Consider the following 49,740-nt stretch of genomic DNA (forward strand, 5'->3'; position numbering starts at 1 on the left):
GGAAGCGCGGGCGGTGATCAACGATATCCGCAAGGTCGCCTTTGACGACGTTGTCCAGGCAAATCGTTCGTTCTGGCAGGCGTTCACCGGAAAGGTGCAGGTTTCCACGCCCGATCAGGGCATGAACAATCTGATCAACACGTGGCTCCCCTACCAGAGCCTCGGCTGCCGCATCATGGCGCGCACGGCCTTCTATCAGGCAAGCGGTGCCTTCGGCTTCCGCGATCAGCTGCAGGACACGTTGGCATTCGTCATCCATGAGCCGTCGATTGCTCGCAAGCAGATCCTGAACGCCGCCTCGCGTCAATTCCGCGAGGGCGATGTGCAGCACTGGTGGCTGCCAGGCACTGGTGCCGGCGTTCGGACGATGATTTCAGACGACGTGGTTTGGCTCGCTTACGCGATCCATCACTATTGCAGCGTTACGGGAGACAAGAGCGTCCTCGACGAACAGCTCGCTTTCCTGGAAGGGCCGGCACTCCTCGAAGGGCAGCACGACTCCTTCTATCTGCCGGAAGTCTCCGAAGACAAGGTGAGCGTTTACGAACACGCGGCCCTCGCGCTCGATCTCGCCATCGCCCGAACAGGCAAGAACGGCCTGCCGCTCTTCCTCGGAGGCGACTGGAACGACGGCATGAACCGCGTCGGTATTGGCGGACAGGGCACCAGTGTGTGGCTTGGCTGGTTCCTGGCGGGCGCGCTCCGTTCATTCTCGGCGTATGCTGAGGAACGCGGCGACAAGGCGCGCGTCGAGCGGTGGACACAGCACCTGACCACCCTCAAGGCCGCACTCGAGACCGTTGCCTGGGATGGCGCTCACTACCGGCGTGGCACGTTCGACGACGGCAGCTTGCTTGGCTCCAAGGAAAGCCTCGAATGCCAGATCGATTCCATCGCCCAATCCTGGAGCGTGCTATCAGGGGAGGGAGATCCGGCGCACTCGGCGAAGGCGATGAATTCCGTGCTGGAGAAATTGGTCGATCCGGAAGCGCGGATCATCCGGCTCTTCACGCCGCCCTTTGCAAACTCGGCTAAGGATCCTGGTTACATCAAGGCCTACCCGCCGGGTGTTCGTGAAAACGGCGGGCAATACACCCATGCCGCGACCTGGGTTGTGCTGGCACTGGCTGAACTTGGCCGCGGCGATGATGCCCTCCGTTGCTTCGATCTGCTCAATCCGATCAGCCATGCGCGCGATCCGGCTTCGGCGGAACACTATCGCGTCGAACCCTACATCATCGCAGCTGACGTCTACGGTGAGGGCGCGCTCAGCGGGCGCGGCGGTTGGACCTGGTATACTGGCTCGGCCGGTTGGCTCTACCGCTCGGTGATCGAGGGCATCCTCGGCATCAGGGTGAGGGATGGCCGCTTGTACGTGCGTCCAGCACTGGCAAGCACATGGGACGGCTTCTCCGCCGATATTGAACGCGCAGGTGCTAAATACCTCATTTCGGTCTCAAAATCGTCCCATCCGAGGGGTTACGATGTGACCATCAACGGACGCGAAGTCACCGATCCCGACGAGGGATATCCGGTCGGATAACAGCATTTTTCCTGGCTAATGATCCGGCGATTCGTTGCGGCCAAAAGGGAACCCTTTTGGCCGCAACTGTGTTTGCATATCGGAAGAGCAGGAGAATTCCATGGCAATAGCGCGCGGGGCACCGATCGGCGCCAAGCAGAGTTCTGTGACGGTAGCGCCGGCGAAACGCGATACGCGGTTGGACGTTCTGCGCGGGCTCGCGCTCATCACGATTTTCATCAATCATGTTCCCGGTCAGATTTTCGAGAACTTTACAACCAAGAATTTCGGCTTCTCGGATGCCGCCGAGGCGTTCGTCCTGATTTCAGGCATTGCCGTCGGCTTGGCCTACGGCACGCGGTTTGAGCCAGGCGCGTGGCTCCAGACAGCAGTGAAGGCCACGAAGCGGGCGTTCACTCTTTACCTGGCTCACATGATAACGACGTTCATGACGCTTGCCTTGTTCCTGACGGGCGCCTGGGTCTTCCACCGCCCCGGCCTGCTGTGCGAGATCAACATTCTTGCCGTCCTCACCAATCTGAAGGCTGGTATTCCCTCGCTCGTGCTGCTGGGACATCAGATCGGCTACAACAACATCCTCCCGATGTATGGGGCATTGATGCTGATGGTGCCAGTCATCCTTCTGCTCAACGCGGCAAGCCCTCTTCTCGCTTTGGCCGTCTCCGGCACCGTTTGGCTCTTTGCAGGCACCTACGAGATTGCGCCCCATAACATGCTGATCGAGGGCTATTGGTTCCTCAATCCACTGTCCTGGCAGTTCCTCTTCACGATCGGCATCGTCGGTATGATGCATGTCCGCCGCGGCGGCAAACTGCCGCAGCACCCGGTCCTCTTTGCCGCTGCCGCCGCTTACGTCGCATTGTCCTTCGCCTGGGTGGTCGGTCAACTCTGGAGCTTCGGGACTGCGTTGGCAGCGCTCGGTCTGCCGCCGGTGCTGACCGGTTTCGACAAGACGTTCCTGTCCCTGCCAAGACTGTTGCACGTTCTGGCGCTGACGTATCTCGTCATCAATATTCCGGCAATCTCGCGCCTGCTTCGCCGGTCCGCAGACAATCCGCTGACCATTCTCGGCCGCCACTCGCTGAACATCTTTGTCGCCGGCACCATTCTGGCGATGGTTGGCCAGGTGGTGCTCTACATCAACAACCACGACCGGATCGTCGGCCCGGTCTTCGTGGTTATCGGCATCGCCATCCAGTTTGCCTACGCCTACCATCTTGAGCGTAAGCGCAAGCTCGAGACAGGCGGCCGAGACAGGTTGCCCAACCGAACGCTGGTGCCGGTTCCTGTCCGCGTCGATCGTTCGCGGGATCGGCGCTAGACGGCGGTGGCATCAGGCTGCTGGAAGATCGCAAGTCCGCCGCCACGCCGCCGCATCTGATCGCAAAAACCTTGACTCCTGTGGAAAACCTTCTAAGAGCAACGGCGGAAAAGGAATATCCATGGTTCGCGACGAACACGCCATTGCTGCATGCAATGACCGGGCACAAGGTGCCGGGATGGATATTGCCGTTCCGGTTTCTTCCAAAACCAAGGCCAAAACGACGACGAAAACCGTCTGACGTCTCTGGCCTGCCGCTCTCTCCCCGGCCCGGCTGGGGACAAGGAAGCCGCGATATTTGCGCGCTTTCCCCCTCACCGGACAAGAGGAGAGAAGAGAAAGAGAGCTTGAGAAATGGGTTTTAAAGTTGCAGTTGCGGGAGCGACCGGGAATGTTGGCCGGGAAATGCTCAATATCCTCTCCGAGCGCGGTTTTCCTGCCGATGAAGTCGTGGCGCTTGCGTCCGCGCGCTCGCAGGGCACCGAAGTGTCCTACGGCGACAAGACGCTGAAGGTCGCCAACCTCGAAAACTACGATTTCTCCGATACTGACATCTGCCTGATGTCGGCCGGCGGCGAAGTTTCCAAGAAGTGGTCGCCCAAGATCGGCGCCCAGGGTTGCGTTGTCATCGACAACTCCTCGGCGTGGCGTTACGACGCAGACGTGCCGCTGATCGTTCCGGAAGTGAACCCGGACGCTGTTACCCAGTTCAGCAAGCGAAACATTATCGCAAACCCCAACTGCTCGACTGCGCAGCTTGTCGTCGCTCTCAAGCCGCTGCACGACTTCGCCAAGATCAAGCGCGTCGTCGTTTCGACCTACCAGTCCGTTTCCGGCGCTGGCAAGGACGGTATGGACGAGCTGTTCAACCAGACGCGCGCCGTCTTCGTCGCGGATCCGATCGAGAACAAGAAGTTCACGAAGCGTATTGCCTTCAACGTCATCCCGCACATCGACGTCTTCATGGAAGACGGCTACACGAAGGAAGAGTGGAAGGTTCTCGCCGAGACCAAGAAGATGCTCGACCCGAAGATCAAGGTGACCTGCACGGCAGTTCGCGTTCCAGTCTTCATCGGCCACTCTGAATCGGTCAACATCGAATTCGAAAGCGAGATCACGGCCGATCAGGCACGCGACATTCTGCGCGAAGCTCCCGGCTGCCTCGTCATCGACAAGCACGAGAACGGTGGTTACATCACGCCTTACGAATCCGCTGGCGAAGACGCGACCTTTATCTCGCGCATCCGCGAGGACGCGACGGTCGAGAACGGCCTGAATATGTGGGTGGTTTCCGACAACCTCCGCAAGGGTGCCGCTCTGAACGCGATCCAGATCGCCGAGTTGCTTGTCAATCGCGGACTTGTGAAGCCGCGCAAGCAGGCAGCCTGAACCAGTTGTTAACTATGGTTTGTTAAGCCCGGCTAAATAAGGTAAGGGCTTTTCTTGGCGCGGGTTGGTCGTTTCGGCTTCCCGCGCTTGCCAAATCAAAGACGGTGACAATATTGCCGAAAGCGGGGCCGCCGGCCCGGTTTGAAGGCCAGTCAGATCGGGATATCTCCATGCGCATGACGAAATTTTTGCTGGCAGCTGCCGCCGCCTGCATGCTCCACGCAGTTCCTGCAGCCGCCACGGCAGCCCAGTGCGGCAACAACGGCGCCGGCTTCAACGCCTGGGTGGACGAGTTCAAGCAAGAAGCCGTTGCAAACGGTGTCAGCCCCTCGGTTCTGGATCGCGCCTTCGCAAACGTCTCCTACAACAGGCCGACCATTGCCGCCGACCGCGGCCAGAAGAGCTTCAAGCTTTCCTTTGATGCCTTCATGCAGAAGCGCGGTGGTGCCGCGATCATCTCGCGCGGCAAGAGCATGAAGCGCTCCAATGCAGCTCTTTTTGCATCGATCGAGCGTCGCTTCGGTGTTCCTGCCGGCCCGTTGATCGCGATTTGGGGCATGGAAACCGGATTCGGCAGCTACATGGGCAACCAGCATACGCTGTCGGCCGTCTCCACGCTCGCCTATGACTGCCGTCGCTCCGACTATTTCACCGACCAGCTTTATGCCGCGCTGCAGCTGGTCTCTGAGGGTTATCTCAATACGCAGGCGCGTGGAGCAGCGCATGGTGAAATCGGCCAGACGCAGTTCCTGCCGCGCAATGTCGTGCGCTTCGGCGCCGATGGCGACGGCGACGGCCGCGTCGATATGGTCGGTTCTCGCGCTGACGCGCTTGCCTCGACTGCCAACTTCCTGAAGGGCCATGGCTGGCAGGCCGGTGCGGGTTATCAGCCGGGCGAGCCCAACTTCGCGGCCATCGCCGGCTGGAACGCGGCGACGGTCTACCAGCAGGCGATCGCCTACATTGGACAGCAGATAGACGGAAATTGAGAACAGCGTAGCGTAAGCCAAAAGCGCCGAACCGAAGTTCGGCGCTTTTTTTGTTTTGGGCTTAGACGTCCGGGCGAATGAAGTCGCGAGTTTCGGAATCCATCACCCAGAGTTCGCCGGTCGAGATGTCGAACCAGGCACCGTGAAGCGCGATCTTGCCTTCCTCCTCCAATGCCTTGATGTTCGGGAAGGTCCTGAGATTCTCAATGGAGTTGCGGATCGATACGCGCTCGAGCGCGGTCTGACGCTCGGAAGGCGTCATGACATCGTTGGCGCCGATCTGCTCTGCGGCAGGCTTCACGAGCGACATCCAGCGTCCGATAAAGTCACCGGGTGAAAGGGGTTCGGCACTTGGGTCGAGAGCGGCCCTGATGCCCCCACAGCGCCCGTGACCCATGACCACGATGTCCGTAACCTTCAAGGCCTGAACCGCGAATTCCAGCGCAGCCGAGGTGGCATGGAAATGGCCGTCCGGCTCGTAGGGCGGCACCATATTGGCCACGTTGCGGATGACGAACAGTTCGCCGGGACCGGCATCGAATATCAGCTCGGGCGCAGCGCGCGAATCCGAACATGCGACCACCAGCGTACTTGGGTTTTGGCCGTGCTCGGCCAGCGCTTTATAGCGATCACGGGCGTCCGTGTAACGCCCGTTCATAAAGTTGCGATAACCGTCGAGAAGGGTGTTTGGAAAACGCTGCATGATCTTCGATTACAGCTTGCGCCCGGCAAGATCAATATCGCACTGCAAGATAGGAAGCGTCGTCAGCTTTTGCGCCTTTGCGCCGGATGCATCAAGCGCCGCATCTGGACCATCGCCATCGGCGTTGCCAGGCTCGACGAGTCGCTTGCCAGCGTCAATTCATCGCTGCCCCGCTTTACGGCGCGGGCAAGCACCTCGTAGACGCTTGCCGTTGCAAGCTGAAGCGCCTTCTCGTCCTCCATGCCGGAAAGAAGTCGCGACAGAAACAGCGCGGCAAGAAGATCTCCGAGACCATTCGGCGGCTTGTCGATAAGGCGATGCTCCGCCAGCAGCGCATGACGCCCCGAAAGATAGAGGTTCCCTGTGCCGCCGGCCATCATCGGCACCGCTGACGTCACCAGCATGCGGGAGGGCCCCAGCGACAGGGCGGCGTCCATAATCGCCGTATTGTCCTCCAGCGGGGCACCTACAAGCCAGGCCAGTTCGTATCGATTGGGCGTCGCAAGCGAAGCCAGTGGTATCAGATGATCCCTGATCGCCTCCGCCGTTGCCTGTGGTACGTAGAGACCACCCAGATCCCCCATAACCGGATCGCAAACATAGAGCAGGTCCGGCTTGTGCTCGCGCAAACCCGTCACGAGCCGAGCAACCGAGCGCGCCTGCGCGGCATTGCCGAAATAGCCGGAAAGAACCGCCTTCACCTCGCCGATCCAAGGCGCGCGAATGAGATCGTCGATAGCCGCGTCAAAATCGCTTTCGGTGAACGTTAGCCGCGTCGACCGACCGTGACCGGGATGCCACGGAAGCACGATCGTCGGCAGCGCCCAGACCTGGTGACCAAGCGTCTCTAGTGCAAAGACCGCTGCACGATTTCCGACGGAGCCGCGCACAACGTGGCTAGAGATAACGATGACAGTTCCTGCGGCATTTTCCGACATGATGCTCGACTCGGCTTCCAATGAGTGTTGATCCCCTTTTTGCAGCTTCACTGTCAACTGCCCTTCATGCAGGCATGCCAACGTCGCCCCTCAAGAATTTCCACGTACTTACGGCAAACCAAAAATCTTTCGAAAATTTGCGTCCCGGCGGCCAAAAACGCATGAAAGCTGCCTCGGGATGCCGTCTTTTAGAGATTCTTTCGTCAAATCTTCTGCTAACTTGCGCCAAATCGAGGAGATGAGGAGTATCTGCGATGGCTGGCCGAAACAATCCGAAGCGCGAAAAACAACTGGAGAGCGCGACCAAGATCGCGACGGCAACGGGGGAAGCCTACCTCAATCCCGAGTTCCTGTTCGGTCGCGCCAGCGGCGACGACCTGGAACGCTACACACCGGAGATGCTGGCGCTTTCGGCCATCCATTCCGCCAAGGAGCTCGCGGCCTGGGGCAGCAATTCGGCACGGATCACCATCGAGACCATCGTCGATGTGGAGCCCGACGGCGTTGCCGTATCCGTTCTCACGGTCACCGACCACAACATGCCGTTCCTGTATGAATCGGTAATGGGCGAAGTTACCAGCAGCTATCGCGACCTCTACATGGCCGTGCATCCGATCCTGGTGATGGAGGATGGCAAGGCGCCGGAACTTTACTCCGCCGATCTCCCGAGCGAGCCGGCCAATCGCGTCAGCCATATCCAGCTGCATCTTGCCCCTCTAACGACAGCCCAGGCCGCAGACCTCGTCAAGCGGATAAAGACGGTGGTCGAGCAGGTGCGCGTGACGGTTTCCGACTGGAGGCCCATGCTGGACAAGCTCGGAACCGTGATCGATGAGCTTTCCGCTTACAATGCCAGCCGCCGGAAAGCGGAAAGGGATGAAGCGCTTGCCTTCCTGACGTGGCTGCGCGACGCGAACTTCACCTTCCTCGGAATGCGCGAATATGTCTATTCCGGAAAGGGCGCGAGCGCGAAGGTTGAGCGCGACAAGGGCACCGGTCTCGGCATTCTCTCCAACCCAGACGTACTCGTTCTGCGCACCGGCAGGGACGCCGTTACGACCACGCCTGAAATTCTGGCATTCCTCGATGGTCCGGATTTCCTGATCGTCACTAAGGCCAACGTCAAGTCGATTGTCCATCGCCGCGCCTATATGGACTATGTCGGTGTCAAGCGCTTCGATACCAACGGGAATGTGACCGGCGAGTTGCGCATCGTCGGTCTCTTCACCTCCACTGCCTACACGTCGCTCGCCAGCGATATCCCGTTGCTCCGCTCCAAGATCGAACGAGTGAAGGAACATTTCGGCTTTGACCCCATGAGCCACTCCGGCCGCATGCTGGACAACACGCTGGAATCCTATCCGCGCGACGACCTCTTCCAGATCGATACGACGCTTCTGGCGAGCTTTGCCGAACAGATCAATGATCTCGCCGATCGGCCGCGCGTGCGGGCGCTGCCGCGCATCGATCACTTCGATCGTTTCGTTTCCGTGATCGTCTATGTGCCGCGCGAAGAATACGATTCGATCGTGCGTGAGAAGATCGGAGCCTATCTGAAGACCGTCTATGACGGCCGTGTCTCGGCCTACTACCCGGCCTTCCCCGAAGGCGGAGTTGCGCGCGTCCATTTCATCATCGGTCGGTCCGGAGGCAAAACCCCACGCGTGCCACAGGCAAAGCTGGAGGAGGCCATCCGCGCGATCACCGCGCGCTGGGATGACCGCTTCGAGGCGCTTGCCGGACCGAAGGCGCCGCGCCTGCAGGTAAGCCATGCCTTCCAGGATCTCTTCCCGCCGGAAGAGACGTACTATGATCTCGAGGACATCGCCGCCTGCGCGGCTGGCGAACCAATCCGTATTGCGTTCTACACGCGGGAAAAGGATGGGATCGAACTGCTGTGCCTGAAGATTTTCCATTCCGGCGGCCAGCTCGCTTTGTCCCGCCGCGTGCCATTGCTTGAAAACCTCGGCTTTAATGTCATCAGCGAAGGAACATTCGATATTGATGTCACCCTACCCGGCGGCTCGGAAAAGCTGGTCGTGCTGCACGACATGGAGCTCGAGGCCCGAGGCGGTATCGAGATCGACCTTCACCGCCACGGAGCAACCTTGGAAGAAGCCTTCCTTGCAGCGTTCGGCGGGCTGATTGACAATGACACCTTCAACCGGCTGATCGTCTCGGCGGGCCTGACCGCACGCGAAACCAGCGTTCTTCGCGCCTACGCACGCTATCTGCGCCAGGCCGGCATCCCTTATTCGCTCGACTATATTGCAACGACGCTCGATAAATACCCGGCAATCGCGGCGATGATCTTTCGGCTGTTCCACGACACGCTTGATCCCAAGATCACCGACAAGGCGCGGATGAAGAAGGCAAGCGAACAGCACGAAAAGATCGAAGCAGCACTCTCCGACGTGCCGAGCCTCGATGACGATCGGATCCTGCGGCGCTACGTCAACGTCGTGGACGCAACCCTGAGAACCAACTACTTCCAGCGCAATCCGGACGGCTCGCCGAAAGCGATGCTGGCCTTCAAGCTTGATCCCAATCTGGTCGACGGGTTGCCGGAACCCCGACCATTCCGCGAGATGTTCGTCTATGGTGTCGAAGTCGAAGGCGTGCACCTGCGGTTCGGCAAGGTGGCGCGCGGTGGCTTGCGTTGGTCCGATCGTGCGGAAGATTATCGCACCGAAGTCCTCGGGCTCGTGAAGGCACAGCAGGTCAAGAACGCCGTCATCGTGCCAGTCGGCGCAAAGGGCGGCTTCTATCCGAAGAAGCTCCCGATCGGCGGTAACCGGGACGAGATCTTCAACGCCGGCCGCGAAGCCTACAAAACCTATATCCGCACGCTGCTGTCGATCACCGACAACATCAGTGGCGCCGATATCGTGCCGCCGAAGGACACGGTAAGGCTTGACGGCGACGATCCCTATTTTGTCGTGGCCGCCGACAAGGGGACGGCCACATTCTCGGATACCGCCAACGCGCTCGCCCAGGAGGCCGGCTTCTGGCTGGACGATGCCTTCGCCTCGGGTGGCTCGGCTGGCTACGATCACAAGAAGATGGGCATCACCGCCCGTGGTGCTTGGGAAACCGTGAAGCGCCACTTCCGCGAAATGGACATCGACATCCAGACCACGCCGTTCACCGTTGCGGGCGTCGGCGACATGTCCGGCGATGTGTTCGGCAACGGCATGTTGCTGTCGCCAAAAATCCGGCTGGTCGCCGCTTTCGACCATCGTGATATTTTCATCGACCCCGACCCGAATATGGAAAAGACGCTTACCGAGCGCCGGCGGCTTTTCAATCTGGCCCGATCGAGCTGGCAGGATTTCGACAAGGGGGTCCTTTCGAAAGGCGGCATGGTCATTTCGCGATCGGCGAAGTCCGTGACGCTGACGCCGGAGGCACTAGCCGCAATCGGTATAGACAAGGCCGTTGCGACGCCTTTCGAAATCATGACGGCCATTCTGAAGAGCCCCGTCGATTTGCTGTGGTTCGGCGGTATCGGCACCTACGTCAAAGCGCCGTCTGAAACAGACGCCGAGGTCGGCGATCGCGCCAATGACCCTATTCGTGTCGCGGCGGAAGACGTGCGCGCCAAGGTGATCGGCGAGGGCGCGAATCTTGGCGTCACACAGAAGGGACGTATCGCCTATGGCCTGAGAGGCGGGCGCTGCAATTCCGACGCAATCGACAATTCGGCCGGCGTCAACACGTCGGACGTCGAGGTCAACATCAAGATCGCTCTTGCCGCGGCAATGCACGATAACCGTCTCACACGGGCGAAGCGCGACCAGCTGCTGTCGTCAATGACCGACGAGGTCGGCAAGCTTGTGCTCCGGAACAACTATCTGCAGTCTCTGGCGATTTCGCTGACCGAGCGTAAGGGTACAGCCAACGGGCTGGAACTTGCCCGGCTCATGACGGTGCTCGAAGGCGCCAAGCAGTTGAACCGGAAGGTCGAGACGCTACCCGACGACACCGTCCTTGCCGAGCGCTATGCAGCAGGCAGGCCACTGACGAGACCCGAGATCGGCGTCCTGCTTTCCTATGCCAAGATCGTCTTGTTTGACGCTTTGGCGGCCAGCGATTTGCCTGATGATCCCTATTTCGCCGCAACGCTTTCCAATTACTTCCCTGCGAAGATGCGCAAGACGAACGCGTCCGATATCGACGCCCATCGTCTGAAACGGGAGATCATTGCCACGGTGCTCGCCAACGAAGCCATTAACCGCGGCGGCCCCGGCTTCGCCGTCAGCATGATGGATGCCACGGCGGCATCCGCGCCGGAGGTCGTTCGGGCGGCAATCATTGCCCGTGATGGCTTCGATCTCGGACGCCTTTGGACGGACACGGATGCGTTGGACGGCAGGATTGGCGGCCAGATGCAGAACCGCATCTACGAGGAGATCAGCCACACCTTCACCGTCCTGACGCGCCTCCTTCTGAAGACACAGATGGCCAAGGGCGATATCGCCACCACTATTGAGAGGCTTCAGGCAGCCCTGAAGAAGCTCAAGCCGATATTCGCCAACCAGACAGTGCCCGAGCTTGAGGCACGTCAGCAGGAGTATCGCGAGGCTGGGGTGCCGGATAAGCTGGCCGCCGAGATTTCGGGGCTGCTTGGCTTTGCGCTGGTACCCGAGATCATGCAGATCGCCGAACGCACGGGCGAACCGCTGGCGCGTGCCGCGGAAAGCTATTTCGCCGTCTCCCAGACATTCCGGATCGGACGGTTGCTCGCCGCCGGATCTCGCATCGTCACGGCCGACCACTACGAAAATCTGGCGTTGGCGCGCAGCATCGACCAGATCGCAAGCGCGAGACGCGATATCGTGATTTCGGCACTTGCTAACCATGGGAAGGACAAGCTTCCGGTCCAGGCTTGGCACGCCGGCGATCGCATCAGGATCAACCGGATTGCCGAGGAATTGTCGGGGTTGAGTGACAGCGGCGATCCGAACCTTGCCCGGATTACCGTGGCTGCAGGCCTGTTGACTGACCTTGCGCGAGACGGAGCGAGGTGAGACAGTTCCGCTCGAAATCAGGAGCGGACTGTGAATCGCATCGACTGGACGGGAACTCAGCCGGCTAGAGCATCGGAGAAGGGCATCTGGGGCTGGATGCTCTTCGACTGGGCAGCTCAGCCGTTCTTCACTGTTGTAACGACCTTCATTTTCGGCCCTTACTTCGTGTCGCGTCTGACAGACGATCCGGTATCGGCCCAGACGATGTGGAGCAACATGGCGACGATCTCCTCGGTGATCATTGCCATCTTGTCGCCTGTCCTGGGGTCGATCGCAGATCAGTCCGGCGCGCGAAAGCCGTGGATCGCCTTCTTCGCCGTCATCAAGATTGCGAGTCTCTTCGGTCTCTGGTTCGCCGCACCCGGTTCGCCTCTGATCTACCCCATGACATTCATGATCCTGGCTTCGGTCGCCGCCGAGTTCTCCATCGTCTTCAACGATTCCATGATGCCGCGGCTCGTCGGCAAGGAAGAGGTCGGCAAACTGTCGAATACGGCCTGGGGCCTCGGTTATCTCGGGGGCATGATCGTCCTGATCGCGGTCGTGGTCCTGCTTGCGGGAAGCCCCCAATCAGGGAAGACAATTCTTGGTCTTGAGCCCTTGTTCGGCCTCGATCCGTACAAGGGCGAGGATGCCCGCATCACTGGGCCGATTTCGGCCATCTGGTACCTGATCTTTATTCTTCCGATGTTCTTTTTCACGCCTGATGTCAGCAAGGGCCTTCCGTTTGGCGCCGCTGTGCGCACCGGCCTTGCGGAGCTGAAAAGCACGCTTGGCGAACTCAAGCGTCGTCGTGGCATCGTTCGTTTCCTGATCGCCCGCATGATCTATCAGGACGGCGTCAACGGACTGCTGATACTCGGTGGTGCCTTTGCTGCCGGAATGTTTGGATGGGCAACGGTCGAGATCGGGATCTATGGGATCATACTCAACGTCGTTGCGATCTTCGGCTGCATCATTGCAGGCAGGGTCGATCGGCGGATCGGCTCCAAATCGACGATCGTAATCAGTCTGGCGATGCTGTTGCTTGCCACCATCGGCATCGTGTCGACATGGCCGGGATACACGCTCTTTGGCTTGCTTGCGCTGCCAACTGCAGATTCCGGCGGCCTCTTCGGTACGGCAGCGGAGAAGGCATATGTTGCCTATGGTCTGCTGGTCGGCCTTGCCTTCGGTCCGGTGCAGGCGTCGTCGCGCTCCTACCTCGCCCGAAGCGTGAGCCTGAACGAGGCCGGCCGCTATTTTGGCATTTATGCGCTTTCGGGGCGCGCCACCAGCTTCATGGCAACGCTGTTTTTTTCCATCGTGACCTTCACGACTGGCTCGTCGCGGCTTGGAATGGCAACCTTGGTGCTCTTCCTGGCGGCGGGACTGATCCTGCTTGTCCGTACGCCCTATCCCGCGGACAGGGCGTAACGGCAGAGGCTACAGGTCAGTGGCGGAAGTGCCGCATACCGGTAAAGACCATCGCGACATTGTGCTCGTTAGCAGCGTCGATCACTTCCTGGTCACGCATCGATCCGCCCGGCTGGATAACAGCCGTCGCGCCGGCTGCGATCATCGACAGCAAGCCATCGGCGAAGGGCAGGAATGCCTCCGAGGCAACAGCCGAACCGCGCGTCAACGGCTCTGCGAGACCGAGCGCCCTGGCCGCTTCCTCGGCCTTCAGGCCAGCAATCCGCGCAGAATCGACGCGGCTCATCTGGCCCGCGCCGATGCCAGCCGTCTGGCCGTCCTTCGCATAGACCACGGCGTTCGACTTGACGTGCTTGGCAACCTTGAAGGCAAATTTCATGTCTTCGAGTTCCTGCTGGGTCGGTGCACGCTTGGTAACAACCTTCAGCTCCAGATCCTCGACCATGCCGTTGTCGCGGCTCTGCACAAGCAGGCCGCCTGAGACGGTTTTCGCCGTCAGGCCCGAAGACCGCGGATCCGGCAGGCCGCCTGCGGTCAGAAGCCGGAGGTTTGCCTTGCGCGCGACGATGGCTTTCGCCTCTTCAGTCACGTCGGGCGCGATGATGACTTCGGTAAAGAGCTTGATGATCTCCTCGGCGGTTTGGGCGTCAAGCGTCTGGTTGAGCGCGATGATTCCCCCGAAAGCAGAAACGGAATCGCAGGCAAGCGCGCGCCTGTAGGCGTCGAGCAGGTTGGAACCCGTCGCCACGCCGCAGGGATTGGCGTGCTTGATGATCGCGCACGCCGCCGACTTCTCCGGCAGGAACTCGGCAACGAGTTCATAGGCCGCATCGGTGTCGTTGATGTTGTTGTAGGAGAGCTGCTTGCCCTGAAGCAGTGACGCCGTGGCAACGCCGGGGCGGCGCTCGCCCGTAACATAGAACGCCGCCTTCTGGTGCGGATTCTCGCCATAGCGCATCTCTTCCTTGAGCACACCGCCAATGACGCGATGGCGCGGGGTGTCGATCGAAAGAACCTCGGCAAACCAGTTGGAGATCATGGCGTCGTAAGCGGCGGTCCGGGCGAAAGCTTTGGCGGCCAACCGCTGGCGGAACGCATAAGCGGTCTGTCCGGCGTCCGAGGCAAGCTGCTCGAGCAGTTCTGGATAGTCCGCCGGATCGGTCAGGATCGTCACGTAAGCGTGGTTCTTGGCCGATGCGCGGATCATCGCAGGACCGCCGATGTCGATGTTTTCGACGGTCGTCGGATAGTCGCCGCCGGCGGCACGGACATCCTCGAATGGATAAAGATTGATGACCACGAGGTCGATGCCCTCGATACCGTGCGCCTTCATCGCCGCTTGATGATCAGCATCGTCACGGATAGCAAGCAGGCCGCCATGCACTTTGGGATGCAAGGTCTTGACGCGACCATCCATGATCTCCGGAAAACCTGTGACATCGGAAACGTCGGTCACCGCGAGCCCGGCCGCTGCAATTGCCTTGTGAGTGCCACCAGTTGAGAGAAGGCGGATGCCCTTGTCGTCAAGCGCGCGCGCGAGTTCGACGATACCGGTCTTGTCGGATACGGAAAGCAACGCGGTCTTGATGCTGACTTTGTCGGGTGCAGGGATTTTCTTGGAAACAACGGCCATGAGGCTTCTCCGTTTGGTCTTCAGGAGATATCCAGCGAGGGATAAGCGGATGATGGGGCCGCGTTAGCACAGCTTTGCGCCCGCGGAAACAGCCGCTAGCTCTTGCGCGATAAAAACCAGCGTATTTCCGGCCTGTCGGGGTAGGAGAGGCCGATCTCGATCTGATCGGATCCGCAAATGCCCGAGGCATCGGCAAAGAAGACGTCCTCGCCGATCAGCACTTCGTTGCCAGGCGAGGAGAACAGCCATGTTTCTCCGTCGGGCGCCGTCATCATGATCGACTCTTTGTCGATTTGCTTCAGGTTGATGGAGGGGTGGGCGTGAAAGCGCGCCACGGCCCGCACTGCCTCATCGACCTTGCCCTCCGGCGCGACCAGCCGATCACAGCCGGTCACGATCAGCCCTGTGGCGTTCAGGGTCAGCTCGCGCTCATGCAGGACGCCAAAGGCATTGAGGTAGCCATCGTGGCTCGCCTTGATCACGTCGCGGCCGTCATCGGCGAGCCCGCGATCGACATTCACGGTCTTCACGCCGTCTGTAATCACATTCGCAATGAAGTCGGACGGGGCGAAGCGGCTGGACGAGGTGTCGTTGACGGTCACCGTGGTATGGGCGGCAGTCGTTCGAGCAATCTGCACGTAACGCCGGCCGGCAAATTTGGGCGATCCGGAATTGACGATAAAGCGATGGCGTCCAGACGACATCTCGAATGACAGGCAACCGGCATGGGCCGTGCGGGACAGACTTCCGGTGGGCGGTAATCCGGTATCGGCAATGACCACCGTTTTCCCCGCTGCCAGCCGCTGATAGCGCGAATGGGGCATCGCCTTGAAGGGATCTCCCGCCGTCTCGTCATATCGCAGCAAGGACATCAACTCTGTCGCAAGGGTCGACGTCGCGCCGTTGAAAAGGGCGAGATCGCCGTCCTGATGCCTGAAGAAGCGCAGGGCTGGGTACATGCGGTCGATGCCCGAGATCAACTTCTGCGGCAGATCGTGGCCGAGATTAACGTAGGTTTGCCGCAACGGGAGGAGATCAAGAAGCAGTTCCAGCCCTACCCGGGGATTGCGCGAGACATGACCGCCGTCAGGCAGGATCTGGCTATCGAACTCCTGATCCAATGCTTCGGCAGCGCGCCGCAACGCGCCTGCGCGCGTCGGCATTGCAATCGAGGCCATCGCGAGGGCAATCCGCAGCCGAAAGCGAACCTCCCCCGGCGGCGCGTACTTGGCCATTCGCCGCAGGAACCGGACCTGAAAGGCAAGCGACCGCAAGAAGCGGCGATAGAAGCCGCGGTCGGCATTGTGAAGAACCACAGGCGAATGCGAGAGCCAGGAAATAACGCGCTGCGCCGTCACATTGATTTCCCAGGCGATGCCCTCGATGCGGCCGCCATGCAGCGACAGCCAGTCGTTGACAATGGAGCGGGCAACGCTCGAGTGAAGGTCGCTTTTCTTGGTCCGCATATGGCGAAGCCAACCGAAGCCATGAAGCCGCAGTGCGAAGGAACGGGACGGAAGGCTGAAATTGAAGGGCGACTTGCCACCGGTTTCGAGAAGCCGCCCGGCAAGCGGGAAGCGACCGTTCAAAATCTCTTCAGCGACATGCGGATCAACCGCACGCAGATCGGTGGGGGCCACAATCAGGCGCTCGGGGGCGTGGGTCGTGTGGCGGAAGAGACGCAACCGCATGATTGCTCCGCGGCACAGCGTGCGCCGCCAAGCCTCTCTCACATAAAGAGTCGAGAACCCGGACCACATGTTTATTGTCTATTGACCCGCGTCGTTAAGAATAAGTGAATAAGCCCGGAATCCGTGACACTTGCGTATCAAATTATGACAGGTGCTCAACTATGCCAGTTGCCCTGCGATCAAGCAACACGGCGCAACACGACAGCGTAGAAACCGTCAAGACCGCCCGCAAAACCAGCGGGAACCTCCAGCATGTCTGGTGTCGTGCGGAATTCGCCAAGCGCACTGATTGCTGCTTCGAGCCCGGGCCAGCGCTCAGGATCAACGGCCGCTCGCTCGACTGAAGGCGTATCCGAAAGGACGCGAGCCACGACGTCTTCGCCTTCGGCGGGATCAAGGGAACAATTGGAAAAGACGATCGTGCCATCCGGCTTCAGCAAAGTGATCGCATGGCGCAGCAGCCGCTCCTGAAGCGCAGCAAGCTTCGCTATATCTTCCGGCCCCTTGGCCCAGAGAACATCCGGATGCCGGCGCGTCGTTCCCGTCGATGAGCAGGGCGCATCCAGCAGGATCGCGTCGAACAGCTCTGCAGGCTCATATTTCGTCAGGTCGCTGGCGACTGTCTCGGCTTTCAGTCCAAGCCGATCGAGGTTCGCGCGCAAACGCTTGATGCGGTTTTCAGACTGCTCAACCGCAGTAACGTCACCACCGGCAAGAACCAGCTGGGCAGTCTTTCCGCCGGGCGCCGCACATAGATCGGCAACTCGCTTTCCTGTCAAATCACCAAAGAGCTGAGCTGGAATGCTGGCGGCCGCGTCCTGGACCCACCAGTCGCCCTCCGAAAATCCCTCGAGTGAGGGGATGCTGCCCTCGAAGGCAGCCAGACGCACACCACCCGTCGGCAGCGCGAAACCACCCAAACGTTCCGCCCAGCGCTGCGCATCAGCTTTGACGGTAAGATCGATCGCTGCCGGCTCGAGCTGCGATTCAGATATCGATTGCGCCCTTTCCTTGCCGTAAGCCTTTTCGAGCCTTTGAAGAAACCATTCCGGCATCACCGGAATGGTCGCGATCTCAGCAAGGATTTGGTCCTTCTCGCGTCCAAGTCGGCGCAGAACGGCGTTCACCAGCTTTGCAAAGCGACGATTGCGCGGGTCCTGATTTGATTGCTCGACTGCCAGGTCGACCGCAGCATGATCCGGAACATCAAGGTAGAGGATCTGCGCTGCGGCAATCGCAAGAACATGGTGCAGCGCTCGCGCACCTTCGGGAAGCGGCGATTCAAGCAGGCGGGAGATCGCGGCGTCGATGCGCGGCAAATGCCGAAGCGTTGTATTCAGAATGGCGCGGACGAGGGCGCGGTCACCCTCGTTGAGCGCCTTATAGGCCGGATTGCCGTGTTCATTGTCCAAGGCGCCGTCCAGCGAAAGCTTACGGTCCACGACCGCTGCCAGGATCTTTGCGGCGGCGGCACGAACCTGGAATCCGGGCTTTGCCGGACCAGCCACAACGCCCGGATTGGACGACTTTGGTTTTCGAAATGGTTTTTTCTTGCCGTCTGAATTCAAGACCACGGACCTTTCGGCGGTTGTGAACCACCGCGATCAAGACCGGTATTCGGAACCGAGCGCGATTTGCGCATCGGATTAGCAGCGCGCGCCGGCGCCGTCGAGCCATTCATGCCGCCGCGCGCCATTTCCTGCAGCGCCGCAATCCGGTTTTCCGTGTTCGGGTGCGTTGAGAACAGGTTGTCCACGCCAGCACCGGTCAGCGGATTGATGATGAACATGTGGGCAGTTGCCGGGTTTCGCTCGGCATCGTAATTCGGCACGTGCGAGGCGCTACGTGCAATCTTGCCCAGTGCCGAAGCCAGCCACAGAGGATTGCCGCAGATTTCCGCGCCTCGGCGGTCGGCGGAATATTCGCGCGTCCGGCTGATGGCCATCTGAACCATCATCGCGGCAAGCGGCGCGACGATCATCGCCAGCAATACCCCGATGAAACCCAGGGGATTGTTGTTGTTTCCCCGGTTGCCGCCGAAGAAGAAAGCAAAATTGCCCAGCATTGAGATTGCACCGGCGAGGGTCGCCGTAATCGTCATCGTCAGGGTGTCGCGATTTTGCACGTGAGCCAACTCATGGGCCATGACGCCTGCGACCTCTTCCGGCGTCAGTGCGCTCAGTAAGCCGGTGGACGCGGCAACAGCAGCGTTCTCGGGATTGCGACCAGTCGCGAAGGCATTTGGTTGCGGACTGTCGTAGAGGTACACCTTCGGCATCGGCAGGCCAGCATTGCGCGTCAGATCCCTGACGATCGCGAAGAACTCGGGCGCATTACGCTCGTCAACCTCCTGCGCGCGATAGGCCGACAGCACCATGCGGTCCGAATTCCAGTAGGAAAAGAAGTTCATCCCAGCGGCGATCACGAACGCGATCATCATGCCGCTCCGCCCGCCGATCAGAAAGCCGACGGCCATGAACAATGCGGTCATGAAGGCAAGCAACATGGCTGTACGGACGAGGTTCATTGCTATCTCCAAAACACCCCTAAGCGGGCCGCGCAAAACCGGAGGGTTTCAATTGAGGCGCCGGCGCTCTATGATTTGGTCATTCACCAGCCATTTTCAATATATTTCGGGCGGAATCGCGTGATGCAGGCAGCGGACAACGACAACAATGAAACCCTGGCGACTGAAGCCGCCGAGGCGCCACGCAAGTTGCTCTCGCCAGCCGCCAAGCGTGCGCTCGCCGAGGCCGAAGAGCGGCGCCGAAACGAAAAGCCGGTAGAAATGCCAACAGAGATAGGTGGCCGCGGCGGCGCTGATCCTTCCCGCTTCGGAGACTGGGAAATCAACGGCAGGGCCATCGATTTCTAAGTAAATATTCCTATTGACTTTCGCTCGTGATCGGAATTTATTCCTTTCGTGAGAGAGATTGCTTCGTTTGTTGCGCTGACCCTTCTTGTGACTGCGGTAAACGCCGCGGCGCGCGACGAAATTGAAGGGCCAGTATCAGCCGAAATCCTGAGAGTGATCGATGGAGACACACTGCTGGTCGAAGCGCGCCCTTGGCCGCAGCAGACAATGGAAGTCGATGTCCGTATTCGCGGGATCGACGCGCCCGAGATGCACTCGAGCTGCGCTGACGTAAGGCGCGGGAATCGACGCCCGTCACGCCCTGGAAAGCCTTACATCCGGGTCCTCCGAGATCCAGCTTACGTAGATCGCAGGCGACAAGTATTTCGGTCGCATCCTCGAAATATAACCCTTTCGGATGGCAGGAATCCGGCTCAGGACCTCTTGGAGGAAGGGATCGTCCGGGCCTTTAACGGCGGCCGAAAGCCACGAGAAACCTGCCCGTAGAGAAGTGAAGCCGCCCCGATCGCTCGGAGCGGCTTTTGCTTAGGCAGTCGCCTTGTTCTGGCGGTTCGCGATCAGGTCGTCGACAACCGCCGGATCGGCAAGCGTCGAGGTGTCGCCCAGAGAGCCGAAATCGTCCTCGGCGATTTTGCGCAGGATGCGGCGCATGATCTTGCCGGACCGGGTCTTCGGAAGACCCGGTGCAAACTGGATCTTGTCAGGTGCAGCGATTGGGCCAATCTCGCCGCGAACATGCTTGACGAGCTGTTGGCGCAGATCATCCGAACCCTCATTGCCGGCCATCAGGGTGACGTAGCAATAAATGCCCTGACCCTTGATCGGGTGCGGATAGCCGACGACAGCAGCCTCCGAGACAAGATTATGCGAAACGAGTGCGGACTCGACCTCGGCGGTACCCAGGCGGTGGCCCGAAACGTTCAGCACGTCGTCAACGCGACCGGTGATCCAGTAGTAGCCGTCCTCATCCCGTCGGCAGCCATCGCCGGTGAAATACTTGCCCTTGTAGGTCGAGAAGTACGTCTGGATGAAGCGCTCGTGGTCGCCATAGACGGTACGCATCTGCCCCGGCCAGCTGTCGGTAATGCAGAGGTTTCCGTCGGCGGCACCCTCAAGCACATTGCCTTCGTTGTCGACCAGCTGCGGTTTCACGCCGAAGAACGGGGTCGTCGCCGAACCCGGCTTCAGATCGGTCGCGCCCGGCAGCGGCGTGATCATGTGGCCGCCGGTTTCCGTCTGCCACCAGGTATCGATGACGGGGCAGCGCTTGTCGCCGACAACATTGTAGTACCATTCCCACGCTTCCGGATTGATCGGCTCGCCAACCGTTCCGAGCAGGCGCAGGCTGGAGCGCGACGAGCGGGTGACGAAGTGGTCGCCGGCACCCATCAGCGACCGGATCGCCGTCGGTGCCGTGTAGAAGATGTTGACCTTGTGCTTGTCGATGACTTCCCAGAATCGGCCCTGATCCGGAAAATTCGGCACGCCTTCGAACATTAGCGTCGTCGCGCAGTTCGCAAGCGGACCGTAAACGATGTAGGAGTGTCCGGTAACCCATCCAACGTCGGCGGTGCACCAGTAGATATCGCCGGGGTGGTAATCAAACACATATTCATGGGTCATCGCTGCATAGACGAGATAGCCGCCCGTGGTATGCAACACACCCTTCGGCTTTCCGGTAGACCCCGAGGTGTAGAGGATGAACAGCGGATCCTCCGCCTTCATCTTCACCGGCGGGCACTCCGGTTTAACCGTGGCGATTTCCTGATGGTACCAGAGGTCGCGACCCGGTGCCCAGCCGGTCTTGCCGCCTGTACGCCGTACGACGAGAACCTTGTCGACGATGACATGCTGACGGGCGGCAATGTGAATTGCCGTGTCTGTATTGTCCTTCAGCGGCACCGGCTTGCCGCCGCGCACCCCTTCATCGCAGGTAACCACGAAGGTGGATTCGCAATCGACGATACGGCCGGCCAGCGCCTCCGGAGAAAACCCTCCGAACACCACCGAATGGACCGCACCAATGCGCGCGCAGGCGAGCATTGCATAGGCAGCCTCGGGTATCATCGGCATGTAGATGGTAACACGATCACCCTTCTTGACGCCATGCTTCTTCATGACGTTCGCCATGCGACAAACATGCTCGTAGAGCTCGTTATAGGTGATCTTCTTGTCGACGTAGGGATTGTCGCCCTCGAAGATGATCGCCGTCTGATTGCCGTTGGTCTTCAGGTGCCGGTCGATACAGTTGTACGAAACGTTCGTCTGCCCGTCCTCGAACCACTTGATCGAGACTCGGCCAGTGAAAGACGTGTTCTTGACCTTCGTGTAGGGTTTGAACCAATCGATCCGCTTGCCATGTTTACCCCAGAACTTGTCGGGGTTCTCGACGCTTTCCTCGTACCATTGCTCGTACTTGGCCTTATCGATAAGCGCATGGTTCTTCACCGGCTTTTGCACCGGGTAGATCTTTTCGGACATGGAACTCCTCCTCACTCGGGCACCGGGCGACCAAAAAGCGAAGCAGCCCGGACTGGCTATAGGCATTCATAGCAGTTCACATCTGCCCGGCAATTAGACAAAGGTCATTTCATTCGTGATCAATTGCAATTCTGCATCACTGCGGTTATATAGCGCCATATTTCCCGGACATAGTGGTGACAATCCACGGACCGCGACACCGGCGCGGACGACAGAAGGACTATATCCATGGCTCAACAATTGCTCATGCCGAAGGCGACTGCCATCTGGCTCGTCGACAACACAGCCCTGTCATTCGACCAGATCGCTCAATTCTGCAGACTGCATCCGCTCGAAGTGAAGGCAATTGCCGACGGCGAAGCCGCACAGGGCATCAAAGGTCTCGATCCGATCGCAACGGGTCAGCTTTCGCGCGATGAAATCGCCCGCGCTGAAAAGAACCCGGCGCACAAGCTGAAGCTCTCGGAACCGAAGGTTCGCGTGCCAGAATCCAAGCGCCGCGGCCCGCGCTACACGCCGGTTTCCAAGCGCCAGGATCGTCCGAACGCCATTCTCTGGCTGGTGCGCAATCATCCGGAATTGAAGGACGCACAGATTTCCCGCCTCGTCGGCACCACGAAGTCGACAATCGAACAGATTCGCGAGCGTACGCACTGGAACTCGGCTAACCTCGCACCGATGGATCCGGTGACACTCGGTCTTTGCAGCCAGATCGATCTCGACATGGAAGTCGAAAAGGCGGCAAAGGGACGCCCGCTGCCGACAGCGGCCGAACTCGGAGCGACCTTGGAGTCGGCGCATGAAACCGAGCGCCTGACCCGCCATGAGCGCGAAGAGGAGAAGGAAATCGATGCCGATGCCGTCTTCGCAAAGCTCAAGTCGCTGAAATCCTCTCCGAAGGATGAGGACGAAGACGACCAGTATTGATTGCCTACGGTGATCGATCCACAAGGCCCTGCGTAAGCGGGGCCTTTTCTTTTTGTACCTACATCGGCAGGGAACCATACCCACGCTTGCGCAGGGCTTCGGCTATTTCCTCAAGAATAGTGGGGTCGTCGATCGTCGCCGGCATTTTCCAAGGCACACCGTCGGCGATTTTCTGGATCGTGCCGCGCAAGATCTTGCCGGAGCGCGTCTTGGGGAGGCGCTCGACGGTTATCGCCGTCTTGAACGAAGCGACCGGGCCAATCGCATCGCGGATCAGCTGCACGACCTCCGATTCAATGGCCGATGTTTCCCGTGAAACATTCTTCTTCAGAACGAGAAAGCCGCAAGGGACCTGACCCTTAACCTGATCTGCGATTCCGACCACCGCGCATTCGGCAACATCCGGATGCGTGGCACAAACCTCCTCCATCGCTCCCGTCGACAGCCGGTGGCCTGCGCAGTTGATGATGTCGTCCGTGCGCGACATGATGAAGAGATAGCCGTCGTCGTCGATATAGCCGGCATCCGCCGTTTTATAATAACCGGGAAATTCGGCCAGATAGGCCGAGTGGAAACGCTCGTCGGCGTTCCACAGCGTGGGCAGGCAGCCAGGCGGCAGGGGGAGTTCGACAACGATATTACCGAGCGTCCCTGGCTCAACCGCGTGGCCGGCATCATCAAGAACATGGATACTATACCCGGGCATAGGCATCGAAGGGGAGCCATGCTTCACCGGCAGAGCTTCGAGGCCGAGCGGGTTTGCCACCATCGGCCATCCGGTCTCCGTTTGCCACCAATGATCGATCACGGGTACATCAAGCATGCGCTCTGCCCACTTCAGCGTTTCCGGATCTGCGCGCTCTCCCGCAAGGAACAGGGCACGAAAATTCGGCATCGGATAGGCCTTGAGGCGAACACCATCGCTATCCTCCCGACGAATGGCCCGGAAAGCGGTAGGCGCCGTAAAGAGAACGCGGACATCGTGCTCTGAAGCGATGCGCCAGAAGACGCCGGCATCCGGTGTACCAACTGGCTTTCCTTCGAATATCACGCTGGTCGCGCCTGCCAGCAGCGGTGCATAAACGATGTAGGAATGGCCGACGACCCACCCGATGTCCGAAGCCGCCCAGAACACTTCGCCCTGCTTGATGCCGAAGATATTTGCCATCGACCAATTGAGGGCGACCATGTGACCGCCATTGTCGCGCACGACCCCTTTCGGCTGGCCCGTCGTGCCTGAGGTGTAGAGAATGTAGAGTTCGTCCGTCGCACAGACGGGAATGCACTCAACGGTCACACCACGATTTCTCGCGACAGTAGTGTCGAAATCCTCGTCGCGACCGGCTGTGAGATCAGCTGCAAGCTGCGGCCTCTGCAAGACAAGGCAGTGGGCCGGCTTCGACTTCGCGATGGCAATCGCCTGATCGACCAAGGGCTTGTAGGGCACGATCCGTCCCGGCTCGAGCCCGCAACTTGCCGTGATGATGAGCTTCGCCCCCGAATCGTCGATACGGGCCGCGAGCTCATTTGCCGCAAAGCCACCGAACACGACGGAATGGACCGCGCCGATGCGCGCGCAGGCAAGCATTGAGAAAACTGCCTGCGGGACCATCGGCATATAGATGATGACGCGGTCACCCTTTGCGATTCCACGTTGCCGGAGCGTTGCTGCAATGGCACTGACTTCAGCAAGGACGTCACCATAGCTAAACACAGCCTTGGTGCCGCTAATCGGGCTATCGTAGATAAAGGCAGTATCGTCACCACGGCCCGCTAGAACGTGCCGATCGAGACAATTGTAGCAGGTATTGGTTTCGCCCCCGGCAAACCAGCGGCCGTATGGACCACCTTCTCGCGAAAAGGTCTGCGCCGGCGGTTTGAACCAGCTGATTTCTGCCGCCGCCTCGCGCCAAAAAGCCTCCGGATCGTCCTTCCACCTGGAATAGGTCTGGCGATAGCTTCCCTGCATCTGCTCCTCCCCAGGACACGCAAATTATCCTATCAATCTAGGAGAGGCATGGCAGGAGAGAAAGCCCGACGAAAGGAGCGTATCAGCGGGCACCGAAGATCGCGGAGCCAACGCGAACGCTGGTCGCGCCAAAGGCAATCGCGGTTTCGTAGTCGCCGGACATTCCCATCGAGAGTTTCTCGACGCCGCAAGCCTTGGCGAGCCTGGCAAGCAACGCGAAATGCGGACCTGGATTCTCGTCCGCCGGCGGAATACACATCAGGCCTTCAATGGCGAGGCCGAGTTCGTCGCGGCAAAGAGCGACAAACGCTACTGTATCATCAGGGGCGATTCCTGCCTTCTGCGGCTCAAGCCCGGTATTCACCTGAACATAGAGGCGAGGGGTCTTCGCCTGACGCTTCATTTCGTCGGCGAGCACACGGGCGATCTTTTCCCGGTCGATGGTTTCGATGACATCGAACAGCGCGACCGCCTCGGCCGCCTTGTTCGACTGCAGAGGGCCGATGAGATGAAGTTCAATGCCTGACGTCTCGGATTTCAGTTCAGGCCACTTTCCCTGGCTTTCCTGAACCCTGTTTTCCCCGAAGATCCGTTGCCCGGCCTGAAGCGCCGGGCGGATCGCGTCTGCGTCGAATGTCTTTGAAACGGCGACAAGCTGAACCGAACCGTCGGGCCGTTTCCCCTGCTGCTCGGCCGCGGAGATACGCGAGCGCACGTCGTTCAATCGCTCTTCAAGTTCCATCACTCGCCTCGACATGACTGCATGAGAAGATGGTAATGCACTAAACGCCCCGGCTGTGCTTGCCAAGGCCCACGCGCCCGAAATAGTGGCCGGCGGGCCGAGATCGGACGCTTGCGGCGCCCGTAAAACTTGACGCTACCGTGGTTTCATGGTGAAGGTCACCACCAACTTCCCCTGATCTTTCGGAAATACGAATACCATGGCAACCGAACGTTATAACCCGCGTGATGCTGAACCTCGCTGGCAGCAAAAATGGAACGAAGCGAAGGTCTTCGAGACCGACAACAGCGATCCGCGCGAGAAGTATTACGTCCTCGAGATGTTTCCGTATCCATCCGGCCGCATCCACATGGGCCATGTGCGGAATTACGCAATGGGCGACGTCGTAGCTCGCTATAAGCGCGCTCGCGGCTACAACGTTCTACATCCCATGGGTTGGGACGCCTTCGGCATGCCGGCTGAAAATGCGGCAATGGAGCGCGGTGTACATCCGGCCTCCTGGACCTACCAGAACATCGCATCGATGAAGTCCCAGTTGAAGGCGATGGGCCTCTCACTGGATTGGAGCCGCGAATTCGCAACCTGCGATGTCGCCTACTACCAGCACCAGCAGCATCTTTTCCTAGATTTCCTCGAGAAGGGGCTCGTCTATCGCAAGCAGTCGAAGGTGAACTGGGATCCGGTCGACAACACCGTTCTCGCCAACGAACAGGTGATCGACGGACGCGGCTGGCGTTCCGGTGCCCTGGTTGAGCAACGGGAACTGACGCAGTGGTTCTTCAAGATCACCGACTTCAGCCAGGATCTGCTCGAGGCATTGGACACGCTTGATCAGTGGCCGGAAAAGGTCCGATTGATGCAGAAGAACTGGATCGGTCGCTCGGAAGGCATGATGCTGCGCTGGGAGATCGTCCAGGAGACGGCTCCGGCCGGAGAAACCGAGATCGAGGTCTACACGACCCGTCCGGACACGCTATTTGGCGCCTCCTTCCTGGCTATCGCAGCCGACCATCCGCTGGCCAAGGATGCCGCAGCGAAGAATCCGGCTATCGATGCTTTCTGCGAAGAATGCCGCCGTGCTGGAACCTCACTTGCTGCGCTTGAGACTGCGGAGAAGAAGGGCATCGATACCGGCATTCGCGTCAAGCATCCGCTCGATCCGTCATGGGAATTGCCTGTCTACGTCGCAAACTTCGTCCTCATGGACTACGGCACCGGCGCGATTTTTGGTTGCCCATCCGGTGACCAGCGTGACCTGGATTTTGCACGCAAATACGACCTGCCGGTGGTTCCCGTTGTTATGCCGGCGGATGACGATGCCGCGACCTTCAGCGTCGGCGACGTTGCCTATGACGGCGATGGCGTCATGATCAATTCGCGCTTCCTTGATGGCAAGAGCACAACTGAGGCATTCGAGATCGTTGCCGACCGCCTGTCGTCAATGACGCTTGGCAATGCTCCGCAGGGTGAGCGCAGGGTGAACTTCCGCTTGCGTGACTGGGGTATCTCGCGCCAGCGCTATTGGGGTTGCCCGATCCCTGTCATCCATTGCGACGATTGCGGCGTTGTCCCGGTTCCGAAGAAGGACCTGCCGGTGCAGCTGCCGGAGGATGTAACCTTCGACCAGCCCGGCAATCCGCTCGATCGTCATCCGACCTGGCGGCACGTCGCTTGCCCGCAGTGCGCCAAGGATGCACGGCGGGAGACCGACACGATGGACACGTTTGTCGATTCGAGCTGGTATTTCACCCGCTTTACCGCTCCCTGGGAGAGCAAGCCGACCGACCAAAGCGCTGCCAATCGCTGGCTGCCAGTCGATCAGTATATTGGTGGTATCGAGCACGCGATTCTGCACCTGCTTTATTCGCGCTTTTTCACCCGGGCGATGCGCGAGACAGGCCACGTCGATGCAAAGGAGCCGTTCAAGGGTCTCTTTACCCAGGGCATGGTCGTGCACGAGACCTACAGCCGCGGCACGGGCATGGGCCGCGAGTGGGTTGCACCGGCGGATATTCGCATCGAGGAGCTGGACGGGAAACGCCGCGCCTATCACCTTTCCAGCGGGGAGGAAGTCGCGATCGGCTCGATCGAGAAGATGTCGAAGTCGAAGAAGAACGTCGTCGATCCGGACGATATCATCGCTTCTTACGGTGCAGACACTGCCCGCTTTTTCGTTCTTTCGGACTCGCCGCCTGAGCGCGACGTTATCTGGTCGGAGGCAGGCGTAGAGGGCGCCCACCGCTTCACCCAGCGGCTCTGGCGTCTGATTGCCGAGGCATCGGACAAACTTCGCGATGTTGCGCCGACTCCGGCTAAGGATGGGGAAGCTCAAGCAATTTCGCAGATCGCGCACAAAACCTTGAAGGCCGTCCAGAACGATTATGATCGTCTCTGGTTTAATAAGGCCGTCGCGAGGATCTACGAGCTCGTCAATGCCCTGGCGTCGCCATTGACCCGCGTCGCTGCAGGCGAAGGCGATACGGCGTATCGCGCCGCAGCGCGGGACGCGGCCGAGATCCTTATCCAGTTGGTAGCACCAATGACGCCGCATCTGGCTGAGGAGTGCTGGGCGGCGCTGGGCAACGGCGGATTGCTGGCGCACACTGATTGGCCGCGTTATGACGAAACCCTCGTCGTTGAAAACGATGTGATTTTGCCGGTTCAGATCAACGGCAAGAAGCGCGCCGAATTGACAATTTCTCGCGACGCAGATCAGAATGCCGTCACCGAGGGTGTGCTCGCATTGGATGACGTCAAGAAGGCGCTGAACGGTCAGACGCCTAAGAAGATCATCGTGGTTCCACAAAGGATTGTGAACATTGTCGTTTGATATCGCTTTTAAGCTGGTGCGCGGCACCGGCATTGCCGCAATCCTAGCGTCCACGGCTTTTCTCGCATCCTGCCAGGTTCGCCCTCTTTATTCCGAAAGTTCCGGCGCTGCGGGCAAGCTGGCGTCCGTCGGTTTCTCGGAAGCGGGGGGTCGCGTTGAGCAAGAGGTTCGCAATCGACTGATTTTTATCGCTTCGCGTGGCGCCGGCGAGCCTGAGAATCCCGAATACAAGGTTGAATTCAGCGCTCGCTCGAATGTCATCAGCACGCTGCTGGTGGCGTCGTCAGACGAATCGCTTGCCGGACGTGCGACCGTCAGCGTCGACTACACTCTGAAGTCCACAAAGGACGGCCACGTCATCAAGGCCGGCAATCGTTATGCCACTGCGCTCGTCGACTTCCCAGCTCAGGAATTTGCCAAGCAACGCGCCATCCGCGACGCCGAGAACCGCGCCGCACGGCAGGCTGCTGAGTTCGTTGGTGCCGATATTGCGGCTGCGCTTGGCCGCTGAGGAGCGGATGCATGGCGGAAATCAAATCGCACGAGTTTGAAGGCTTTCTTGAGCGATCCGCCCGCAACTACCGGCTCTTTGTGATTTATGGGCCGGATCGCGGTCTCGTTTCGGAGCGCGCCACCTCGCTGGCCGGCAGGACGGGCGTGGCATTGGATGATCCGTTTTCGCTGATCAAGCTCGATATCGGCGACCTACAGCGCGATCAAGGTCGCCTCTTGGACGAGGCGGGAGCAATTGGCCTTTTCGGAGGTGACAAGCTCATCTGGATCCGTGGTGCAGCCAACGAGAAATATCTTGTCGACTCCCTCCAGGTTCTTTCAGCGAACATGCCGGACGGCACATTCGTTCTTATCGAGGGCGGTGACCTCAAGAAGGGCTCGCTGCTGCGGAAAGCCGCCGAGACAGCACGCACTGTCATGGCGATACCCTGCTATGCCGACGATGCCCGCGCCCTCAACGGCCTGATAGATAGCGAACTTTCAAGCGCTGGCCTGGGCATCACGCCCGATGCACGCCAGGCCCTGCTGGAGCTGATAGGGGGGGATCGGATTGCCTCTCGCAACGAACTGCGAAAGCTGGCGCTCTATTGTCGGGGAAAATCGACCATCGAAGAGCACCACGTTACGGAAATAATAGGCGACGCCAGCGCCATCTCGGTGGACGACGCCGTCGATGCCGTCCTTAGCGGAAATCCAAGCAGCTTCCTGCATGCAATGCAAAAGATCATATCGTCGAAGACAGCGGTGTTTCTCGTGATCCAGGCCTGTCTGAAGCAGTTTCAGTTGCTGGACGCCATGAAGACGGAGATGGAGGAGAAGCGATTGCCGGCCGCTCAGGTCATGCAGACGCATGGTCGTCATCTGCATTTCCGACGCAAGCCGATTATCGAGCAGGCATTGCGTACCTGGTCCGCTGAAGCGGTGGCACGAGAAGCAAACCGTCTGCAGGCGGCAATCTTGCAGACGCGCAAACGGGCGTCGTTGGAAGACAGCATCGCCCTACAGACCCTGCTATCGACGACACTGCAATCGGCGCGCCGATAGCGATTCCATTTAGCGGCGCTCGAGCAGCCGGCAGATTTCTTCCAATTGTTCCAACGACTTATAGGAAATTCTGATCTGGCCGCCGCCTGCCTTGTGATTGATCGTCACGTCCAGGCCGAGCGTATCCGACAAGGTGCGTTCCAGGGCGAGCGTATCTGAATCCTTCTGATCCTTCTGATGCCCCGGGATCTTCGGCTCCGACTGAGCCTTGATATCATTCTGCGCCAAACGCTCCGCGTCACGGACCGACATGCCTTTCGAAACGATCGTGCGGGCGAGGGCGGTCGGATCGGAAGTCGGCACCAAGGCGCGGGCATGACCGGCCGAGAGGCTTCCCGCGGCCAAAAGGTCCCGAACGGGCTCTGGCAGTTTCAAGAGACGCAGCGAATTCGCCACGTGACTGCGGCTCTTGCCGATAATTTCGCCGAGATCGTTCTGGGTATAGCCATACTCCGCCATCAACTGCTCGTAGCCGAGGGCCTCTTCCAGCGGATTGAGGTCGGAGCGCTGAACGTTCTCTACGATTGCAATCTCAAGAGCGGTTTTGTCATCGACATCGCGCACGATCACCGGGATCTCAACGAGGCCTGCAAGCTGTGCCGCGCGCCACCGTCTCTCGCCGGCTATAATCTCGAACTGGCTGGCGGCCAATGTGCGAACCACAATGGGCTGCACGATACCGTGCTGCCGGATCGAGCCCGCGAGCTCATGCAATTCGCCGTCGTCGAAAAACCGTCGAGGATTGCGCGGATTGCGAGTGACGAACTCGATCGGGACCATCCGATCGGCGCTGACCCCTGGCTTGGCCGCATCAACGGGCATCGGTTGATCCATCTCACCAATCAATGCGGCCAGGCCACGGCCGAGCCTTCTTTTCGAGATGTCATCGCTCATATCTAAACTCGCCATTCTCTTTCAAATCACGCCGCGAGACGCTGCCGTTCGCGCTGAATAACTTCCGACGCCAGCTGGAGATATGCCTGACTGCCGGCGCACTTCAGGTCGTACAGAATTGCTGGCTTGCCATAGGAGGGTGCCTCAGACACGCGAACATTTCGAGGAATCAATGTGTGGTAGACCTTCTCCCCTAGATGCGTGCGAACATCGTTAACAACCTGTTGCGCCAGATTGTTGCGGGAATCGAACATCGTCAGCACTATCCCCTGGATATCGAGGCGGGGGTTTACGGTACGTCGAACCTGATCGACTGTCTCCAGGAGTTGGCTGAGCCCTTCCAACGCAAAGAATTCACATTGAAGAGGCACAAGCACGGAATGGGCAGCCGCCATTGCATTCATCGTGAGCAGATTGAAAGAGGGAGGGCAGTCAACAAGGATGTAGGAGAAGCGGAAAGCCTCCTCTTTGGCGAGGGCTTTCTTGAGCTTGAAAACGCGATCGCTTTGGCTTGCAATCTCCATCTCAATGCCGAGCAAGTCCATCGTGGACGGCACGATGTACAGGTTTGGAACAGCGGTCTCCTGCGACACCTCTTCGATGCCATAGTCACCAAGCAAAAGATCATAGGAAGATAGCCGGCGATGTTTACGATCGATCCCCAAGCCGGTGCTGGCGTTACCCTGCGGGTCGAGATCGACGATCAAGACCCGCTCGCCGATCGCCGCCAAAGCTGTTGCCAAGTTGATGGCAGTCGTGGTCTTGCCGACGCCACCTTTCTGATTTGCAATGGTGATTATACGATTTCGTTCGCCAGCCATAGCCAAAGCCCGATCTGTTAAGCCACACGCTGGAGATTGAAGATTTCCAAAACGACAGAATCCTGCTCGACAGCGCTCTTATGTTCTAACAGATCGAATCTCCAGTCACCATGCGCTTTCTCGATCTCGCTCCGGTAATCCCGGCCTTTGTGAAAATAAGCTCGGAGACTTGCATTCCGTTTCGACCACGGTTCAATAAAACCCAGCAACTTCCCTAGGTCGGCGAGGGCCCGAGCGGAAACAAAGTCGCAATTCTCTACGATTGCAGGTGCGTCTTCTATTCGCACAGCGTGAATAGAGCCTCTACCGGCGGTTTCCCGGAGCGCCGTGCGCAGAAAGGCCGCCTTCTTATGGTTGCTCTCCACGAGATGGACCCATCCATCATCGAGCTCCGCCAGCATGATGGCCGTCACAATGCCCGGAAAGCCACCCCCGCTGCCTAGGTCGATCCACGTGCGAGGAAGAGGCTGGAGCTGGAAGATTTGCACCGAGTCTGCAATGTGCCGGCTCCAGGCATCGGCAAGCGTTGACGGCGCAGTCAGGTTGATCGACTTCGCCCACTTTTGAAAGAGGGCCACAAAGTGTTCGAGACGCTCCTGTGTTTCACGTGAAACACGTCGGCCGTTCAGTTGCATGGTAGGACTCTCGCAGATTGCAATAGGACAACGTTAAGCAGATGCCGCAACATCCGCCGCGCCGCGACGCAGGTGCACGAGCAACAGCGAAATCGCAGCGGGCGTCATCCCATCGATCTTTGTTGCCTGTGCAACGTTGTAGGGTCGGATATTACGCAACTTCTGCTTCAGTTCGTTGGACAGCCCGGACAGCAGATCGAAATCGAAGTCAGACGGTATCACGCGGTCTTCATCTCGCTTCACGTGCGCGATATCAGCTGACTGCCGTTCCATGTAAACCGCGTAGCTCGCTTCTATTTCCAGCGCTTCAGCCACGCGGCCATTCAGCCCATTTAGTTCAGGCCAGATCGGCGCAAGAGCCGGCAGGCTAATATCCGGGTAGGACAGAAGCTCATAAGCCGACCGCCGTTGCCCATCCTGGTTCAGCTTTAGACCGAATCGCCCCGCTTCGCTTGGCGTCACGGAAAGTGATGTCAGCTGAGCGCGCCCCGCATCCAGCGCCTCGCCATAGGCTTCAAAACGGTCCCGGCGACCAGCCGAGACTGCGCCGATCCGTATTGCCAACGGCGTCAGCCGGACATCCGCATTGTCAGCCCTCAACGATAAGCGGTATTCGGCCCGGGATGTGAACATACGGTATGGTTCAGCAACGCCGCGCGAGGTCAGGTCATCCACCATCACACCGATATAGGAATCGGTTCTGCTGAAACGAACCTCGTCCTGACCGCCAGCCAGGCGCGCAGCATTGATGCCAGCGACGAGGCCTTGAGCTCCAGCCTCCTCGTATCCCGTCGTTCCATTGATCTGCCCAGCCAAAAACAGGCCTGGCATCTTCTTCACTTCGAGCGATGGTTTCAACTCGCGCGGATCGACATGATCGTACTCAATCGCATAACCCGGCTGCACAATGCGGACCCGTTCGAGACCAGGAATGGTATGAATGAACGCATCCTGGATCTCGGCGGGGAGGGATGTCGAGATACCGTTGGGATAGACTGTGCTGTCATCCAGGCCTTCCGGCTCAAGAAAGACTTGGTGTCCGTCACGTTCGCCAAACTTAACCAGCTTATCCTCGATCGACGGGCAATAGCGCGGTCCGACGCCTTCAATCTGCCCCGAATACATGGCCGAACGCTTCAAATTCTCGACGATGATGCGATGGGTCGCCTCCGTCGTGCGCGTAACGCCACAGGTGATTTGTGGGTTCAAGATATGATCTGTCATGAAAGAGAAGGGGACAGGATCCTCGTCCGCTCCCTGTTGGCCGACACTCTCCCAATCGATCGTCGTCCCATCCAGCCGCGCCGGCGTTCCGGTCTTCAGCCGCCCGAGACGAACGCCCAAATTCAAGAGCGTTTGAGAAAGCCCCACCGATGGCTGTTCACCAACGCGACCTGCGGGTATCTTTTGGTCGCCGATGTGAATGAGTCCACGCAGGAAGGTCCCCGTTGTCAACACAATTGATGCGCACTTGAGAATCCGGCTATCTTTCATGACAACCGCGGCGATCCGACCGTCTTTAATGGATAGATCGAACGCGTCGCCCTCGACCACAGTGAGATTCTCAATGCTCTCGATCTCCGCAAGCATAGCCTGCCGATAGAGCTTCCGATCCGCTTGGCTACGCGGGCCGCGAACAGCCGGCCCCTTCTTTCGATTCAGCATCCGGAACTGAATACCGGCCGCATCAGCAACGCGGCCCATCAGACCGTCCATGGCATCGATCTCTCGGACCAGGTGTCCTTTGCCAAGTCCTCCAATCGCCGGATTGCAAGACATGATCCCGATGGTATCGCGACGATGAGTCACCAGCGCCGTGTTCGCGCCAAGGCGCGCGGCGGCGGCAGCGGCTTCGCATCCAGCATGCCCGCCTCCGATGACGATGACATCGAACCGTGAGGTATCCATTATTTAAGCTCCTGAGATCGTCAGGTGATGAGCGATGTCGCCCAGGGAGTCAAGGCGTTTCACGTGAAACCAGACGACAGGGCATGATTCCGATGTTTCACGTGAATCATTTTCCGATGCAGAATTCACCGAAGATGACATCAAGCAAATTCTCGACATCCACACGCCCAGTCACTCGTCCCAGGGCGTCACTCGCGACACGCAGGTCCTCGGCCCGTAGATCCAGACCGCGATGGGAGTCGTGAAGGGACGTTCGCAGCGCAGCCAATGCCTGTGTCAGCGTTTCCTTGTGGCGTGCGCGGCTCGGGATCGCCATGGACTGGGGGTGGACTTTTGTTTTTAGGCGCTCAACGATCAAGGCTCGGAGTGCATCGAGACCGGTCGCATGCGTGGTCGAGATCAATAGATCATACGCTCGAGCGCTTTGACGCGGCAAATCGGATTTCGTCCCCACCAGAACGGCATCGTCGGCCAGTTCCTCTGCTCCGCTTTCAATCGACACGTCCTCGATGAAGATCACCAGGTCGGCCTCTGCGATGATCTTCTCGGCCCGTCGAATGCCCTCGCGCTCCACGATCTCATCCGTCTCGCGCAGACCGGCAGTGTCGTAGAGCCTGACAAGATAGCCATCCATGCTAAGATCGACGTGGAGCACATCCCGTGTCGTGCCAGCAATGTCAGTGACGATCGCAACATCGCGCATCGCCAGAGCGTTCATAAGGCTCGATTTGCCGGCATTCGGCCTGCCCGCTATGACGACCTTGAACCCATCGCGGATGATCTCTCCGGCTTCGAGTTGCTCCAGATGGTTCTTCAATTCGTTGACCAGGCTCGCCACATCCGCCCAAACCTGATCTGAGACCGAACCCGGAACATCTTCTTCGTCGGGAAAGTCCAGTTCAGCCTCGATCAGCGCGCGTGCACGCGTCAGCCTATCTGACCAGCCGTAGTAGATTGACGATAATCCCCCGGAGCTTTGCTCGACAGCAAGACGCCGCTGCATCTCCGTTTCCGCAGCGATAAGATCTGCTAGGCCTTCAGCCTCGATTAAGTCCAGCTTCCCGTTCTCAAATGCTCGCCGTGAAAATTCGCCTGGTGCCGCCGCCCGCAAATTGCGGAATTGGGCGAGCTCACGATGCAAGGCGTCGACAACCGCGCGGCCGCCATGCAGGTGCAGCTCTGCAACATTCTCGCCGGTAAAGGAATGGGGTGCCGGAAAGAACAGAATAAGGCCGGTGTCGATGACAAGACCATTACGAGTCCGAATCGATCGTAATGCTGCCTGGCGCGCAGGCGGCACGTCGCCAACGAGGGCGGTGACAACCGCCGGCACTTCCTCCCCACTGATTCTAACGACGGCCAAGCCGGCCGGGACAGGACCACTCGATAGCGCGAAGATGGTTTCGTTGCTCGACGACATTTTCCTACTCCAGTTCAAGGCTGAAGAGAGTTTTCGCTAGAAATGGAAAAGCCGGCCACAGCAGTGACCGGCTTATCAAAGAATCCGGCTAAGGATCACGTATTCATAGAATCGAAGAAGTCGGGATTGTTCTTCGTCTGTTTCAACTTGTCGATCAGGAATTCGATCGCGTCGGTCGTTCCCATCGGAGCCAGAATGCGCCGCAGCACGAAGATCTTCTGGAGATCCTGACGCGGCACGAGGAGGTCTTCCTTACGCGTGCCGGACTTCAAAATGTCCATGGCCGGGAAGATACGCTTATCGGCAACCTTACGGTCTAGAACGATTTCCGAGTTACCGGTTCCCTTGAACTCTTCGAAAATCACTTCGTCCATGCGGCTGCCGGTATCGATAAGCGCGGTCGCGATGATCGTAAGCGAACCACCTTCTTCAATGTTGCGCGCTGCGCCGAAGAAGCGCTTCGGGCGCTGCAGGGCGTTCGCATCGACGCCACCCGTGAGAACCTTACCGGACGAGGGGACAACCGTGTTGTATGCGCGGCCGAGGCGCGTAATCGAATCCAGCAGGATCACAACATCACGGCCGTGCTCCACAAGGCGCTTTGCCTTTTCGATAACCATTTCCGCCACCTGCACATGGCGTACAGCGGGTTCGTCGAACGTCGAGGAGATGACTTCGCCGCGAACGGAACGCTGCATGTCCGTGACTTCTTCCGGACGTTCGTCGATGAGAAGAACAATCAGATAGCACTCGGGATGATTCGCCGTAATCGAGTGCGCGATGTTCTGCAGCAGAACCGTCTTACCGGTACGCGGCGGAGCGACGATCAGTCCGCGCTGGCCCTTGCCAAGCGGCGCGACGAGATCGATGACGCGCGGCGAAAGATCCTTCGAGGTCGGGATATCCAATTCCATCCTGAAGCGTTCGTTCGGATAGAGCGGTGTCAGGTTATCGAAATGCACCTTGTGACGGATCTTCTCGGGATCGTCGAAATTGATGGTGTTGACCTTGAGCAGCGCAAAGTAGCGTTCGCCTTCCTTAGGCCCGCGGATTGGACCCTCTACCGTGTCGCCGGTCTTCAAAGAGAAGCGGCGGATCTGGGAGGGTGAGATGTAGATATCGTCCGGGCCCGGGAGGTAGTTGGCGTTGGCAGAGCGCAGGAAGCCAAAGCCATCCTGGAGCACTTCAACGACGCCTTCGCCGATAATCTCCACATCCTGGCTGGCAAGCACCTTCAGGATCGCAAACATCAATTCCTGTTTGCGCATCGTGCTCGCATTTTCGACCTCGAGCGATTCGGCAAATGCCAGCAGATCCGTCGGGGACTTACTCTTAAGTTCTTGAAGCTTCATTTCAGCCATGAAGTGACCATTACTCTTAAATTCGGGGGGAGGCGATGTCGAGGGCTGTAATCGGTCCTGCGAAGGGATCGCAGACGATCGAACTTTACATACATGCCACAAGGATGAGGTGGAGCGAAAATAGCGAGTAAGGCTCACCGCCGCAAGGGGGCTGCTTAAAATCAAGCAAATTTAACCGAACCCGCTTTTTCTCAGAACGGCTTGACCACGACGAGAATGACAATCGCGATCATCAGAACCGTCGGCGCCTCGTTCATGAAGCGCCAATAACGCGCTGAATGGCGGTTCTCATCGCGCTCGAACGCCCTTGCCGCCCGCGAGAAAAAAACATGAACGGCAGTCAGAAGCACAACCAGGCCGATCTTCGCGTGCAGCCAACCGCCCTGGAAACCATATACGGACCAAGCGAGATAAAGACCAAAGATCCAGGTCAGCATCATAGCCGGGTTCATGATCACCCTGAGCAGGCGGCGCTCCATCACCTTAAAGGTCTCCGACTGCGTCGAGCCCGGTTCCGCATCGGTATGGTAGATGAAGAGCCGAGGCATATAGAACAGACCAGCCATCCACGAGATCACCGCGATAACATGAAGAGCCTTTATCCAGAGATAGAGATTGTCCGGGTTCCAGAGGAATAGTCCCAGGCCGAGAAGCACGAAAAACAGGATCGCAAAGTGGGCACGGCGACGCGCATAGGTGCCCGGCCTCTCATCCGTCTGCTTTGCCATGTGCTAGCGTCTCCAACCGCGGACCTGCTCGACGAGCAGCGCCACGTTCCGAGGGTCCGCCTGTGGCGTGATCCCGTGACCGAGATTGAATATCAGCGGACCATTGCCGAGCTTGTCGAGAATATCATTGATCCCCTCCGACAGCGCCGCACCGCCGGCGACCACACGCATCGGATCAAGATTGCCTTGCACGGCTCCGTCCTTCTGCAGCTCCGCGGCAAAATCCAAAGGCACCGACCAGTCGAGCCCGATCGCATCAGCCTTCGTCTTCTGCCGGTAATCTCTCAGCAGGAACCCAGCGCCTTTGGCAAAGGCAATCACTCGAGCGTTCGGACGCCGCGCCTTGATAGACGCGATCATCCGTGCAACAGGCTTCACGGCGAAAGCCTCGAATTCCCGCTCGCCGAGAACACCAGCCCAGGAATCGAAAATCTGCACGGCATCGGCACCCGCGTCGATCTGCGCGACCAAATAATCGGCCGACACCTCGGCCAGGACTGCAAGCAAGCGTTCGAAGGCCTTCGGATACTTGTAGGCAAATAGCCGCGCTGGAGCCTGGTCAGGCGTTCCATGGCCAGCGATCATATAAGTCGCAACCGTCCACGGTGCGCCGCAGAAACCGAGCAGGGTCGTCTCGGAAGGCAGTTCCCGTCGCAGGCGCTCCACCGTTTCCAGAACCGGCTTCAGGTAGGCGATGACATGCTCTGTCTCGATCCCGTCGATGCCAGCTTCGTCGATCGGATCCATTTCCGGTCCATGTCCTTCCGTGAAGCGAACGTTGCGCTTCATCGCATCCGGAATCACAAGGATATCCGAGAAGAGGATGGCTGCATCAAAGCCATAACGGCGGATAGGTTGGAGCGTTACCTCAACTGCGTGATCAGGCGTATAACAGAGGTCAAGGAAACTCCCGGCTTTCGCGCGCGTTTCTCTGTACTCGGGGAGATATCGTCCCGCCTGTCTCATCAGCCAGATTGGAGGAGGACTGAGCGTTTCGCCGTCCAAGACTCTCATGATTTTCCGACCGCTTTCACCCACGCGCTTCTTCCCTATAAAAATACAAAGATATTTTAAAAGGTTTCTATTTCTTAGAGTCTGTTTCTATCAAGGATTAAAATCTGTCCACGACCGGAGCGTTTTGTCGCGCCATCGCCGATTCCAATGGACCGAATAACAGCTTATCAAGCCGATATCGTGGATAACTAAGAAAACGCAAATGATTCCAATCAAATAAAAGGCAGCCTTTTGGCGTTTAACTGTGGAAAAGCCTTGGAAAGGCGCGGAACTTTCAGAAGCTGTCCACAGAACCAACAAAGCGCGTTTAGCAGCTCCCACGAAATTCCATTTGTGGAAAAGGCGGCATGTTTTCCCTTGCCTTACCCGTGCCGCGTCTCTTAGCTCTCCGTTGTCCAGTCTTTTCAACAGGCCCCGGAAAATAGCGTGGAGAACCGCACGAACTTCTTCCATCTGCATCTGATTTCTGACTCGACCGGCGAAACGTTGATTTCGGCCGGGCGCGCCGCGTCGGCACAATTCAAATCCGCTCAGCCGATCGAACACGTCTATCCGCTGGTCCGAAATCGCAAGCAGCTTCTGCAGGTTCTGCAGACGATTGATAGTCAGCCTGGGATCGTTCTCTATACGATCGTTGACCGTGAACTCGCGACGTTGGTCGATCAGCGCTGTGCGGAGATGGGTGTCGCTTCCGTGAACGTGCTCGAGCCCGTCATGGACGCCTTTCAGATCTATCTTGGCGCACCGTCACGCCGGCGTGTCGGTGCCCAGCATGTGATGAATGCCGGCTATTTCGCTCGCATCGAAGCGCTCAATTTCACGATGGATCACGACGACGGCCAGATGCCCGATGATTACAATGACGCCGACGTCGTGATTCTCGGCATCAGTCGGACGTCGAAAACGCCGACGAGCATCTACCTCGCCAATCGTGGTATCAAGACCGCCAACATCCCCGTCGTCTATGGCGTGCCGCTCCCGGAAAGCCTGTTCGCGACCACCAAACCCTTGATCGTCTGTCTGATCGCTACCACCGATCGCATCTCTCAGGTCCGGGAGAACCGTATCCTCGGAGCGACACCCGGTTTTGATCGCGGGCAATACACGGACCGAGCCGCCATATCGGAGGAGTTGAAATACGCACGGTCGCTCTGCGCCCGGCACAATTGGCCACTCATCGACGTGACGCGCCGCTCCATCGAAGAGACCGCGGCGGCGATTGTTGCTCTCCGTCCGAAGCTGCGTTAAGCGCTGCCGCACCAAACCTGTTCGAGGCTCCATGACACCGAAGCTTATTCTCGCATCCTCCAGCCCGTTCCGTCGCATGTTGATGCAAAATGCCGGCCTCACCTTCGAGGCTCGTGCGGCTCATATTGACGAGCGGTCTGTCGAAGCGCCGCTCGAACGAGAAGGCGCAACACCGGGTGCCGTGGCCCTCGTTCTCGCCAAGGCGAAGGCGAAACAAGTCAGTGATCGGTTTCCGGCCTGCCTAGTGATCGGCTCGGACCAAACGATGTCTCTTGGCCCGCAGACCTTTCATAAGCCCAGGGATATGGCTGATGCGGAGAACCACCTTCGCATACTGTCGGGCCAGACGCACCGGTTGAACAGTGCGATCGCGATCGCCTACGACGGCGACATCGTCTGGGAGCATGTTTCACACGCTGAGCTGACGATGCGTCCGCTGGATGCGGATTTTATCCAGCGGCATTTGAAGCGCGTCGGAGAGAGGGCACTCACGAGCGTCGGCGCTTACCAACTCGAGGGGGAGGGGCTTCAATTGTTTTCGCGGATCGACGGGGACTATTTTACAATCCTGGGATTACCGATGCTACCTCTGTTGGAAAAGTTGAGAGAATTGGGTGCGATTGATGGATGATTCACGTGAAACATTTGGGCCGCGGGCTTTCGTCACGGGATTTCCTGTCAAACACTCCCGGTCGCCTCTGATCCATGGCTATTGGCTCAAGACACTCGGACTACCGGGATCGTATCGCGCCCATGAAGTCGCACCAGCCGATTTTCCAGCCTTTATCGCATTGCTGAAGAGCGGCCAGGCTGGCTTCCTAGGCGGCAACGTCACGATCCCGCACAAGGAAATGGCGTTCAAACTCGCTGACGATCCAGACGCGCTTTCTAAAGAGCTTGGTGCATCCAATACGCTTTGGATGGAGGGGGGCCGGCTCAAAGCGACGAACACGGATGGAGGCGGCTTCACCGCAAATCTGGACGAGCGTCATCTTGGCTGGGACAAGGCGCACTCGGCCGTGGTCCTCGGTGCCGGCGGTGCGAGCCGCGCCATCATTCAGGCGCTGCGCGATCGGGGCATCAAGGAAATTCATCTGGTCAACAGGACGGTCGGACGCGCTCAGGAATTGGCGGATAGGTTTGGCTCGAGCGTAAAAGCGCATTCGATGGCAGCCCTGGCGGAAGTCATGCACGGCGCCGGCCTTTTCGTGAACACGACTTCGCTTGGCATGGACGGCGAGGATGCGCCGGAGATCGATTTTTCGCCGCTGCTCTCCGATGCCGTCGTAACGGATATCGTCTACGTCCCCCTGAAGACTCCTTTCCTTGTCCAAGCCGAACGGCAAGGATTTGCCGTTGTCGATGGTCTCGGCATGCTGTTGCATCAGGCCGTTCCAGGTTTTGAGAAATGGTTCGGGCATCGCCCGAAGGTTGATGACAAGCTGCGCGCGCTGATTATCGAGGATATGGACAAGCACTGATGTTGCGGATCGGACTGACCGGCTCGATTGGAATGGGCAAATCAACAATGGGAAAGCTCTTCGCAGAAGCGGGGGTGCCTGTGAATGATTCCGATGCCGTCGTCCATGATCTTTATGCGGGGGAGGCGGCGCCCCTTGTCGATGCTGCCTTTCCCGGAACCATGAAAGAGGGTGCCGTCGATCGGCAGGAACTGGCTCGCCAGCTGGCTGGAAGTGCCGACGGGTTCAAGCGCCTTGAAGCCATCGTCCACCCGCTCGTGAGGAAACGTGAAGCAGAATTCATCGAACGCGAGCGGCAGCGTGGCTCGCCGATGGTGCTGCTCGATATCCCGCTGTTGTTCGAAACAGGAGCCGAGAGCAGGGTCGATGTGATCGTGGTCGTTAGCTGTGATCCACAGATACAGCGCGAACGCGTACTTGCGCGGCCAGGCATGACAGTGGAAAAATTCGATATGATTCTTGCGCGCCAGACGCCGGATGCGGAAAAGCGCGCAAGAGCCGATTATGTGATCGATACCGCGCATAGCATCGAAACGGCCAGAAAACGGGTCGCCGAGATCGTCTCGGATCTGAAGCGGCGGCTCACCAGCGGGGACTTCCTGAATGCGTGAAATCATTTTCGATACGGAAACCACGGGCCTGGATAACCGTGTGGACCGCATTATCGAGATCGGCGGCATCGAGCTTTTCAATCATTTTCCGACTGGGAATACGCTCCACATCTACATCAATCCGGGCGACCAGAAAGTGCACCCGGACGCGCTTGCCGTGCACGGCATCACCGATGAGTTTTTGAAGGACAAGCCTTCGTTCGCAGATGTTGCGCAGCAAATTATCGACTTCTTTGGCGACGCGAAGTGGATCGCGCATAACGCCACGTTCGATATGGGCTTTATAAACGCTGAGCTCGCAAGGCTCGATTTGCCGCCGATCCTGCCCGACCGCGTGCTCGATACGCTGTCGATGGCGCGCCGCAAGCATCCGATGGGACCCAACTCCCTCGATGCACTTTGCCGCCGCTATGGCATCGATAATACGCATCGAACGAAGCACGGCGCGCTTCTCGACTCCGAACTGCTGGCCGATGTCTACATCGAGATGATCGGTGGTCGTCAGGCCGCCCTTGGCCTCGGCACCGTCGCGAGTAATTCGGCAGGTCAGGAAAGCTTGGTGGAGGAGATTATTATCGGGACGCTTGTGCGTCCGCGGCCCCTTGCGCCACGTCTCAGCGAAGCAGAGCAGCAAGCCCATGACGCGCTGATTGCCAAACTCGGCGCGAAGGGCGTCTGGGGAAAATACGATCTCGCAAACTAAAAATGCCCGGGGCGACCCGGGCATTTCATTTTGTGGCAGCGTGCTATGCGCGAACTGTTAGTTCGTGGTTGCCTGTACCTTGGCACGGGCCTGCTCTTCGGCAACCCGCTGCGCAAACATCTGAGAGAAATCGATCGGATCGATCATCAGGGGCGGGAAGCCGCCATTGCGCGTGACGTCGGCAATGATCTGACGTGCGAACGGGAACAGCATGCGCGGGCACTCGATGAAGAGAACCGGCAGCATGTGCTCCTGCGGGAACCCGGCAATCCGGAAGACGCCGCCATAGACGAGTTCGGTATGGAATACCGTTTTGTCGCCATCCTTGGCTTCGGCGTTCAGAGACAGAACGACATCGAAATCCGTATCGGAGAGCGGATTGGCGTTGACGTTGACATTGATATTGATGGCCGGAGCCTTGTCACGCGCCTGCAGCGAACGCGGAGCACCCGGATTTTCGAAAGAGAGATCCTTGGTGTACTGCGCAAGGATGGTAAGGCTCGGGCTCGTTGCACCGTTATTGCTGTTTTCGTCGGCCATTGGCTTTTCCTCGAGGGCATTGGATGGTGCCGCTCTATCATTTCGGGCATAGTGTTACAACCCTGGGCCAGTCGGCCGGCGGGGACGGTTCCTCACTTGCCGAGATGCTTCCCTGACCAGGGAGAGTTGTCGTTGGGTTCGCGTCGATAATCCTCGTCGTCGAGGTCGACGATCTTGGAGTCCTTGGGGCGGCTCGACGTGTCGAAGCCGCTCGTTGAGCCGACGACGACGAAACGGCGGCTGATATATTGCCAGGCAAGATCGCGCACAGCCGGAATGAAGATCAACAAAGCCACGATGTCGGTGATGAAGCCGGGGATCATCAGCAACAGGGAAGCGATCACGAACATCGCCGGTCGAAGCAGCTCGCGCCCCGGCACCATGCCGCTTCGCCCCTCCGCAGACATACGGCGGAGAATCCCGATGCCCTGGCGCCTGAGCAGGCCCATGCCCACCATGAAGCTCAATATGACAAGCGCCAGCGTCGGCCAAAGCCCGATCGCCTTTCCGACAAGCACGAAACCGGCAATCTCGGCGAGCGGAAGCAGCAGCAGAAAACCAGGCAGGATCTTCAAGGGCATCGTTTTATTCCGGCTGAGCCGGACTCCGTTGGAGGGTCGCGTTGTCGACCCTATTTGAATCATCTGTATAGGCGGACTATATGGGAGTACAAATCAGGGATGTTAACAGCGGCAGCGGCGGGATATGGGTTCAAACGACTTCATCACATTGTTTTTTCTTGTGGCGGCGGTGCTGATTTTTTTGCAGCTGCGCAGCGTTCTCGGCCGCCGTACGGGCAATGAGAAACCCCCGCGCGATCTTTATACGCCGCGGGATGCCGTTGGACCTGATTCTCCTGATGCCGGGAAAGTGGTGACCCTGCCGCGCCGTGACGCAGCGACTGAGGAAGACGATCGCTTTGCGGCAATCGATGCTTTCGCACCAGCCGGCACCTCACTCAATGAATCGCTGCGCGAAATCAACAAGGCAGACGCTTCCTTCAATCCGAAGGAATTCGTCAATGGCGCCCGCATGGCCTATGAGATGATCGTGATGGCGTTTGCGGACGGCGATCGTAAGACGCTGAAGAACCTGCTGTCGCGTGAAGTCTATGACGGCTTCGACGCAGCCATTACCGAGCGCGAGTCCAAAGGCGAGAAGGTGAAATCGACCTTCGTCGGCATCGACAAGGCGGAAATCGCCAGCACCGAGATTAAGGGCACGGAGGTGCAGATTACCGTTCGTATCGTCAGCCAGTTGATTTCCGCCACTTACGACAAGGTCGATAAGCTCATCGATGGCGACGCGGAGAACGTTGCCGAGGTCAATGATCTCTGGACGTTTGCGCGCGATACCCGCTCCCGCGATCCCAACTGGAAACTCGTGGCCACCGAATCGGAACATGAGTGAAGACACTCCGGGCTTTGCCCTTCAAGCAATAAGCTTTGACGATCTGCAAGGCTGGAAGGATGATGATCCTTCCAGCCTTTTTGAAGCGATGGAAGCATGCCGGCGGCAGGTCATTGACATCAAGCCGTATCGGACGGGCTCGCTCGGCCTGACGGCTCAGGACCTTCTACCGTTGCTTGAAGCAGCGCGCAGCGAGAATATCTCGTCGGCAGCCGATGCCCGAACCTTCTTCCAATCCCACTGTCGACCCTTCAGAATTCGTCGCATCGACGGCAATCCGGGCTTCGTCACCGCTTTCTACGAGCCTGAGATTATGGTCTCGGCCGTGCCGGATGATGAGTATCGCTTTCCCTTCTATCGCCGCCCCGAAGACCTGATCGACCTTGATGAGGGTAATCGCCCTGTGGGTCTGCCGGACAGCTACGCTTTCGGCCGGCTGACCTCCGATGGCATTGAAGCCTACCCGGATCGGCGGGCAATCGATGAAGGCTTCCTGGCGGGCAGGGGATTGGAGATTGCCTGGGCAAAGTCGAAGGTCGACGTCTTCTTCGTCCATGTTCAAGGTGCGGCGCGTTTGCGCTATCCTCATGGCAGGGTTGGACGCATCACCTATGCGGCAAAGGCGGGACATCCTTTCTCGGCGATCGGCAAGCTACTCATCGAGCGCGGGGAAATCGAACGATCCGAGATTTCGATGCAGACTATTCGGCGCTGGCTCGGCGACCATCCTCGGCAGGTGGATGAGGTCCTGTGGCACAATCGCTCCTACATTTTCTTCCGCGAAGTCCCGAGCGCAGATCTGAACGCCGGGCCCGTGGCCGCAGCAAAAGTGCCGCTGATTGCCGGCCGTTCGCTCGCCGTCGATCGGCTCATCCATACTTTTGGCTTCCCGTTTTTCATTCGGTCCGAGAATCTTGTCCATCTCGATGGCGACAAGCCGTTCGCGCGAGTGATGCTGGCTCTCGACACGGGCTCTGCCATCGTCGGTCCGGCGAGGGGTGATATTTTCACCGGGTCAGGGGATGATGCAGGAGAGCTCGCTGGAACAGTGCGCCACGACGCCGACTTCGTCATTCTGCTTCCGAATGCCGCCGCCGCGAGGTTCGCCTGATGGCTCGAGACCGGAAGCTCAACACGGATGAAAGGATACTCTGGGGCAAGGTGGCACGGAGCACGCGTCCAATGCCCGGCAAGAAGGATCAGCTAGCCGAGCTCGATGCCTTTCTGACAGAGGTGGAGGTTGAACAGCAAACGGCCGCCGCCGCGAAGCGACCTTCCGAAACTGATGCCGGGCCCACTGTCCCGGTTGTTTCCAAAACACGCTCGGGTATCCATCACCCGCTCGAAAGGCCGGTCAAGCGCAAGATCGCCAAGGGCCGCGTGCCATTGGAAGCCCGGATCGACCTGCATGGGCTGGTCCAGAGCGAAGCGCATATATTGCTGCTCGAGTTCCTCATGCGAGCTCATGAACGAGGGATGAGGCATGTGCTTGTGATCACCGGTAAGGGCAGTTCGCTTGGCAGCGAAGGCGCCCTGAAACGCGCCGTCCCGATGTGGTTCTCGAAGCCGGAGTTTCGGTATTTCATCTCGTCCTATGAAACAGCAGCCCACCATCACGGAGGCGAAGGCGCCCTGTATATCCGGCTGTCGCGCCGGCATGGAGAGAGATCGTGACGCCGTTCGGTGAGGCCGTCCGCAAGCTGCGAGAGCGCAAGGGTGTCTCGCAGAAGCAGATGGCGGCAGCCCTCAATGTGTCCCCGGCCTATCTGTCGGCCCTCGAACATGGAAGGCGCGGCTTGCCGACCTTCGATCTGCTCCAGCGGATCGCCGGCTACTTCAACATCATCTGGGATGAGGCCGAAGAACTCTTCCTTTTGGCCCGTTCTTCGGACCCTCGCGTGGTCGTCGATACATCAGGTTTATCGGCCGAACATACCGCTTTTGCGAACCTCCTGGCGGGTCGCATTCGCGATCTCGACCAAACAACGCTTGGCCAACTGACAAGCATTCTTAAAAACGGCGGAAAAGCGGACGGAAAACGGTCATAATCCCCTGATTTATGGCCAGTTTAAGCGCGCTGGCATTGGGAACTTGGATCAAAAACCCTATATTCTGGCATGTATAAGGCAGGTGATTCGCAAGTCTCACTTCAGCCCCGACAACAGGGAAATTCTCGAAAAGTATGACCGATATACCCACGACGGAAAACGGCGTTAGTACCGAATATGGCGCAGACTCGATCAAGGTTCTGAAGGGCCTTGATGCAGTGCGTAAGCGCCCGGGTATGTATATCGGTGACACCGATGATGGCTCGGGTCTTCATCACATGGTTTATGAAGTCGTCGACAACGCGATCGATGAAGCGCTCGCAGGCCACGCCGATATCGTGACCGTGACGCTCAATCCCGATGGGTCGGTCACCGTTACCGACAATGGCCGCGGCATCCCGACGGACATTCATACCGGCGAAGGCGTGTCGGCAGCCGAGGTCATCATGACCCAGCTGCACGCTGGCGGCAAGTTCGACCAGAACTCCTACAAAGTTTCCGGTGGTCTGCACGGCGTTGGTGTTTCTGTCGTCAACGCGCTCTCCGTCTGGCTGAGGCTGAAGATCCGCCGTCAAGGCAAGATTCATGAAATGAGTTTCACGCACGGCGTAGCCGATGCGCCGTTGAAGGTGATTGGCGACGCTGGTGATGAAACCGGCACCGAAGTCAGCTTCATGCCGAGCACTGAAACCTTCACGATGACCGAATTCGACTACGCCACGTTGGAGCATCGTCTTCGCGAGCTCGCCTTCCTGAATTCGGGCGTTCGCATCCTTCTGAGCGACAAGCGTCATTCGGACATCAAGCAGGAAGAGATGCTCTACGACGGCGGCCTGGAGGCCTTCGTTTCCTATCTCGACCGCGCCAAGAAGCCGCTTGTCGACAAGCCGGTGGCAATCCGTGGCGAGAAGGATGGGATTACGGTCGAAGTCGCAATGTGGTGGAACGACAGCTACCACGAGAACGTCCTGTGCTTCACCAATAACATTCCGCAGCGCGATGGCGGCACGCACATGGCCGGCTTCCGCGCCGCGTTGACCCGCCAGATCACCTCCTACGCCGATACGTCGGGCATCACGAAGAAGGAAAAGGTGACGCTGACCGGTGACGATTGCCGCGAAGGCCTGACCGCCGTTCTTTCCGTCAAGGTGCCGGATCCGAAGTTTTCGTCGCAGACCAAGGACAAGCTGGTTTCCTCGGAAGTTCGCCCCGTTGTCGAGAACCTCGTCAGCGAAGCGCTGAGCACGTGGCTGGAAGAGCATCCGACGGAAGCTAAGGTTCTGGTCGGCAAGGTGGTCGAAGCCGCCGCGGCGCGCGAAGCGGCCCGTAAGGCGCGTGAGTTGACGCGTCGTAAGGGCGCTCTCGACATTGCCTCTCTGCCCGGCAAGCTCGCCGATTGCTCGGAGCGCGATCCGGCCAAATCCGAAGTCTTTCTTGTCGAGGGCGATTCGGCGGGTGGATCGGCCAAGCAGGGGCGTTCGCGCGAGAACCAGGCGATCCTGCCGCTGCGTGGCAAGATCCTCAACGTCGAGCGTGCTCGCTTCGACAAGATGCTGTCCAGCCAGGAAATCGGTACACTGATTACCGCGCTCGGCACAGGCATCGGCAAGGACGAGTTCAATGCCGAAAAGCTGCGCTACCACAAGATCATCATCATGACGGACGCTGATGTCGACGGCGCCCACATTCGTACGCTGCTGTTGACCTTCTTCTTCCGCCAGATGCCGGAACTGATCGAGCGTGGCCATCTCTACATCGCCCAGCCGCCGCTTTATAAGGTCTCGCGCGGCAAATCGATCCAGTACGTGAAGAACGAGAAGGCCCTTGAGGACTACCTAGTCGGCCAGGGTCTCGAAGATGCTGCCTTAAAACTCGGCAGCGGCGAAGTGAGGACCGGCCAGGATCTTGGCGAGGTGATTAGCGATGCGTTGCGCCTCCGCGCGCTCCTTGACAATCTGCACTCGCGCTACAATCGCGCTGCCGTCGAACAGGCAGCAATTGCTGGTGCTCTCAATGCTGAAGCCGTTAGCGACCGCTCGAGAGCTGAACAGCTCGCCGGTGAAGTCGCCAGACGTCTTGACCTGATTGCCGAAGAGACAGAGCGCGGTTGGGAAGGGGGCCTCACGAGCGAAGGCGGCATCAAACTTGAGCGTATGGTGCGCGGCGTGAAGGAAGTTGTCGTTCTCGACATGGCGTTGATCGGCTCGCAGGACGCGCGGCTTCTCGATCAGCTGTCGGCTCGCTTGAAGGACATCTATCAGGCGCCTCCGTCACTCTCCCGACGCGACGGTGATGTCGAGATTTCCGGACCACGGGCACTGCTGGACGCGATTTTTGCGAGCGGCCGCAAGGGTCTGACGATGCAGCGTTACAAAGGCCTCGGTGAGATGAATGCCGAGCAGCTCTGGGAAACCACGCTCGATCCGAACGTTCGTTCGCTGCTGCAGGTGAAGGTTGCCGATGCAACGGACGCTGACGGCTTGTTCGCACGCCTGATGGGTGACGAAGTCGAACCTCGCAGGGAGTTCATCCAGGACAACGCGCTGAACGTTGCAAACCTCGATATCTAGCGAGCGGAGCTCGTTTCCGCCTAGAGGCCGCATAAAAAAGCAACGGTGTTAGGCGTCAATCACCGTTGCTCGATAGTCTCTCATTTTGGCATTGAGGATTATGATCATCCTTCGCATGACCGCGACGAGAGCGACCTTTCCGGGCTTTCCTTTCGCTTTCAGTCGTTCGAAGANGGCCTTCATGGCTGGATCGAAGCGGATGGCGGGCAAGGCGGCGATGTAAAGGGCGTCGCGCACTGGTTTGCGGCCGCCGGCAATCATCCTCTTGCCACGCATCAGGCCACTGTCGCGATTGATAGGGGCAACACCGACCA

At 58.9% G+C, this 49,740-nt stretch carries 42 protein-coding genes (1 of these 42 cut by a window edge); 22 read left to right on the plus strand and 20 right to left on the minus strand.

The features are described from left to right. From AF71_RS15080 to AF71_RS15095, 5 genes are all read left to right on the plus strand, one after another. Positions 1–1,543, plus strand: the end of a protein-coding gene (locus AF71_RS15080) for a glucoamylase family protein (protein ID WP_169681910.1). It extends 6,977 nt beyond the left edge of the window; only the last 1,543 of its 8,520 coding nucleotides appear in the window; its start codon lies beyond the left edge, outside the window; the stop codon is at positions 1,541–1,543. Between the two features lie 100 nt (positions 1,544–1,643). Continuing rightward, positions 1,644–2,864: an OpgC domain-containing protein gene (opgC, locus tag AF71_RS15085; RefSeq protein WP_169681912.1), complete on the plus strand. Its 1,221-nt coding sequence runs from the start codon at positions 1,644–1,646 to the stop codon at positions 2,862–2,864. Beyond that, positions 2,854–3,105 (plus strand): hypothetical protein, encoded by a 252-nt coding sequence (locus AF71_RS31335; RefSeq protein WP_348644137.1) that lies wholly within the window; start codon positions 2,854–2,856, stop codon positions 3,103–3,105. The genes opgC and AF71_RS31335 overlap by 11 nt, the downstream gene beginning before the upstream one ends. Before the next feature lie 113 nt (positions 3,106–3,218). Then, a complete protein-coding gene (locus tag AF71_RS15090) occupies positions 3,219–4,253 on the plus strand; it encodes an aspartate-semialdehyde dehydrogenase (protein ID WP_018858927.1) in 1,035 nt (344 codons plus the stop codon). A 170-nt stretch (positions 4,254–4,423) separates the two neighbouring features. After that, positions 4,424–5,242: a lytic transglycosylase domain-containing protein gene (locus tag AF71_RS15095; RefSeq protein ID WP_018858928.1), complete on the plus strand. Its 819-nt coding sequence runs from the start codon at positions 4,424–4,426 to the stop codon at positions 5,240–5,242. A 61-nt stretch (positions 5,243–5,303) separates the two neighbouring features. Here the strand turns inward: AF71_RS15095 and AF71_RS15100 are convergent, their stop codons facing one another. Both AF71_RS15100 and pdxY read right to left on the minus strand, forming a co-directional pair. Continuing rightward, positions 5,304–5,945 (minus strand): carbonic anhydrase, encoded by a 642-nt coding sequence (locus AF71_RS15100; protein ID WP_018858929.1) that lies wholly within the window; start codon positions 5,943–5,945, stop codon positions 5,304–5,306. Positions 5,946–6,007: 62 nt separating this feature from the next. Continuing rightward, positions 6,008–6,883 (minus strand): pyridoxal kinase PdxY, encoded by an 876-nt coding sequence (gene pdxY, locus AF71_RS15105; RefSeq protein ID WP_169681914.1) that lies wholly within the window; start codon positions 6,881–6,883, stop codon positions 6,008–6,010. 254 nt (positions 6,884–7,137) lie between these two features. On the opposite strand from pdxY, the gene AF71_RS15110 reads away from it, so the two are divergent. Continuing rightward, the gene (locus AF71_RS15110) at positions 7,138–11,913 is read left to right on the plus strand and encodes an NAD-glutamate dehydrogenase (RefSeq protein WP_169681916.1); all 4,776 of its coding nucleotides are present in this window, start codon (positions 7,138–7,140) and stop codon (positions 11,911–11,913) included. Positions 11,914–11,943: 30 nt separating this feature from the next. Beyond that, the gene (locus tag AF71_RS15115; RefSeq protein WP_169681917.1) at positions 11,944–13,329 is read left to right on the plus strand and encodes an MFS transporter; all 1,386 of its coding nucleotides are present in this window, start codon (positions 11,944–11,946) and stop codon (positions 13,327–13,329) included. Positions 13,330–13,345: 16 nt separating this feature from the next. Here the strand turns inward: AF71_RS15115 and purH are convergent, their stop codons facing one another. The 4 genes from purH to htpX form a co-directional block, all read right to left on the minus strand. Beyond that, a complete protein-coding gene (purH, locus tag AF71_RS15120) occupies positions 13,346–14,962 on the minus strand; it encodes a bifunctional phosphoribosylaminoimidazolecarboxamide formyltransferase/IMP cyclohydrolase (protein ID WP_169681919.1) in 1,617 nt (538 codons plus the stop codon). A 95-nt stretch (positions 14,963–15,057) separates the two neighbouring features. After that, entirely contained in the window at positions 15,058–16,722 is a 1,665-nt protein-coding gene (locus AF71_RS15125) for a heparinase II/III family protein (protein ID WP_169681921.1), read from the minus strand. A gap of 110 nt (positions 16,723–16,832) precedes the next feature. After that, on the minus strand, positions 16,833–18,221 hold the full coding sequence (locus AF71_RS15130) for an RsmB/NOP family class I SAM-dependent RNA methyltransferase (protein WP_169681935.1): 1,389 nt from the start codon (positions 18,219–18,221) through the stop codon (positions 16,833–16,835). Then, complete coding sequence (gene htpX / locus AF71_RS15135; protein WP_018858936.1) at positions 18,218–19,180, minus strand: zinc metalloprotease HtpX; 963 nt, start codon at positions 19,178–19,180, stop codon at positions 18,218–18,220. The genes AF71_RS15130 and htpX overlap by 4 nt, the downstream gene beginning before the upstream one ends. A 123-nt stretch (positions 19,181–19,303) precedes the next feature. On the opposite strand from htpX, the gene AF71_RS15140 reads away from it, so the two are divergent. Beyond that, positions 19,304–19,528, plus strand: coding sequence for a DUF1674 domain-containing protein (locus AF71_RS15140; protein ID WP_018858937.1), 225 nt, complete (start codon positions 19,304–19,306; stop codon positions 19,526–19,528). A gap of 525 nt (positions 19,529–20,053) precedes the next feature. Here AF71_RS15140 and acs read toward each other — a convergent pair. Continuing rightward, positions 20,054–22,009, minus strand: coding sequence for an acetate--CoA ligase (gene acs, locus AF71_RS15145; RefSeq protein WP_018858938.1), 1,956 nt, complete (start codon positions 22,007–22,009; stop codon positions 20,054–20,056). 228 nt (positions 22,010–22,237) lie between these two features. Between acs and AF71_RS15150 the strand changes: the two genes are divergently transcribed. Further along, on the plus strand, positions 22,238–22,936 hold the full coding sequence (locus AF71_RS15150; RefSeq protein ID WP_018858939.1) for a DUF1013 domain-containing protein: 699 nt from the start codon (positions 22,238–22,240) through the stop codon (positions 22,934–22,936). A gap of 58 nt (positions 22,937–22,994) precedes the next feature. On the opposite strand, the gene AF71_RS15155 is transcribed toward AF71_RS15150, so the two are convergent. Then, complete coding sequence (locus tag AF71_RS15155; RefSeq protein WP_169681923.1) at positions 22,995–24,905, minus strand: propionyl-CoA synthetase; 1,911 nt, start codon at positions 24,903–24,905, stop codon at positions 22,995–22,997. An 82-nt stretch (positions 24,906–24,987) separates the two neighbouring features. Further along, positions 24,988–25,647, minus strand: a complete 660-nt coding sequence (locus AF71_RS15160; RefSeq protein ID WP_018858941.1) for a YggS family pyridoxal phosphate-dependent enzyme — start codon at positions 25,645–25,647, stop codon at positions 24,988–24,990. 199 nt (positions 25,648–25,846) lie between these two features. On the opposite strand from AF71_RS15160, the gene leuS reads away from it, so the two are divergent. The 3 genes from leuS to holA are packed head-to-tail and all read left to right on the plus strand — an operon-like array spanning position 25,847 to position 30,034. Next, positions 25,847–28,477 (plus strand): leucine--tRNA ligase, encoded by a 2,631-nt coding sequence (gene leuS / locus AF71_RS15165; RefSeq protein ID WP_018858942.1) that lies wholly within the window; start codon positions 25,847–25,849, stop codon positions 28,475–28,477. Then, entirely contained in the window at positions 28,467–28,988 is a 522-nt protein-coding gene (gene lptE, locus AF71_RS15170) for an LPS assembly lipoprotein LptE (protein ID WP_018116420.1), read from the plus strand. Before leuS ends, lptE begins: the two co-directional genes overlap by 11 nt. 11 nt (positions 28,989–28,999) lie before the next feature. Next, positions 29,000–30,034: a DNA polymerase III subunit delta gene (holA, locus tag AF71_RS15175; RefSeq protein WP_169681925.1), complete on the plus strand. Its 1,035-nt coding sequence runs from the start codon at positions 29,000–29,002 to the stop codon at positions 30,032–30,034. 9 nt (positions 30,035–30,043) lie between these two features. Here the strand turns inward: holA and AF71_RS15180 are convergent, their stop codons facing one another. The 8 genes from AF71_RS15180 to hemE all read right to left on the minus strand — a co-directional run bounded on the left by AF71_RS15180 (position 30,044) and on the right by hemE (position 38,815). After that, a complete protein-coding gene (locus tag AF71_RS15180; RefSeq protein WP_018858944.1) occupies positions 30,044–30,928 on the minus strand; it encodes a ParB/RepB/Spo0J family partition protein in 885 nt (294 codons plus the stop codon). 26 nt (positions 30,929–30,954) lie between these two features. After that, entirely contained in the window at positions 30,955–31,749 is a 795-nt protein-coding gene (locus AF71_RS15185; RefSeq protein WP_018858945.1) for a ParA family protein, read from the minus strand. A 17-nt stretch (positions 31,750–31,766) separates the two neighbouring features. Next, positions 31,767–32,384, minus strand: coding sequence for a 16S rRNA (guanine(527)-N(7))-methyltransferase RsmG (gene rsmG, locus AF71_RS15190; RefSeq protein ID WP_018858946.1), 618 nt, complete (start codon positions 32,382–32,384; stop codon positions 31,767–31,769). A 33-nt stretch (positions 32,385–32,417) separates the two neighbouring features. After that, the gene (gene mnmG / locus AF71_RS15195; RefSeq protein ID WP_169681927.1) at positions 32,418–34,292 is read right to left on the minus strand and encodes a tRNA uridine-5-carboxymethylaminomethyl(34) synthesis enzyme MnmG; all 1,875 of its coding nucleotides are present in this window, start codon (positions 34,290–34,292) and stop codon (positions 32,418–32,420) included. Positions 34,293–34,398: 106 nt separating this feature from the next. Beyond that, positions 34,399–35,712, minus strand: coding sequence for a tRNA uridine-5-carboxymethylaminomethyl(34) synthesis GTPase MnmE (gene mnmE, locus AF71_RS15200; protein WP_113469657.1), 1,314 nt, complete (start codon positions 35,710–35,712; stop codon positions 34,399–34,401). A 95-nt stretch (positions 35,713–35,807) separates the two neighbouring features. Next, a complete protein-coding gene (gene rho, locus AF71_RS15205; protein ID WP_018858949.1) occupies positions 35,808–37,073 on the minus strand; it encodes a transcription termination factor Rho in 1,266 nt (421 codons plus the stop codon). Positions 37,074–37,264: 191 nt separating this feature from the next. Beyond that, positions 37,265–37,801: a protoporphyrinogen oxidase HemJ gene (gene hemJ, locus AF71_RS15210; protein ID WP_018858950.1), complete on the minus strand. Its 537-nt coding sequence runs from the start codon at positions 37,799–37,801 to the stop codon at positions 37,265–37,267. A 3-nt stretch (positions 37,802–37,804) separates the two neighbouring features. After that, positions 37,805–38,815, minus strand: coding sequence for a uroporphyrinogen decarboxylase (gene hemE, locus AF71_RS15215; protein ID WP_018858951.1), 1,011 nt, complete (start codon positions 38,813–38,815; stop codon positions 37,805–37,807). A 426-nt stretch (positions 38,816–39,241) separates the two neighbouring features. On the opposite strand from hemE, the gene AF71_RS15220 reads away from it, so the two are divergent. From AF71_RS15220 to dnaQ, 5 genes are read left to right on the plus strand one after another with little or no spacing between them, the layout of a single operon-like run. Next, on the plus strand, positions 39,242–40,063 hold the full coding sequence (locus AF71_RS15220) for a pyruvate, water dikinase regulatory protein (RefSeq protein WP_025657938.1): 822 nt from the start codon (positions 39,242–39,244) through the stop codon (positions 40,061–40,063). A gap of 31 nt (positions 40,064–40,094) precedes the next feature. After that, positions 40,095–40,694: a Maf-like protein gene (locus AF71_RS15225; protein ID WP_169681937.1), complete on the plus strand. Its 600-nt coding sequence runs from the start codon at positions 40,095–40,097 to the stop codon at positions 40,692–40,694. Then, positions 40,687–41,544 carry a shikimate dehydrogenase gene (locus tag AF71_RS15230; protein WP_018116314.1) on the plus strand — a complete coding sequence of 286 codons (858 nt, stop codon included), beginning with the start codon at positions 40,687–40,689 and terminating at the stop codon, positions 41,542–41,544. The genes AF71_RS15225 and AF71_RS15230 overlap by 8 nt, the downstream gene beginning before the upstream one ends. Further along, complete coding sequence (gene coaE / locus AF71_RS15235; protein WP_018858954.1) at positions 41,544–42,155, plus strand: dephospho-CoA kinase; 612 nt, start codon at positions 41,544–41,546, stop codon at positions 42,153–42,155. The genes AF71_RS15230 and coaE overlap by 1 nt, the downstream gene beginning before the upstream one ends. After that, positions 42,148–42,858, plus strand: coding sequence for a DNA polymerase III subunit epsilon (dnaQ, locus tag AF71_RS15240; protein ID WP_018858955.1), 711 nt, complete (start codon positions 42,148–42,150; stop codon positions 42,856–42,858). Before coaE ends, dnaQ begins: the two co-directional genes overlap by 8 nt. A 57-nt stretch (positions 42,859–42,915) precedes the next feature. Here dnaQ and secB read toward each other — a convergent pair whose 3' ends face one another. Then, on the minus strand, positions 42,916–43,398 hold the full coding sequence (gene secB, locus AF71_RS15245; protein ID WP_016556856.1) for a protein-export chaperone SecB: 483 nt from the start codon (positions 43,396–43,398) through the stop codon (positions 42,916–42,918). A gap of 92 nt (positions 43,399–43,490) precedes the next feature. Next, positions 43,491–43,979, minus strand: coding sequence for an FxsA family protein (locus AF71_RS15250; RefSeq protein ID WP_018858956.1), 489 nt, complete (start codon positions 43,977–43,979; stop codon positions 43,491–43,493). Positions 43,980–44,103: 124 nt separating this feature from the next. On the opposite strand from AF71_RS15250, the gene AF71_RS15255 reads away from it, so the two are divergent. The 5 genes from AF71_RS15255 to gyrB all read left to right on the plus strand — a co-directional run bounded on the left by AF71_RS15255 (position 44,104) and on the right by gyrB (position 49,426). Further along, positions 44,104–44,808 carry a Tim44/TimA family putative adaptor protein gene (locus tag AF71_RS15255; RefSeq protein WP_018858957.1) on the plus strand — a complete coding sequence of 235 codons (705 nt, stop codon included), beginning with the start codon at positions 44,104–44,106 and terminating at the stop codon, positions 44,806–44,808. Next, positions 44,801–45,919, plus strand: a complete 1,119-nt coding sequence (locus tag AF71_RS15260; RefSeq protein WP_169681929.1) for a murein transglycosylase A — start codon at positions 44,801–44,803, stop codon at positions 45,917–45,919. The genes AF71_RS15255 and AF71_RS15260 overlap by 8 nt, the downstream gene beginning before the upstream one ends. Further along, positions 45,919–46,482 (plus strand): Smr/MutS family protein, encoded by a 564-nt coding sequence (locus tag AF71_RS15265; RefSeq protein ID WP_025657930.1) that lies wholly within the window; start codon positions 45,919–45,921, stop codon positions 46,480–46,482. Before AF71_RS15260 ends, AF71_RS15265 begins: the two co-directional genes overlap by 1 nt. Next, a complete protein-coding gene (locus AF71_RS15270; protein ID WP_018858960.1) occupies positions 46,479–46,856 on the plus strand; it encodes a helix-turn-helix transcriptional regulator in 378 nt (125 codons plus the stop codon). The genes AF71_RS15265 and AF71_RS15270 overlap by 4 nt, the downstream gene beginning before the upstream one ends. A gap of 134 nt (positions 46,857–46,990) precedes the next feature. Continuing rightward, complete coding sequence (gyrB, locus tag AF71_RS15275) at positions 46,991–49,426, plus strand: DNA topoisomerase (ATP-hydrolyzing) subunit B (RefSeq protein ID WP_018858961.1); 2,436 nt, start codon at positions 46,991–46,993, stop codon at positions 49,424–49,426. Positions 49,427–49,474: 48 nt separating this feature from the next. Here the strand turns inward: gyrB and AF71_RS15280 are convergent. Next, a partial coding sequence (locus tag AF71_RS15280) for a transposase (protein ID WP_169681931.1) occupies positions 49,475–49,740 on the minus strand: 266 nt, incomplete at its 5' end.

This window comes from Rhizobium sp. 57MFTsu3.2 (assembly GCF_012932765.1).
Classification (GTDB): domain Bacteria; phylum Pseudomonadota; class Alphaproteobacteria; order Rhizobiales; family Rhizobiaceae; genus Rhizobium; species Rhizobium altiplani.

Bases quoted from the DNA above. Each gene is read 5' to 3' on its own strand.
- mnmG (WP_169681927.1), bottom strand. From the start codon at position 34,292: ATGGATACCTCACGGTTCGATGTCATCGTCATCGGAGGCGGGCATGCT.
- pdxY (WP_169681914.1), bottom strand. From the start codon at position 6,883: ATGTCGGAAAATGCCGCAGGAACTGTCATCGTTATCTCTAGCCACGTT.
- AF71_RS15155 (WP_169681923.1), bottom strand. From the start codon at position 24,905: ATGCAGGGAAGCTATCGCCAGACCTATTCCAGGTGGAAGGACGATCCG.
- AF71_RS15160 (WP_018858941.1), bottom strand. From the start codon at position 25,647: ATGGAACTTGAAGAGCGATTGAACGACGTGCGCTCGCGTATCTCCGCG.
- rho (WP_018858949.1), bottom strand. From the start codon at position 37,073: ATGGCTGAAATGAAGCTTCAAGAACTTAAGAGTAAGTCCCCGACGGAT.
- AF71_RS15180 (WP_018858944.1), bottom strand. From the start codon at position 30,928: ATGAGCGATGACATCTCGAAAAGAAGGCTCGGCCGTGGCCTGGCCGCA.
- holA (WP_169681925.1), top strand. From the start codon at position 29,000: ATGGCGGAAATCAAATCGCACGAGTTTGAAGGCTTTCTTGAGCGATCC.
- AF71_RS15095 (WP_018858928.1), top strand. From the start codon at position 4,424: ATGCGCATGACGAAATTTTTGCTGGCAGCTGCCGCCGCCTGCATGCTC.
- AF71_RS15230 (WP_018116314.1), top strand. From the start codon at position 40,687: ATGGATGATTCACGTGAAACATTTGGGCCGCGGGCTTTCGTCACGGGA.
- acs (WP_018858938.1), bottom strand. From the start codon at position 22,009: ATGTCCGAAAAGATCTACCCGGTGCAAAAGCCGGTGAAGAACCATGCG.
- secB (WP_016556856.1), bottom strand. From the start codon at position 43,398: ATGGCCGACGAAAACAGCAATAACGGTGCAACGAGCCCGAGCCTTACC.
- gyrB (WP_018858961.1), top strand. From the start codon at position 46,991: ATGACCGATATACCCACGACGGAAAACGGCGTTAGTACCGAATATGGC.
- htpX (WP_018858936.1), bottom strand. From the start codon at position 19,180: ATGAACCTCGTCCGTACAGCCATGTTGCTTGCCTTCATGACCGCATTG.
- AF71_RS15250 (WP_018858956.1), bottom strand. From the start codon at position 43,979: ATGCCCTTGAAGATCCTGCCTGGTTTTCTGCTGCTGCTTCCGCTCGCC.
- AF71_RS15090 (WP_018858927.1), top strand. From the start codon at position 3,219: ATGGGTTTTAAAGTTGCAGTTGCGGGAGCGACCGGGAATGTTGGCCGG.
- AF71_RS15110 (WP_169681916.1), top strand. From the start codon at position 7,138: ATGGCTGGCCGAAACAATCCGAAGCGCGAAAAACAACTGGAGAGCGCG.
- AF71_RS15100 (WP_018858929.1), bottom strand. From the start codon at position 5,945: ATGCAGCGTTTTCCAAACACCCTTCTCGACGGTTATCGCAACTTTATG.
- AF71_RS15255 (WP_018858957.1), top strand. From the start codon at position 44,104: ATGGGTTCAAACGACTTCATCACATTGTTTTTTCTTGTGGCGGCGGTG.
- hemJ (WP_018858950.1), bottom strand. From the start codon at position 37,801: ATGGCAAAGCAGACGGATGAGAGGCCGGGCACCTATGCGCGTCGCCGT.
- AF71_RS15125 (WP_169681921.1), bottom strand. From the start codon at position 16,722: ATGTGGTCCGGGTTCTCGACTCTTTATGTGAGAGAGGCTTGGCGGCGC.
- leuS (WP_018858942.1), top strand. From the start codon at position 25,847: ATGGCAACCGAACGTTATAACCCGCGTGATGCTGAACCTCGCTGGCAG.
- mnmE (WP_113469657.1), bottom strand. From the start codon at position 35,712: ATGTCGTCGAGCAACGAAACCATCTTCGCGCTATCGAGTGGTCCTGTC.
- purH (WP_169681919.1), bottom strand. From the start codon at position 14,962: ATGGCCGTTGTTTCCAAGAAAATCCCTGCACCCGACAAAGTCAGCATC.
- rsmG (WP_018858946.1), bottom strand. From the start codon at position 32,384: ATGCAACTGAACGGCCGACGTGTTTCACGTGAAACACAGGAGCGTCTC.
- opgC (WP_169681912.1), top strand. From the start codon at position 1,644: ATGGCAATAGCGCGCGGGGCACCGATCGGCGCCAAGCAGAGTTCTGTG.
- AF71_RS15265 (WP_025657930.1), top strand. From the start codon at position 45,919: ATGGCTCGAGACCGGAAGCTCAACACGGATGAAAGGATACTCTGGGGC.
- AF71_RS15260 (WP_169681929.1), top strand. From the start codon at position 44,801: ATGAGTGAAGACACTCCGGGCTTTGCCCTTCAAGCAATAAGCTTTGAC.
- coaE (WP_018858954.1), top strand. From the start codon at position 41,544: ATGTTGCGGATCGGACTGACCGGCTCGATTGGAATGGGCAAATCAACA.
- AF71_RS15225 (WP_169681937.1), top strand. From the start codon at position 40,095: ATGACACCGAAGCTTATTCTCGCATCCTCCAGCCCGTTCCGTCGCATG.
- hemE (WP_018858951.1), bottom strand. From the start codon at position 38,815: ATGAGAGTCTTGGACGGCGAAACGCTCAGTCCTCCTCCAATCTGGCTG.
- AF71_RS15140 (WP_018858937.1), top strand. From the start codon at position 19,304: ATGCAGGCAGCGGACAACGACAACAATGAAACCCTGGCGACTGAAGCC.
- AF71_RS15185 (WP_018858945.1), bottom strand. From the start codon at position 31,749: ATGGCTGGCGAACGAAATCGTATAATCACCATTGCAAATCAGAAAGGT.
- dnaQ (WP_018858955.1), top strand. From the start codon at position 42,148: ATGCGTGAAATCATTTTCGATACGGAAACCACGGGCCTGGATAACCGT.
- AF71_RS15150 (WP_018858939.1), top strand. From the start codon at position 22,238: ATGGCTCAACAATTGCTCATGCCGAAGGCGACTGCCATCTGGCTCGTC.